The 56,460-nt window shown below is 71.2% G+C and carries 54 protein-coding genes (2 of these 54 cut by a window edge); 24 read left to right on the top strand and 30 right to left on the bottom strand.

All coding sequences use genetic code 11. The features are described from left to right. The 3 genes from H5965_RS35240 to H5965_RS35230 all read left to right on the top strand — a co-directional run. Positions 1-576: the 3' portion of a COX15/CtaA family protein gene (locus H5965_RS35240; protein WP_310975169.1), read on the top strand. 390 nt of this gene lie to the left of the window's left edge; the window shows 576 of its 966 coding nt (coding positions 391-966); its start codon lies beyond the left edge, outside the window; it ends in the stop codon at positions 574-576. A gap of 63 nt (positions 577-639) precedes the next feature. Then, a complete protein-coding gene (locus H5965_RS35235) occupies positions 640-1,557 on the top strand; it encodes an acyl-CoA desaturase (protein WP_310975167.1) in 918 nt (305 codons plus the stop codon). Positions 1,558-1,620: 63 nt separating this feature from the next. Beyond that, the gene (locus tag H5965_RS35230; protein WP_310975165.1) at positions 1,621-1,809 is read left to right on the top strand and encodes a hypothetical protein; all 189 of its coding nucleotides are present in this window, start codon (positions 1,621-1,623) and stop codon (positions 1,807-1,809) included. A gap of 58 nt (positions 1,810-1,867) precedes the next feature. Here the strand turns inward: H5965_RS35230 and H5965_RS35225 are convergent, their stop codons facing one another. Further along, a complete protein-coding gene (locus tag H5965_RS35225) occupies positions 1,868-3,070 on the bottom strand; it encodes a hypothetical protein (protein WP_310975163.1) in 1,203 nt (400 codons plus the stop codon). Positions 3,071-3,254: 184 nt separating this feature from the next. On the opposite strand from H5965_RS35225, the gene H5965_RS35220 reads away from it, so the two are divergent. Continuing rightward, positions 3,255-3,446 carry a hypothetical protein gene (locus H5965_RS35220; protein ID WP_310975162.1) on the top strand — a complete coding sequence of 64 codons (192 nt, stop codon included), beginning with the start codon at positions 3,255-3,257 and terminating at the stop codon, positions 3,444-3,446. Here H5965_RS35220 and H5965_RS35215 read toward each other — a convergent pair whose 3' ends face one another. Together H5965_RS35215 and H5965_RS35210 are read right to left on the bottom strand one after the other, a co-directional pair. Then, positions 3,447-4,307, bottom strand: coding sequence for a hypothetical protein (locus H5965_RS35215; protein ID WP_310975160.1), 861 nt, complete (start codon positions 4,305-4,307; stop codon positions 3,447-3,449). Then, entirely contained in the window at positions 4,304-4,612 is a 309-nt protein-coding gene (locus H5965_RS35210; protein WP_310975159.1) for a hypothetical protein, read from the bottom strand. Before H5965_RS35210 ends, H5965_RS35215 begins: the two co-directional genes overlap by 4 nt. Before the next feature lie 83 nt (positions 4,613-4,695). Between H5965_RS35210 and H5965_RS35205 the strand changes: the two genes are divergently transcribed. Next, complete coding sequence (locus H5965_RS35205; RefSeq protein WP_310975157.1) at positions 4,696-5,664, top strand: quinone oxidoreductase; 969 nt, start codon at positions 4,696-4,698, stop codon at positions 5,662-5,664. Here the strand turns inward: H5965_RS35205 and H5965_RS35200 are convergent. The 5 genes from H5965_RS35200 to H5965_RS35180 all read right to left on the bottom strand — a co-directional run bounded on the left by H5965_RS35200 (position 5,654) and on the right by H5965_RS35180 (position 10,338). Further along, positions 5,654-5,875 (bottom strand): cold shock domain-containing protein, encoded by a 222-nt coding sequence (locus tag H5965_RS35200; RefSeq protein WP_310975156.1) that lies wholly within the window; start codon positions 5,873-5,875, stop codon positions 5,654-5,656. The genes H5965_RS35205 and H5965_RS35200 overlap by 11 nt on opposite strands. A 7-nt stretch (positions 5,876-5,882) precedes the next feature. Then, positions 5,883-6,446 (bottom strand): FKBP-type peptidyl-prolyl cis-trans isomerase, encoded by a 564-nt coding sequence (locus H5965_RS35195; RefSeq protein ID WP_310975155.1) that lies wholly within the window; start codon positions 6,444-6,446, stop codon positions 5,883-5,885. 10 nt (positions 6,447-6,456) lie between these two features. Continuing rightward, the gene (locus tag H5965_RS35190; RefSeq protein ID WP_310975153.1) at positions 6,457-8,694 is read right to left on the bottom strand and encodes an ATP-binding domain-containing protein; all 2,238 of its coding nucleotides are present in this window, start codon (positions 8,692-8,694) and stop codon (positions 6,457-6,459) included. Positions 8,695-8,755: 61 nt separating this feature from the next. Beyond that, positions 8,756-9,157 carry a hypothetical protein gene (locus H5965_RS35185; RefSeq protein WP_310975151.1) on the bottom strand — a complete coding sequence of 134 codons (402 nt, stop codon included), beginning with the start codon at positions 9,155-9,157 and terminating at the stop codon, positions 8,756-8,758. A gap of 200 nt (positions 9,158-9,357) precedes the next feature. After that, complete coding sequence (locus H5965_RS35180) at positions 9,358-10,338, bottom strand: heme o synthase (RefSeq protein WP_310975150.1); 981 nt, start codon at positions 10,336-10,338, stop codon at positions 9,358-9,360. Positions 10,339-10,618: 280 nt separating this feature from the next. Between H5965_RS35180 and tkt the strand changes: the two genes are divergently transcribed. Genes tkt through pgl form a run of 6 tightly spaced genes read left to right on the top strand, consistent with a single transcriptional unit; the run spans position 10,619 to position 18,779 of the window. After that, positions 10,619-12,721: a transketolase gene (tkt, locus tag H5965_RS35175; RefSeq protein WP_310975148.1), complete on the top strand. Its 2,103-nt coding sequence runs from the start codon at positions 10,619-10,621 to the stop codon at positions 12,719-12,721. 14 nt (positions 12,722-12,735) lie between these two features. Further along, a complete protein-coding gene (gene tal / locus H5965_RS35170; protein ID WP_310975146.1) occupies positions 12,736-13,848 on the top strand; it encodes a transaldolase in 1,113 nt (370 codons plus the stop codon). Positions 13,849-13,856: 8 nt separating this feature from the next. After that, the gene (locus H5965_RS35165; protein ID WP_310975144.1) at positions 13,857-15,479 is read left to right on the top strand and encodes a glucose-6-phosphate isomerase; all 1,623 of its coding nucleotides are present in this window, start codon (positions 13,857-13,859) and stop codon (positions 15,477-15,479) included. Beyond that, positions 15,476-16,999 carry a glucose-6-phosphate dehydrogenase gene (zwf, locus tag H5965_RS35160; protein WP_310975142.1) on the top strand — a complete coding sequence of 508 codons (1,524 nt, stop codon included), beginning with the start codon at positions 15,476-15,478 and terminating at the stop codon, positions 16,997-16,999. Before H5965_RS35165 ends, zwf begins: the two co-directional genes overlap by 4 nt. Then, entirely contained in the window at positions 16,996-18,003 is a 1,008-nt protein-coding gene (gene opcA, locus H5965_RS35155) for a glucose-6-phosphate dehydrogenase assembly protein OpcA (RefSeq protein ID WP_310975140.1), read from the top strand. The genes zwf and opcA overlap by 4 nt, the downstream gene beginning before the upstream one ends. Continuing rightward, the gene (pgl, locus tag H5965_RS35150) at positions 18,000-18,779 is read left to right on the top strand and encodes a 6-phosphogluconolactonase (RefSeq protein ID WP_310975138.1); all 780 of its coding nucleotides are present in this window, start codon (positions 18,000-18,002) and stop codon (positions 18,777-18,779) included. Before opcA ends, pgl begins: the two co-directional genes overlap by 4 nt. An 83-nt stretch (positions 18,780-18,862) precedes the next feature. On the opposite strand, the gene H5965_RS35145 is transcribed toward pgl, so the two are convergent. Next, a complete protein-coding gene (locus H5965_RS35145) occupies positions 18,863-19,423 on the bottom strand; it encodes a TetR family transcriptional regulator (RefSeq protein ID WP_310975136.1) in 561 nt (186 codons plus the stop codon). Between the two features lie 70 nt (positions 19,424-19,493). Between H5965_RS35145 and H5965_RS35140 the strand changes: the two genes are divergently transcribed. Together H5965_RS35140 and H5965_RS35135 are read left to right on the top strand one after the other, a co-directional pair. Beyond that, the gene (locus H5965_RS35140) at positions 19,494-20,585 is read left to right on the top strand and encodes an NAD(P)/FAD-dependent oxidoreductase (protein ID WP_310975134.1); all 1,092 of its coding nucleotides are present in this window, start codon (positions 19,494-19,496) and stop codon (positions 20,583-20,585) included. Positions 20,586-20,878: 293 nt separating this feature from the next. Further along, entirely contained in the window at positions 20,879-22,078 is a 1,200-nt protein-coding gene (locus tag H5965_RS35135) for a histidine kinase (protein WP_310975132.1), read from the top strand. A 274-nt stretch (positions 22,079-22,352) separates the two neighbouring features. Here the strand turns inward: H5965_RS35135 and H5965_RS35130 are convergent, their stop codons facing one another. The 6 genes from H5965_RS35130 to H5965_RS35105 form a co-directional block, all read right to left on the bottom strand. Continuing rightward, on the bottom strand, positions 22,353-22,697 hold the full coding sequence (locus tag H5965_RS35130; protein ID WP_043788280.1) for an RNA polymerase-binding protein RbpA: 345 nt from the start codon (positions 22,695-22,697) through the stop codon (positions 22,353-22,355). Positions 22,698-22,804: 107 nt separating this feature from the next. Next, a complete protein-coding gene (gene secG / locus H5965_RS35125) occupies positions 22,805-23,035 on the bottom strand; it encodes a preprotein translocase subunit SecG (protein ID WP_003071471.1) in 231 nt (76 codons plus the stop codon). A gap of 127 nt (positions 23,036-23,162) precedes the next feature. Then, positions 23,163-23,948 carry a triose-phosphate isomerase gene (gene tpiA / locus H5965_RS35120; protein WP_310975128.1) on the bottom strand — a complete coding sequence of 262 codons (786 nt, stop codon included), beginning with the start codon at positions 23,946-23,948 and terminating at the stop codon, positions 23,163-23,165. Next, entirely contained in the window at positions 23,948-25,162 is a 1,215-nt protein-coding gene (locus H5965_RS35115) for a phosphoglycerate kinase (RefSeq protein ID WP_310975127.1), read from the bottom strand. Before H5965_RS35115 ends, tpiA begins: the two co-directional genes overlap by 1 nt. A gap of 5 nt (positions 25,163-25,167) precedes the next feature. After that, positions 25,168-26,172: a type I glyceraldehyde-3-phosphate dehydrogenase gene (gene gap / locus H5965_RS35110; protein WP_091308527.1), complete on the bottom strand. Its 1,005-nt coding sequence runs from the start codon at positions 26,170-26,172 to the stop codon at positions 25,168-25,170. Between the two features lie 432 nt (positions 26,173-26,604). After that, entirely contained in the window at positions 26,605-27,786 is a 1,182-nt protein-coding gene (locus tag H5965_RS35105; protein WP_310975125.1) for a winged helix DNA-binding domain-containing protein, read from the bottom strand. 71 nt (positions 27,787-27,857) lie between these two features. Here H5965_RS35105 and H5965_RS35100 point away from each other — a divergent pair, with 71 nt between their 5' ends. Beyond that, positions 27,858-28,502, top strand: a complete 645-nt coding sequence (locus H5965_RS35100) for a LysE family translocator (RefSeq protein WP_310975124.1) — start codon at positions 27,858-27,860, stop codon at positions 28,500-28,502. On the opposite strand, the gene H5965_RS35095 is transcribed toward H5965_RS35100, so the two are convergent. From H5965_RS35095 to H5965_RS35075, 5 genes are read right to left on the bottom strand one after another with little or no spacing between them, the layout of a single operon-like run. After that, positions 28,483-28,806 carry a helix-turn-helix domain-containing protein gene (locus H5965_RS35095; RefSeq protein ID WP_310975122.1) on the bottom strand — a complete coding sequence of 108 codons (324 nt, stop codon included), beginning with the start codon at positions 28,804-28,806 and terminating at the stop codon, positions 28,483-28,485. The genes H5965_RS35100 and H5965_RS35095 overlap by 20 nt on opposite strands. Then, on the bottom strand, positions 28,803-29,588 hold the full coding sequence (locus H5965_RS35090) for a TIGR03620 family F420-dependent LLM class oxidoreductase (RefSeq protein ID WP_310975120.1): 786 nt from the start codon (positions 29,586-29,588) through the stop codon (positions 28,803-28,805). The genes H5965_RS35095 and H5965_RS35090 overlap by 4 nt, the downstream gene beginning before the upstream one ends. A 37-nt stretch (positions 29,589-29,625) precedes the next feature. Further along, positions 29,626-34,083: a hypothetical protein gene (locus H5965_RS35085; RefSeq protein ID WP_310975119.1), complete on the bottom strand. Its 4,458-nt coding sequence runs from the start codon at positions 34,081-34,083 to the stop codon at positions 29,626-29,628. A gap of 10 nt (positions 34,084-34,093) precedes the next feature. Continuing rightward, positions 34,094-34,894, bottom strand: a complete 801-nt coding sequence (locus H5965_RS35080) for a hypothetical protein (RefSeq protein ID WP_310975116.1) — start codon at positions 34,892-34,894, stop codon at positions 34,094-34,096. Then, positions 34,894-36,348: a hypothetical protein gene (locus tag H5965_RS35075; RefSeq protein ID WP_310975239.1), complete on the bottom strand. Its 1,455-nt coding sequence runs from the start codon at positions 36,346-36,348 to the stop codon at positions 34,894-34,896. The genes H5965_RS35080 and H5965_RS35075 overlap by 1 nt, the downstream gene beginning before the upstream one ends. 83 nt (positions 36,349-36,431) lie before the next feature. Here H5965_RS35075 and H5965_RS35070 point away from each other — a divergent pair, with 83 nt between their 5' ends. The 3 genes from H5965_RS35070 to H5965_RS35060 all read left to right on the top strand — a co-directional run bounded on the left by H5965_RS35070 (position 36,432) and on the right by H5965_RS35060 (position 40,798). Then, on the top strand, positions 36,432-36,869 hold the full coding sequence (locus tag H5965_RS35070; RefSeq protein WP_310975115.1) for a PPOX class F420-dependent oxidoreductase: 438 nt from the start codon (positions 36,432-36,434) through the stop codon (positions 36,867-36,869). Between the two features lie 38 nt (positions 36,870-36,907). Next, a complete protein-coding gene (locus H5965_RS35065; RefSeq protein ID WP_310975113.1) occupies positions 36,908-37,729 on the top strand; it encodes a coproporphyrinogen III oxidase in 822 nt (273 codons plus the stop codon). A 504-nt stretch (positions 37,730-38,233) separates the two neighbouring features. Then, positions 38,234-40,798: a PQQ-dependent sugar dehydrogenase gene (locus H5965_RS35060; RefSeq protein ID WP_310975112.1), complete on the top strand. Its 2,565-nt coding sequence runs from the start codon at positions 38,234-38,236 to the stop codon at positions 40,796-40,798. Between the two features lie 49 nt (positions 40,799-40,847). Here the strand turns inward: H5965_RS35060 and H5965_RS35055 are convergent, their stop codons facing one another. Next, positions 40,848-41,216, bottom strand: a complete 369-nt coding sequence (locus H5965_RS35055; protein ID WP_310975110.1) for a hypothetical protein — start codon at positions 41,214-41,216, stop codon at positions 40,848-40,850. A gap of 225 nt (positions 41,217-41,441) precedes the next feature. Between H5965_RS35055 and H5965_RS35050 the strand changes: the two genes are divergently transcribed. Continuing rightward, positions 41,442-42,569 carry a hypothetical protein gene (locus H5965_RS35050; RefSeq protein ID WP_310975109.1) on the top strand — a complete coding sequence of 376 codons (1,128 nt, stop codon included), beginning with the start codon at positions 41,442-41,444 and terminating at the stop codon, positions 42,567-42,569. On the opposite strand, the gene H5965_RS35045 is transcribed toward H5965_RS35050, so the two are convergent. Continuing rightward, positions 42,544-43,152, bottom strand: coding sequence for a TetR/AcrR family transcriptional regulator (locus tag H5965_RS35045; RefSeq protein ID WP_310975108.1), 609 nt, complete (start codon positions 43,150-43,152; stop codon positions 42,544-42,546). The genes H5965_RS35050 and H5965_RS35045 overlap by 26 nt on opposite strands. Before the next feature lie 70 nt (positions 43,153-43,222). On the opposite strand from H5965_RS35045, the gene H5965_RS35040 reads away from it, so the two are divergent. Continuing rightward, positions 43,223-44,113 carry a sterol desaturase family protein gene (locus H5965_RS35040; protein WP_310975106.1) on the top strand — a complete coding sequence of 297 codons (891 nt, stop codon included), beginning with the start codon at positions 43,223-43,225 and terminating at the stop codon, positions 44,111-44,113. On the opposite strand, the gene H5965_RS35035 is transcribed toward H5965_RS35040, so the two are convergent. Further along, the gene (locus H5965_RS35035; RefSeq protein ID WP_310975104.1) at positions 44,063-45,022 is read right to left on the bottom strand and encodes a glucosyl-3-phosphoglycerate synthase; all 960 of its coding nucleotides are present in this window, start codon (positions 45,020-45,022) and stop codon (positions 44,063-44,065) included. The two genes, H5965_RS35040 and H5965_RS35035, sit on opposite strands and share 51 nt — an antisense overlap. A gap of 158 nt (positions 45,023-45,180) precedes the next feature. On the opposite strand from H5965_RS35035, the gene H5965_RS35030 reads away from it, so the two are divergent. Together H5965_RS35030 and H5965_RS35025 are read left to right on the top strand one after the other, a co-directional pair. Continuing rightward, the gene (locus H5965_RS35030; RefSeq protein ID WP_310975102.1) at positions 45,181-46,035 is read left to right on the top strand and encodes a hypothetical protein; all 855 of its coding nucleotides are present in this window, start codon (positions 45,181-45,183) and stop codon (positions 46,033-46,035) included. Continuing rightward, positions 46,032-46,553: a hypothetical protein gene (locus tag H5965_RS35025; protein ID WP_310975101.1), complete on the top strand. Its 522-nt coding sequence runs from the start codon at positions 46,032-46,034 to the stop codon at positions 46,551-46,553. The genes H5965_RS35030 and H5965_RS35025 overlap by 4 nt, the downstream gene beginning before the upstream one ends. 111 nt (positions 46,554-46,664) lie before the next feature. On the opposite strand, the gene whiA is transcribed toward H5965_RS35025, so the two are convergent. Genes whiA through uvrC form a run of 4 tightly spaced genes read right to left on the bottom strand, consistent with a single transcriptional unit; the run spans position 46,665 to position 51,500 of the window. Then, positions 46,665-47,657 (bottom strand): DNA-binding protein WhiA, encoded by a 993-nt coding sequence (gene whiA / locus H5965_RS35020; RefSeq protein ID WP_043788299.1) that lies wholly within the window; start codon positions 47,655-47,657, stop codon positions 46,665-46,667. After that, positions 47,657-48,643 (bottom strand): uridine diphosphate-N-acetylglucosamine-binding protein YvcK, encoded by a 987-nt coding sequence (gene yvcK, locus H5965_RS35015; protein WP_310975238.1) that lies wholly within the window; start codon positions 48,641-48,643, stop codon positions 47,657-47,659. The genes whiA and yvcK overlap by 1 nt, the downstream gene beginning before the upstream one ends. 1 nt (position 48,644) lies before the next feature. Continuing rightward, positions 48,645-49,502: an RNase adapter RapZ gene (gene rapZ / locus H5965_RS35010; RefSeq protein ID WP_003101350.1), complete on the bottom strand. Its 858-nt coding sequence runs from the start codon at positions 49,500-49,502 to the stop codon at positions 48,645-48,647. 42 nt (positions 49,503-49,544) lie between these two features. After that, positions 49,545-51,500, bottom strand: a complete 1,956-nt coding sequence (uvrC, locus tag H5965_RS35005; RefSeq protein WP_310975097.1) for an excinuclease ABC subunit UvrC — start codon at positions 51,498-51,500, stop codon at positions 49,545-49,547. Positions 51,501-51,666: 166 nt separating this feature from the next. Between uvrC and H5965_RS35000 the strand changes: the two genes are divergently transcribed. From H5965_RS35000 to H5965_RS34990, 3 genes are all read left to right on the top strand, one after another. After that, complete coding sequence (locus H5965_RS35000; RefSeq protein ID WP_310975095.1) at positions 51,667-52,389, top strand: trypsin-like serine protease; 723 nt, start codon at positions 51,667-51,669, stop codon at positions 52,387-52,389. Positions 52,390-52,452: 63 nt separating this feature from the next. Then, positions 52,453-53,229 (top strand): exodeoxyribonuclease III, encoded by a 777-nt coding sequence (locus tag H5965_RS34995; protein ID WP_310975094.1) that lies wholly within the window; start codon positions 52,453-52,455, stop codon positions 53,227-53,229. Between the two features lie 70 nt (positions 53,230-53,299). Further along, positions 53,300-55,078, top strand: coding sequence for a hypothetical protein (locus tag H5965_RS34990; protein ID WP_310975092.1), 1,779 nt, complete (start codon positions 53,300-53,302; stop codon positions 55,076-55,078). A gap of 8 nt (positions 55,079-55,086) precedes the next feature. Here H5965_RS34990 and H5965_RS34985 read toward each other — a convergent pair whose 3' ends face one another. The 3 genes in view from H5965_RS34985 to H5965_RS34975 are tightly spaced (each overlapping or abutting the next) and all read right to left on the bottom strand, a layout consistent with a single transcriptional unit that may run on beyond the window. Then, positions 55,087-55,530 (bottom strand): PH domain-containing protein, encoded by a 444-nt coding sequence (locus tag H5965_RS34985; RefSeq protein ID WP_310975090.1) that lies wholly within the window; start codon positions 55,528-55,530, stop codon positions 55,087-55,089. Beyond that, positions 55,527-56,033, bottom strand: a complete 507-nt coding sequence (gene ribH / locus H5965_RS34980; protein WP_310975089.1) for a 6,7-dimethyl-8-ribityllumazine synthase — start codon at positions 56,031-56,033, stop codon at positions 55,527-55,529. The genes H5965_RS34985 and ribH overlap by 4 nt, the downstream gene beginning before the upstream one ends. Then, positions 56,030-56,460: the 3' end of a bifunctional 3,4-dihydroxy-2-butanone-4-phosphate synthase/GTP cyclohydrolase II gene (locus tag H5965_RS34975; RefSeq protein WP_310975088.1), read on the bottom strand. The gene runs 892 nt beyond the window's last position; 431 of the gene's 1,323 nt are visible here — the last part of the coding sequence; the start codon falls outside the window, past its right edge; the stop codon is at positions 56,030-56,032. Before H5965_RS34975 ends, ribH begins: the two co-directional genes overlap by 4 nt.

The raw sequence follows: 56,460 nt of genomic DNA, 5'->3' as shown, positions 1-56,460 counted from the left end.
GTGCTCGCGAAGCTGGAGTGGTGGACGGTCGCGATCCACTTCCTCGCGACGACCCCGCTCGTCTGGCTGGCCGTCCTCCTGCTGCGCGCGTTCCGCGAAGGCGACGAGACCCCGCGGCTGCTGGTCCCGCCGGCCGGCCGCACGATCCTGGTCCTGCTCGCCGCCGTGATGTGGCTCGTGCTCGCGGCGGGCACCACGGTGACCGGCGCCGGCCCGCACAGCGGCGACATCAACACCCACCGCCTGGACGCCCCGGTCGAGGCCCTCGCCCAGGTCCACGGCGGCCTGCTGGTGCTCTACCTGCTGCTGCTCGCGGTGTTCGGCCTCCAGTTGCTGCGCGTCGGCGCCCCCAAGAGCCTCTGGCAGCGCTACACGGTGGTCTGGGTGGTCGCCGTCGCGCAGGGCGGCCTCGGTTCGCTGCAGTACGCGCTGGGCGTGCCGGAGGCGATGGTGTCGTTCCACGTCCTGGGCGCGATGGCGGTCATCATCGCGACGGCCTCGCTGTGGGTGGGCAGCCGCGACCGCGGCCCGGTGACCTCGCTGACGGCGGCGCCGAAGGAGCTCACGGCCGCCTGACGGCAACGCGGCCTTAACTCCGCGTCGGCGTGGGTGTCCGGCTCGTGGGTTACTGTTCGCGCCATGACGTCGCGCACCGCGCCCAAGCCGCTGACCTCCCACCGCCGCGGCACCGGCGAGATGATCGTGCTCAAGACCTTCCTGCTGGTGCCGTTCGCGGCGCTCCTGATCGCGGTCCCCCTGGTGTGGGGCTGGGGCATGAGCTGGATCGACCTGATCCTCGCGGCGGCGTTCTACACGTTCGCCACGCTCGGCGTGACGGTCGGCTTCCACCGCTACTTCACCCACGGCGCGTTCAAGGCCTCGCGGCCCCTGCGGGTGGTGCTGGCGATCGCGGGCAGCATGGCGGTCCAGGGTTCGGTGATCTTCTGGGTGGCGAGCCACCGCCGCCACCACGCGTTCGCCGACCGCGAGGGCGACCCGCACTCCCCGTGGCTGTTCGGCACCTCCCCGTCGGCGCTGCTGCGTGGCTTCTGGCACGCCCACATGGGCTGGATGTTCGGCCGCGAGGTGACCAACGCGGACCGCTTCGCCCCGGACCTGGTGGCGGACTCGGACGTGCGCTGGGTCAACCGGTACTTCTGGCTGTGGATCACGGTGAGCCTGGCCCTGCCGGCCGTGCTGGGCGGGCTGTTGTCGTGGTCCTGGTGGGGCGTGGTGACGGCGTTCTTCTGGGCGGGACTGGTCCGGATCGCGTTCCTGCACCACGTGACGTGGTCGGTGAACTCGGTGTGCCACCTGATCGGGGAGAGGCCTTTTGCCAGCCGCGACAAGGCGGCGAACTTCTGGCCGCTGGCGTTGCTGTCGATGGGCGAGTCGTGGCACAACTCGCACCACGCGGATCCGACTTGTGCGCGGCACGGGGTGCTGCGGGGTCAGGTGGATGTTTCGGCTCGGGTGATCTGGGCGTTCGAGCGCTTCGGATGGGCCACGAACGTGCGATGGCCACGGGCTGACCGGCTGGCCGCGAAGCGGGTTTGATCACATGGCGTGATTGCAGCGCTGCTCTACCGTGTCCGACCACGCCCGGTAGCTTTCCGTTGCGTGGAACGAACCATTAAACGCTACCTACCCGTGCCCGTGATCATGCCGATCGTCGCGGTGATCGCGGCCATCGGGATGGTGTCCGGGCCGATTTCCCCGACTACGACCGCACCGCAACCGGCGAAGACGATCGCCGAGGAGTACGGCGGCGGCGGAAACACCGGCAATGACGTAGGCCCGTTCATCTGACCGGTTCGTAGCCGAAGCAACGGGGAAGTCCTCGTCACCGGACGTCACTTCGCTCCGGTCACGGGGATTTCCACCGGAAAGCTATCCCGTAGTTCTCCCGCGGATGGCACCCTTCGACGAAGGTGTGCCGGACGAACCCGTCGTCGACGGGGAGAAGGTGCGCGTCACCGTCCGGTGGCCGGCATCTCCGCTCGTATTCGGTCTGCTCCGCGTACCACCAGCAAGTCTCCGGCAGGCATTTCTCGTCGAACGTGATCTGGACGGTCAAGCCGGCGACCGGCTCGCCGTCCGCAGCACACACGCCGGGATCGATGCCGTGGTGGTCGACGTCGACGTTGACCCAGCAGCGTTCCTCGTCGAGCTCCCCGTCGAGCGCTTCGGACTTGAAGGAGTACCGCTCGTCCCGGCGGAGCGTCCGGCGGAAGCGCAGGCGAGTCCGCACCGGGTCGCCCGGGTGCGCGCCGGGTGAAGTGACCAGCCGGCACGCCCACAGCGCCGTCACCGGGATCTCTTCCGGCTCGTGCGTCCAGCCGGTCAGCGCGTGGACGTCGTAGCCGTCGACGCCGTCCTCGCAGGCGACGATGTCGCGTTCGGTGATCCGGCGCCGCACCGTCTTCCGGTGCATCACCGCCGTGACGATCATGCGCTTCATGAACACGGGCTGCGCGCCCTTCGACGCCGCTCGAGCCCGCCAGCCCGCGCACCGCCGGCCCGCGACCTCCACCACCGCACGCCCGACGTCGATGTAGAACCGCCAGCCCGGCTCGTCCAGCGAAACCAGTTTCCCCGCGATGACGCCGGCCAATTCCCCGATCGCCCGCCGCCAAGCCTTGTGCATCGGAGCCGTCGTACTGGGCGGTGGGTCACCGAAGACGCCCGGCAATCGCTTCAGTTGCTTGAACCGGTCCTCGAGGGTCGCTTTCCAAGTGGTTTCCCCGGGCACCGGAGGAATCCGGAACGCCGCCATCAACGTGTTGCGCCGGCGAGAATCCCCCGCCGAGCCGAGCTTGCCGATCTCGTCGGCAATCAGCCCCAGTACCGCGAACGCCCGCAATTCGGGCGTATCGGCGAACAAGATCTCGGTCGGCGCCACCAGCGAGCGCAATACCGCGGCCGACTTGCTCGCCGGCTCTTCGATCGCGTAGCGGAGGAACCTGATCGGTCCGCCGTTCGAGCGGGTCGCCAGCCAGCGCAGCGCGTCTTCGACGACCTCGGGTGAAGCTACTTCGCCGACGCGCTCTCGGTTCGCCTGGATGGTCACGGCATCCTCCACCGGCAATGATCGACAATCCCCCGACAAGCCCGGGTAACGGCGAGAAGTTCGTCGGCAGCCGTTCGGCAACGAGAAACCCGCTCCGGAAAACAAAAGATCATTTCCGGTCCCGCCGACCACCGGTCACCATTGCCCATAGGCGTACTAGTACACCATCAAGAGGGGTAGAACAATGGCCAAGGAAGTCGCCGGCAGATCGGATACGCCGTCGCCCCGGCGGGACGACGGCCGCGCATTGCGCGAATTGATCAAAGCCGGCCTGGCCGGGATCGGCGGGCTCTACGTGGTCACCGGTTCCCTGGCGGTGACCACGATCGGCGCCGTCGTCACGCTCGTCTTGGTGGCCGCGCAGGCGGCCCGGTGACTACGCCAGCTGCTGCCGCACCGCCGACGCGAACCGCAGCACTGCCGCCGGGTCCGTCTGGCGGAAGCCCAGTGACGGCTCCGTCAGCTCCAGCTCCAGCAGCAACGGCTTCCCATCGACCCCCCGCACCAGGTCCACCCGTGCGTACAACAGCTCGGCCCGCAGAATCCCCAGCAGGCCCGAAGCCGCGTCCAGGACGTCCTCCGCCAGCGCCACGGCGTCCGCGGGGGGCGTGGCCGGGGCCAGCGATTCCGTCAGGTACAGCCCCGAGGAATCCATTGTGGACCCCAGCATCGCGCCCTTCGAGAACGCGTGCGAATAGATCCCGCCCAGATACACCAGAGCCAGCTCGCCGGAATCGTCCACACTGGACTGGTACGGCTGGATCAGCGCCGTGTGGCCCTCGGCGTGCAACCCGGCCACGTGCGCGGATGCGTCGGAGCCGGAAGCGAACCGGGCCGCGCCCCGGGAACCCGCTCCCACCGAAGGCTTCACGACGAAATCGCCGGCGGGGAAGGACGGAGCGGAGTCCGGTGGGACCAGCGAAGTCGGCACCACCGCCACCCCCGCGTCCAGCAGCTCCACCAGGTACGACTTGTCCGTGTTCCAGCGCACGACCTCAGCCGGGTTGAACAGGGACGGCACCGACTCGCACCACGCGAGGAACTCCGGACGCCGGTCGGCGTAATCCCAGGTCGCGCGCAGGATTACCGCGTCCGCCGCGGCGAAGTCGTACGAGGAATCCCACGGCGCCCACGAGACCGAAAAACCCAGCGCCGACAAAGCGGGCACGACCGCGTCGTCGTCGCCGTCGCCCGACGGGAGTTCCGCGCAGCTGACCAGGACCGCGGTGGGGCTCACTTGCCCGCCATCTTGCGGCGGTGCTCCGGGCCGATCTTCGTGGCCTGCACCGTCTCCGCGTCCCACGTGGCCGGCGTGAGGTCCTCGACCGCCTCGATCAGCGCCTCGCCCGTCGCCACCGACGGCACCACCACGTCACCGAGGGCTCCGTCGGCTCCGACCAGGACCACGCGGGCGCCCGCGCGGCCGATGTTCTCCACCACCGCCCGGGACGGCTTGCCGTGCGCCTTCACGAACTTGCGGGCCGCGCCCAGCTGTGCGCTGGTCGGCGAAACGGTCTCTTCCGAAGTCACGCTCCGAACCATAACCAAGAACCGGCCGGAACGCGGAACAGCGTGGCCTCGGCCATAGTTGCACCGGAAGAACCCCGACCCGGAGGAGGAGCCCCATGCCCACCGCAGTGCAGGTGACGAAGACCGGCGGCCCGGAAGTGCTCGAACCGGCCGAAGTGGACGTCCGCGCCCCGGAGGCCGGGGAGCTCCTGGTCGACGTCGCCGCGGCCGGGGTCAACTACATCGACACCTACCAGCGGCAGGGCATCTACCCGGTGGAGCTGCCGTTCGTGCTCGGCCTCGAGGGCGCCGGCACGGTCGTGGAGGCCGGCGACGGCACCGGCTTCGCGCCCGGCGACCGCGTCGCCTGGCAGGGGTCGATCGGCAGCTACGCGGCCCGGAAGCTCCTCCCGGCGTCGGTCGCCGTGAAGGTCCCCGAAGGCGTCTCCCTGGAGACCGCCGCCGCAACCATGCTGCAGGGCATCACCGCGCACTACCTGGTCGCCTCGACCTTCGAGGTCGAGCCGGGCCACGACGTGCTCGTCCACGCGGCCGCGGGCGGCGTCGGGCTGCTCCTGGTGCAGCTGGCGAAGGCGCGCGGCGCCCGGGTCATCGGCACGGTGTCGACCGAAGAGAAGGAGAAGCTGGCCCGCGAAGCCGGCGCCGACGAGGTCATCCGCTACGACCGCGAAGACTTCGCCAAGCGCACCCGCGAGCTGACGAACGGCGAGGGCGTCGACGTCGTCTACGACGGCGTCGGCAAGGACACCGTCGACGGCAGCCTGGCCAGCCTCAAGGTCCGCGGCCTGCTCGCGCTGTTCGGCGCCTCCAGCGGCCCGGTGCCACCCCTGGACCCGCAGCGCCTCAACGCCGGCGGCTCGCTGTACCTGACCCGCCCGACGTCGGTGCACTACACGCGCACGCGTGAGGAGATCGACTGGCGCTCGAAGGAGCTGTTCGACGCCATCCTCGCCGGCGAGCTGACCGTCCGCATCGGCGGCAAGTACCCCCTGGCCGACGCCCGCAAGGCCCACGAGGACCTGCAGGGCCGGCGCACCACCGGCAAGCTGCTGCTCATCCCCTGACCCACACCGCGCGCCAGTGGTAGCCGTCCTGCTCGGCGCGCTCGGCGGTGAACTCGACCTCGGCTCCCGCGCTCAGCTCCCGGAAGGCCCCCGCCGGGGCCTCGAGCGCCGAAAAGTGCACCCAGACGGGGTCGTCGAAGCTCGGCGCTTCGACGACCCCCCAGCCCTCTTCGCCGTGCCATTCGCGGACGCGGCCGCGGCGGACCTCCACCGGGGTCCTAGGCGGCGCCGACCGCGACGGCGTCGGTCACGAAGACCAGCGTCTCGTTCGGCTTCATGCCGTTGCCGCCCTCGCCGTAGGCGAGGTCCGGCGGGATGATCAGCAGGCGGCGGCCGCCCTGCTTGATGCCGGTCAGGCCCTGGTCCCAGCCCGGGATGACCTCGCCCGCGCCCAGGTTGAGGTCGAACGTCTGGCCGCGGTCGAAGGAGCTGTCCAGCTTCTTCTTGTCCGACCAGGTCACCAGCAGGTAGTTCATCTTGAGCTTCTGGCCGGCCTTGGCGGGGTCGCCGGTGCCCTCGGACAGGTCCTTCGTCACCAGCTTCTTCGGCGGGTCGCAGTCGTCCGGGATGGTGATCGCCGGCACCTCGCCGAACTTGCCCGTCGTCTTGATGTCGTCCGCGGTGCACTCGCGGCCCTTGCTCTGGGCGGGCGCCGGTGCGGCGCTGGACGACGGGACGGGCGGTCCCGCCGGAGCGGCCGTCTCGGTCTTGGGCTGCTGGCCGCACGCGGCCAGCGACAGCGCCGCCGCGGCGACCACCACGATCTTCCCGATCTTCTGCATGCGAGGCACCCTAGCCAAGCACGGAGAGTGCCGGAACTTCGTCACCGATGGCGACCACGCCGAGCCGCCGGGTCGCGCGCGTCAGGGCCACGTACAGGTCGTTGAGGCCCCGCGGCGAACCCGCGACGACCTCGTCCGGCGCGACCAGCACCACCGAGTCGAACTCCAGGCCCTTCGACCGCTCGACCGTCAGCACGCTCAGCCGTTCGTCGAACGACCCGAGCAGCGCCGAAACGGCGTCCAACCGGCCCGCGGGCACCAGCACCGCGACCGTGCCGCCGTCCACTTCGGACAGCTCGCGCGTCACCAGCCCGGGCAGCTCCGCTTCCAGGGAAGCCGGCCGCACCGACCACGGCGGCACCCCGGTCTCCCGCACCGAAGAGGGCGCCGAGAGCGAAGGCGAAACCTCCGCGAGCACCCGCGCCGCGACGGCCATGATCTCGGCCGGCGTGCGGTAGTTCACGGTCAGCTGCTCCAGCCGCCACCGGTCCTCGACGTACGGCGCGAGAACCTCGCCCCACGACCGCGCCCCGCCCGCCGCACCGGTCTGGGCGACGTCCCCGACCAGCGTCATCGACCGGTTCGGCGTGCGCCGCATGAGCAGCCGCCAGTCCATCGCCGACAGCTCCTGCGCTTCGTCGACGATCACGTGCCCGAACGTCCAGGTCCGGTCCTGCGCGGCCCGCTGGGCGGCGGTCAGCTCGCTGCGCGCCTGCTGGCGCTCGGCGAACAGCTCGGCGTCGAGGACGTCGGAGACGCGCAGCAGTTCCTCGTCGATGATCTCTTCGTCCTGCTCGAGGATGTCGAGCACGCCCTCGGCGTACGCGCGGTCCTCGCGCTCACGGCGTTTGCGCTCGACGCGCGCCTCGGTGTCGTCGACGCCGATCAGCTCGGCGAGCTCGTCGAGCAGCGGCACGTCGGCGGGTGTCCAGCGGGCATCCCGGCCGCTCTCCAGCAAGGCGCGGTCCTCGCGTGACAGCAGCTTCCCGGCGGCGGCGTCGAGGCGTTCGCGGTCGGCGAACAGGTCGTCGAGCACGCCCTCCGGGGTCAGCACGGGCCACAGCGAGTCGAGCGCGGCGGCCACGTTTTCGTCGGCGGCCAGCTCGGCGCGGATGTCCTGCAGGTCCTGCCCGTCGAGGAGGTCCTCCCCCAGCTTGCGGGCGGCCTGGCGGGTCAGCGCGTCGAGGACGTCGGAGACGAACAGGCGCCGCGCCGGGTTGTGCGGCCGCCGCGAACGGCGGGCACGGGTCCGGGCGTCGGTGCAGGTCTTGCGGTCCAGCCGCAGCACGTCGTGCTCGTACTCGATCTCGAGGACCGGCTCGGGCACGCGCTGGCGGTCGCGGACGGCGTTGGCCAGCACCTCGGCCAGCACCAGCCGCCCCTTGACCTCGGTCGTCTCGCGCGGCTCCACGCCGTCGGCGGTCAGGCCGGGGTAGAGCTGGCCGATGGTGGCGAGCAGCACGCCGGTCTCGCCGAGCGAGGGCAGCACCTGGCCGATGTAGCGCAGGAAGGTGCTGTTCGGGCCGACGACGAGCACGCCGCGGGTGGTGAGCTGCTGGCGGTGCGTGTAGAGCAGGTAGGCGGCGCGGTGCAGCGCGACGGCGGTCTTCCCGGTGCCGGGGCCGCCCTGCACGACCATGACGCCGCCGAGCGGGGCGCGGATGATCCGGTCCTGCTCGGCCTGGATGGTCGCGACGATGTCGCTCATCTCGCCGGTGCGCCGCTGTTCCAGCGCGGCCAGCAGCGCGGCCTCGCCGGCCAGGCCGAGGTCCTGGCCCTGGTCGGCGGCGGTGAGGTCGAGGACCTCGTCGTCGAAGCCGGTGACCTTGCGGCTCAGCGACCGCAGGTGCCGCCGCCGGAGCACCCCTTCGGGTGACGCGGCGGTGGCGAGGTAGAACGGCCGCGCGACCGGCGCCCGCCAGTCGACCAGCAGCGGCTTGTAGTCGTCGTCCTCGTCGAACAGCCCGAGCCGGCCGATGTAGGTGGTTTCCTCGGCGCTCTCGGGGACGAAGTCGAGGCGTCCGAAGGCGAGGCCCTGCTCGACCGAGCCGAGCTGGGCGAGCCGGTCGGTGTAGAGGGTGGTGGCGACGTCCCGCTCGGTGCGGGCTTGCGGGGTGCCGCCGGTCTGCCGCAACGTCTCGTCGAGGCGGCGCTGGGCTTCGAGGCGCTCGGCGTCGAGCTTCGCGTAGAGGGTGGTGACGTACGCCTGCTCGCGGGCGAGCTCGGCGGAAAAACCGTCCGAAGACAAGGATCCTGCTTTCGCCTCGGGGAAAAAGAGCCAACGAAGTCTAACGGCGCCCGCGGCGCGATCATTCCGTCCGCAGGTCGCAGTGGGGGAAGACCTCGCTGCCCGGTGGGACGGCGGCCGGCCGCACCTGCTCCCCCGGCGCGCACCCCACGCTCGCCGCGGGCAGCTGTTCGCCACCGGTGATTCGCCCGTCCGGAGCGCGGAACAGCACCGCGGCGCCCCGGCTGGTCAGGGCCCGGCAGTTCTCGCTGCGGTACCGGACGCCATCGGGGACAAGAGTGGCGGTCACGGGCGTGAAGCCGCCGAGGGCCTCCGGCGCGATCCAGATGACCGGCCCGACGGCGGGGCGGTCGAGCGCGACCCCGCTCCGCCCGCCGGGCAGGAGGATCGGCACCTCGACGGTCCGGGCGCCGGACGTCACCGGGATCCGGTAGGCGGCGAGGGTGCTGGTGTTCTCCAGCACCGCCGCGCCCGGGCCCTGCTCGGCGATCCGGATGCCGCCTCCGTCGGGGGCGGGGCCGGGGCGTGCGGTGATCTTGGCCGGGATGGCACAGCCGGTGCCGAGCAGCCGGTCCTGGTCGAGGTCGAACCGGCCGCGGCCGAGCAGGGCCAGCAGGCCGAAGGCGACGACCGCGGTGACCCCGATCCCGATCCGCCGGAGGATCAGAACGGCAGGCCGAGGGTCGGCAGCCCGATGGCCGAGTCCACCGCCAGTGCCACGAACACGATCATCAGGTACGTGTTCGACCGGTGGAACAGCGCCATCGGCTTGGTCTCCTCGCCCCGCCGCACGGCCGCCTGCAGGCTGTGCGCGTAGAAGAGGAACCAGCCGCCCGCCAGGATCGCGAACGTGCCGTACAACCACGACGTCACCGGGAGCAGCAGCAGCGTCCACGCCACCATCACCCACGAGTAGATGACGATCTGCCGGGCGACGTGCTGGGCGGTGGCGACCACCGGCAGCATCGGAACACCCGCGCGCTCGTAGTCGTCGCGGTACTTCATGCCCAGCGCCCACGTGTGCGGGGGCGTCCAGAAGAAGATCACGCCGAACATCACGAACGCCGGCCACTGGACCGTGCCGGTCACGGCCGCCCAGCCGATGACCACCGGCATGCAGCCCGCCGCTCCGCCCCAGACCACGTTCTGCGACGTGCGCCGCTTCAGGCCGAGCGTGTACACGAAGATGTAGAAGAGGATCGTCGCGATGGCCAGGATCGCCGAGAGCAGGTTCACCGTGAGGTACAGCACGGCGGCCGAGGCGACGCCCATCACCAGGCCGAAGATCAGCGCGCCGCGACGGGGCACCGAGTCCTTCACGAGCGGGCGGCGCTTCGTGCGGTTCATCACCTTGTCGATGTCCGCGTCGATCACGCAGTTGAGCGCGTTCGCGCTGCCCGCGGCCATCGTCCCGCCGACCAGCGTGGCCAGGACCAGCCACGGCGAGGGGATCTGACGGCCGGCGAGGAACATCGCCGGGATGGTGGTCACCAGGAGGAGCTCGATCACCCGGGGCTTGGCCAGCGCGGCGTAGGCGCCGACGACCCGGCGGAGGCTTCGCCGCTCACCGTGCGGTCGCTCACCGGTCGGGTGCACGGCGCTGGTGTCGTCACTGCGTCCGTGCGCAGCGTTCACCAACGACATTTCACTCCCTGCGTCAGGTTCGGGCGGGACAGCGCGGGTAGCCGAAGAACCAGCCACTGAACCCTCGAACGATGTTAGACGTGGTGAATCCCGTGGGTGATCGCGGGTCCTCGACCGGCCCAAGCACTAGGCTGGCCGCGACGGGCCGCGATTGCCCCTGCGCATGGCCGCGAGCAGGAATATCGTCCCTTCGGGATCGATTGAGATAAGTAGCCGCGCGTACGGGTAACCGGAACGAGGAAGACCAGCCGCAACCATCATGACCGGGAGTTGGAGTTCAGTGTCCGAAACCGCCACTACCAGCGAGAACAACCCACTCCTCCGGCGTAACGTCCCCGCCGACTGGACCGACACCGACACCCGCGCCGTGGACACCGTCCGGGTGCTGGCCGCCGACGCCGTGGAGAACTGTGGCAGCGGCCACCCCGGCACCGCGATGAGCCTGGCGCCGCTCGCCTACACGCTGTTCCAGCGGGCCATGCGGCACGACCCGAACGACCAGCACTGGCCGGGCCGCGACCGGTTCGTCCTGTCGGCCGGTCACTCGAGCCTCACCCTCTACATCCAGCTCTTCCTCGCCGGCTACGACCTCGAGCTCGAGGACCTCAAGCAGCTGCGCAAGTGGGGCTCCAAGACCCCGGGTCACCCCGAGTACCGGCACACCGACGGCGTCGAGACGACCACCGGCCCGCTGGGCCAGGGCCTGGCCAACGCCGTGGGCATGGCGATGGCGGCCCGCCGCGAGCGCGGCCTGCTGGACCCGGACGCGGCGCCCGGCGAGAGCATCTTCGACCACCACATCTACGTGATCGCCTCCGACGGCGACATCGAAGAGGGCGTCACCTCCGAGGCCTCGTCCATCGCGGGCCGCCAGGAGCTGGGCAACCTGATCGTCTTCTACGACGACAACAAGATCTCGATCGAGGACGACACCAACATCGCGCTGTCCGAGGACACCGTGAAGCGGTACGAGGCCTACGGCTGGCACACCCAGGTCGTCGAGGGCGGCGAGGACGTCGTCGCGATCGAGGAGGCCATCAAGGCCGCCAAGGCCGAGACGCAGCGGCCGTCGTTCATCGCGCTGCGGACGATCATCGGCTACCCGGCGCCGAAGAAGATGGGCACCGGCAAGGCGCACGGCGCCGCGCTGGGCGGCGAAGAGGTCGCCGCGGTCAAGAAGATCCTCGGCTTCGACCCGGACCAGTCCTTCCAGGTCGAGGACGACGTGCTCAAGCACACCCGCCAGGCGGCCGAGCGCGGCCGGGCCGCGCACGCCGAATGGCAGGAGAAGTACGAGGCCTGGGCCGAGGCCAACCCGGAGCGCAAGAAGCTCGGCGACCGGATGGCCACCCGCACGCTGCCCGAGGGCTTCGCCGACAACCTGCCGAAGTGGGAGCCGGACGCCAAGGGCATCGCGACCCGCAAGGCCTCCGGTGAGGTGCTCAACGCCCTCGCCGAACCGCTGCCGGAACTGTGGGGTGGCTCGGCCGACCTGGCCGAGAGCAACAACACGACGATGAAGGGCGCCGACTCGTTCGGTCCCGAGAAGGCCGCCACCGACATGTGGCAGGCCAACCCGTACGGCCGGACGCTGCACTTCGGCGTCCGCGAGCACGCCATGGGCTCGATCCTCAACGGGATCGCGCTGCACGGCGGCACCCGCCCGTACGGTGCGACGTTCCTCATCTTCTCCGACTACATGCGCCCGCCGGTCCGGCTGGCCGCGCTGATGAAGGCGCCGGTCACCTACGTGTGGACGCACGACTCGATCGGTCTCGGCGAGGACGGCCCGACGCACCAGCCGATCGAGCAGCTCTCCGCGCTGCGCGCGATCCCGGGCCTCAACGTCGTCCGCCCGGCGGACGCCAACGAGACCGCGTACGCCTGGAAGGCCGTGCTGGAGGACACCGACCACCCGTCCGGCCTGGCGCTGACCCGCCAGAACGTGCCGGTGCTCGAGGGCACCAGCGCCGAAGGCGTCGCCAAGGGCGGGTACGTCCTGGCCGACTCCGACGGCACCCCGGACGTGGTCCTCATCGCCACCGGTTCCGAGGTCCAGCTGGCCGTCGAGGCGAAGAAGACCCTGGACGCCGACGGCGTCAAGGCGCGTGTCGTGTCCATGCCGTGCGTCGAGTGGTTCGACGCGCAGGACGCGGCCTACCGCGAATCCGTCATCCCGGCCGGTGTGAAGGCCCGCGTGTCCGTCGAGGCGGGCATCGCCCAGTCGTGGCACCGCTTCACCGGTGACGCCGGGGTGAACGTTTCGATCGAGCACTTCGGCGCCTCCGCCGATGCCGCCACACTGTTCCGTGAGTTCGGTTTCACCGCGGAAGCAGTCGTCGAGGCCGCCCGCCGCTCGATCCAGAACACCAAGAATTCCTGAAGGGGATGACAGTAATGAGCAACGACAAGCTCGCGGCACTGTCCGAGGCCGGTGTATCGATCTGGCTCGACGACCTCTCCCGTGAACGCCTGAACACCGGCAACCTGGCCGACCTGATCCGCGACAAGCACGTCGTCGGCGTGACGACGAACCCGACGATCTTCGCCAACGCGATGTCGAAGGGCGACGCCTACGACGAACGCACGCGCGAGCTCGCCGCCCAGGGCGCCGACGTCGAGGCCACCATCCGCGACCTGACCACGACCGACGTGCGCAACGCCGCGGACCTGTTCCGCGACGTCTACACCGCCACGAACGGCGTCGACGGCCGCGTGTCGATCGAGGTCGACCCGCGCCTGGCCAAGGACTCCGACAAGACGGTCGTCGAGGCGCAGGACCTGTGGAAGACCGTCGACCGGCCGAACGTGCTGATCAAGATCCCGGCCACCGAAGAGGGCCTGCCCGCCATCACCAAGACCCTGGCCGAGGGCATCAGCGTCAACGTCACGCTGATCTTCTCCGTCGAGCGCTACCAGAAGGTCATCGAGGCCTTCTTCGCCGGGCTGGAGCAGGCGAAGGCCAACGGCCACGACCTGAAGGGCATCCACTCGGTGGCGTCGTTCTTCGTGTCCCGCGTGGACACCGAGATCGACAAGCGGCTGGAAGCCATCGGCACCGACGAGGCGCTGGCCCTGCGCGGCAAGGCCGCCGTCGCCAACGCCCGGCTCGCCTACGCGGCGTTCCAGGAGCTGTTCTCGACCGACCGCTGGAAGGCCCTCGCGGCCGACGGCGCGAACGCGCAGCGCCCGCTGTGGGCGTCGACCGGCGTGAAGAACCCGGACTACTCCCCCACGCTCTACGTCGACGACCTGGTCGTGAAGGACACGGTCAACACGATGCCGGAGAAGACCCTCGACGCGGTCGCCGAGAGCTCCGAGCTCAAGGGTGACCAGGTCACCGGCCGCAGCGAAGAAGCGCAGGCGGTCTTCGACAAGCTCACGGCCGTGGGCATCGACATCACCGACGTGTTCCTGGTCCTGGAGAACGAGGGCGTCGAGAAGTTCGAGAAGTCGTGGACCGAGCTTCTGGAGACCGTGAACGGGCAGCTCGAGAAGGCGAAGGGCTGACGCACGACATGACGACAGGTGAGAAGACCGGCGTCGAGATCGTGGACGCCGCACTGGCGGAGCGGGCCGCGCCGCTGGCCGAGCGGCTGGTCGCCGACCAGGCCGCCTCGAAGCTGGCGGCGCAGGACGCGACGCTCTGGGGGCCGGACGCCGAACCCGAGGCGTCGATCCGGCTGTCGTGGACGACGCTGCACAAGTCGTCGCGGCCGCTGATCGGCGAGATCGAGGCGCTGCGGACCGAGTTGCGCTCCGAGGGCGTCGACCGCGTCGTGCTGGCCGGCATGGGCGGCTCGTCGCTGGCGCCGGAGGTGATCACCGCGACCGACGGCGTCGCGCTGACCGTCCTCGACACCACCGACCCGGGCCAGGTCGCCGACGCGCTCGCCGGTGACCTCGAGCGCACGGTGATCGTGGTGTCGTCGAAGTCGGGCGGCACCGTCGAGACCGACAGCCACCGGCGGATCTTCGCGAAAGCGTTCGCCGACGCCGGCATCGACGCGGCACGGCGGATCGTGGTCGTCACCGACCCGGGCTCGCCGTTCCAGGAACTGTCCGAAAAGGAGGGTTACCGCAAGACCTTCCTGGCCGACCCGCACGTCGGCGGCCGCTACTCGGCGCTGACCGCGTTCGGGCTCGTCCCGGCCGGCCTGGCCGGCGCGGACGTCGCCCGGCTGCTCGACCAGGCCGCTTCGGTGGCCGAGCAGCTGGCCGCGGACTCGGCGGACAACCCGGCGGTCGAGCTGGCCGCCGCGTGGGCCGCCGCGCACGAGGCCGGCGCCGAGAAGGTCGTCCTCGCGGACACCGGTTCGGGCATCAAGGGCTTCCCCGACTGGGCGGAGCAGCTGATCGCCGAGTCCACCGGCAAGCAGGGCACCGGCCTGCTGCCGGTCGCGGTCGAGGGCCCGGAGGCGCCCGGCTTCGCCGACGCCGGGTCCGACGCCACGCCCACCGCGGTCGGCGGCCCGCAGGGATCGGCCAAGATCGCCGTCACCGGCTCGCTGGGCGCGCAGTTCCTGCTCTGGGAGTTCGCCACGGCGCTGGCCGGCCGGCTGCTCGGGATCAACCCGTTCGACCAGCCGGACGTCGAAGCCGCGAAGAAGGCGGCACGGGCGCTGCTGGACGACCCGGAGAAGCTGAAGGGCGGCGAAGAGCCGTCCAACGTGGACGGTCCGGTCGAGATCTTCGGCAGCGAGGGGGTGTCCACCGAGGGCAGCCTCACCGACGTGCTGCGCGCGTTCTTCGCTTCGGCGCCGGACGGGGGCTACATCGCGGTGCAGGCCTACCTCGACCGGCTCGACGACGCCTCCACAGCGGTGCTGCGCGGCGAGATCGCCAAGCGCACCGGGAAGCAGACGACGTTCGGCTGGGGACCGCGGTTCCTGCACTCGACCGGCCAGTACCACAAGGGCGGGCACCAGAACGGCGTCTTCCTGCAGCTCACCGGCGCCGTCGAGCAGGACCTCGACGTGCCGGACCGGCCGTACACGCTGGGGCAGCTGCAGCACGCCCAGGCCCTCGGCGACGGGCAGGTGCTCGCCGAGCACGGCCGCCCGGTGCTGCGCCTGCACCTGACCGACCGGGCCGCGGGCCTCGCGGCCGTCGTCCGCGCGGTACAGGAGGTCACCGCATGACCTGGACCAACCCCCTTCGCGATCCGCGGGACAAGCGGCTCCCGCGCATCGCCGGGCCGTCCAGCCTGGTGATCTTCGGCGTCACCGGCGACCTGGCCCGCAAGAAGCTGATGCCCGCCATCTACGACCTGGCCAACCGCGGGCTGCTGCCCGCCGGCTTCTCGCTCGTCGGGTTCGCCCGTCGCGACTGGGAGCACCAGGACTTCGGCGAGCTCGTGCACGACTCGGTCAAGGAGCACGCGCGGACGCCGTTCAAGGAGTCGGTGTGGAACCGGCTCGCCGAAGGCATCCGGTTCGTGCAGGGCACCTTCGACGACGACGAGGCGTTCGACCGGCTCGCGAAGACGGTCCGCGACCTCGACGAGGAACGCGGCACCGGCGGCAACACCGCGTTCTACCTGTCGATCCCGCCCGGCGCGTTCCCAGTGGTGACCAAGCAGCTGGCCCGCTCGGGGCTGGCGAACGCCGACGAGAAGACCTGGCGGCGCGTGGTCATCGAGAAGCCGTTCGGGCACGACCTGAAGAGCGCCGAAGAGCTGAACGCGATCGTCAACGACGTCTTCCCCGAGGAGTCGGTGTTCCGCATCGACCACTACCTCGGCAAGGAGACGGTCCAGAACATCCTGGCGCTGCGCTTCGCCAACCAGCTGTTCGAGCCGATCTGGAACGCCAACTACGTCGACCACGTGCAGATCACCATGGCCGAGGACATCGGCCTCGGCGGCCGCGCGGGCTACTACGACGGCATCGGCGCCGCCCGGGACGTCATCCAGAACCACCTGCTGCAGCTGCTGGCCTTCACCGCGATGGAGGAGCCGCTGTCGTTCGAGCCGCGGGCCCTGCGCGCGGAGAAGATCAAGGTGCTCTCGGGCACCAAGCCGCTCGGGCCGCTGGACAAGACCACCGCGCGCGGCCAGTACGCGGGCGGCTGGCAGGGCGGCATGAAGGTGCCGGGCCTGCTGCAGGAAGAGGGCTTCGCGAAGGACTCGAAGACCGAGACCTACGCCGCGGTGACCCTCGAGGTGCAGAGCCGCCGCTGGGCCGGGGTGCCGTTCTACCTGCGCACCGGCAAGCGGCTCGGCCGCCGCGTCACCGAGATCGCCGTCGTGTTCAAGCGGGCGCCGCACCTGCCGTTCGACTCGACGTCGACCGAGGAGCTGGGGCAGAACGCCCTGGTCATCCGGGTCCAGCCGGACGAGGGCATCACGCTGCGGTTCGGCTCGAAGGTGCCGGGGACCACGATGGAGGTCCGCGACGTCACGATGGACTTCGGTTACGGGCACGCGTTCACCGAGTCCTCCCCCGAGGCCTACGAGCGCCTGATCCTGGACGTCCTGCTCGGCGAGCCGTCGCTGTTCCCGGTGAACGAAGAGGTCGAGCTCTCCTGGAAGATCCTCGACCCGATCCTGGAGCACTGGGCGAAGGAAGGCGCGCCGGAGCAGTACGCGCCCGGCACGTGGGGGCCGGCGTCCGCCGACGAAATGCTGGAGCGCACCGGCCGGAAATGGAGGCGCCCGTGATCATCGACCTGCCGTCCACCACGACTTCGGCACTCAACAAGAAGCTGGTGGAGATCCGCGAACAGGGCGGGCAGGTCGCGCTCGGGCGCGTCCTGACGCTGGTGATCGTGGCCGACGACGACGCCAAGCTCGAAGAGGCCATCGAGGCGGCCAACGGTGCGAGCCGCGAACACCCGTCGCGGGTGATCGTGGTGGCCAAGGGCGCCCGCACGGCGGCCCCGCGCATCGACGGCCAGATCCGGGTCGGCGGCGACGCCGGCGCGAGCGAGGTCATCGTGCTGCGGCTCTACGGCCCGCTGGCGTCGCAGGGGCAGAGCGCGGTGGTGCCGCTGCTGCTGCCGGACGCGCCGATCGTGTGCTGGTGGCCCGGGGCCGGCCCGAAGGACCCGGACAAGGACCCGCTCGGCGAGCTGGCCCAGCGCCGGATCACCGACTCGGCCGCGGAGAAGAACCCGGTCAAGGCGCTGACGACGCGGGCGAAGGCGTACACCGAAGGCGACACCGACCTGGCCTGGACGCGCCTGACGCACTGGCGCGCCCAGCTCGTGTCGGCGCTGGACCTGCCGCCGTACGAGAAGATCACCGGCGCGACGGTGACCGGCGAGGCCGACTCGCCGTCGACCGAGCTGCTGGCGGCCTGGCTGGCCGAGTACCTGAAGGTGCCGGTCAAGCGGGTCAAGAGCTCGGGCGCGGCCGGCATCATCTCGGTGACGCTCGACCGCAAGTCGGGCCCGGTGGAGCTGCACCGCCCGGACGGCCGCGTCGGCACGCTGACCCAGCCGGGCCAGCCGACCCGCCGCATCGCCCTGCAGCGGCGCAGCACGCAGGACTGCCTGATCGAGGAGCTCCGCCGGCTCGACCCGGACGAGGTCTACGAGGCGGCCCTGCACGGCCTGGGCAAGATCACCTCGGGCACGAACGGCAAGACGGGCGCCCCGGCCAAGGCGGACGTGACGTCCCCGGCCGCGGCGGCGGGTTCGGCCGCTTCGGGTGCCACGAAATGAGCAAGACGGAAGTCGTCGTCTACGCGAACCAGGACATCCTGGCCGCCGCGGCGGCCGCCCGGCTGGTGACGCGGCTGGTGGACGTCCAGGCGGCCAAGGGGTCGGCGTCCCTGGTGCTGACCGGCGGCGGCACGGGGATCGCGGTGCTGTCGGAGCTGCAGGCCTCGTCCGCACGGGACGCGATCGACTGGTCCCGGCTGGACATCTACTGGGGCGACGAGCGGTTCGTCCCGGCGGATTCGGACGAGCGGAACGAGAAGCAGGCGCGCGAAGCGTTGCTGGACCACGTCCCGCTGGACCCGAAACGGGTGCACGCGATGGCTCCGTCGGACGGCGAGTTCGGCGACGACGTCGACGCGACGGCCGCGGCTTACGCCGACGTGCTGGCTTCCCAGGCGGGCCCGGAGGACCACGGCGACGTGCCGTCGTTCGACATCATGCTGCTGGGCCTCGGCGGCGAGGGCCACACGGCATCGGTGTTCCCGGAGTCCCCGGCGGTGTACGAGACCGAGCGTTCGGTGGTGGCGGTGCGGAACTGCCCCAAGCCGCCGCCGACGCGGATCTCGTTGACGCTGCCGGCGATCCGGCGGGCGCGGGACGTGTGGCTGATGACGGCCGGATCGGCGAAGGCGGACGCGGTGGCGTTGGCGTTGGCCGGTGCGGGTGAGGTCCAGCTGCCGGTGGCCGGGGCGCGGGGGCACCGCCGGACGTTGTGGCTGCTGGACCGCGCTGCGGCGGGGAAGCTGACGAAGGTCTATCAGCCGCCCACGGCTTGAATGTTGTTCCGGGTGAGGGCCCTCTGCTTCGGCAGGGGGCCTTCACTCGTTCGCGGGTTCGGCTGATCCCCGGCGGCCGCGCTTTACTCCGTGCGCCAGCCGCGCTGCAGGCTGGCGAAGATCTGCTCCGCCGCCCAGCTGGGGTGCTCGTGCGCCTGGATCAGCTCGCGGGACGCCAGCGCGAACCGGGCCAGGGCCGCCCACGTGACGTCGTCCTCGGGCGCGCCCATCTCCTGCGCGATCGCGCGGGCCAGCGCCGTCTCGTGGCGCATCCACATCCGCCGGGCGTAGTCGCGCAGGGCCGGCTCGCTTTCGATCAACCGCAGGAACTCCCCGCTCGGGGCGCTTTCGGCCAGGCGCAGGATGTGCTTGCGCAGCGCGTCCACGATCGAGTGACCCGGCGGCCGTCCGTGGACCGCCAGGACCAGCGCCGCCTCGATGTCCTCGTCCTGGTCGAACACCAGGGCTTCCTTGCTGGGAAAGTACTTGAACAACGTCGTCACCGAGACGTCCGCGGCGTCCGCGACTTCCTTCACCCCGACCTTCTCGTACCCGTGCTCGAGGAACAGCGCGAGCGCGGCGTCGGCGAGGGCCTTGCGGGTCTGGGCCTTCTTGCGCTCGCGGCGTCCGATCACTTCGGTCATGCGGCAAAGTCTAACTCACTTCAAAAGTTTAGTCATTGCACTTTTTGAGTGACTCTGCTTTCGTAGTGACATGACCTTTCCTCGTATCGCGATCGCCGGCGCCGGCCTGGGCGGGCTCGCCTGCGCCCGTGTCCTGCAGCTCCACGGCCTCGACGTCACCGTCTTCGAACAGGAACCCGCCGCCGGCGCGCGGCCGCAGGGCGGGACGCTCGACATGCACGCCGACACCGGCCAAGTCGCGCTCCGCACCGCACAGCTGGACGAACCGTTTCGTACATTGGCCCGGCCCGAGGGCCAGCAGATGCGCGGCGTCGACCCGCACACCGGCGAGGTCGTCATGGACGAGACCCCCGACGGCGACACCCGGCCCGAAATCGACCGCGGCCAGCTCCGCGGCATCCTGCTGGACTCCCTCTCCCCCGGCACCGTCCGCTGGGGACGACCGGTCGCCGACGTCACCGAGGCCGCCCGGCTGACCTTCGCCGACGGCACGTCCGAGGAGTTCGACCTGGTCGTCGGCGCGGACGGCGCCTGGTCCCGCGTCCGGCGTGCCCTCACCGGCGTCCGGCCGCAGTACAGCGGCGTCACGTTCGTCGAGTTCGGCTTCGACGACGCCGACCGCCGCCACCCGGCCCTGGCCGCGCGGACCGGCCAGGGAACGATGATGACGAAGGCCGGCGGCAAGGCGCTCGTCGCGCAACGCAACAGCAACGGCCACATCCGCTGCTACGCCGTCTTCTACGCACCCGAGGACTGGGCCACTGGCCTCGACTTCGCCGCCACGGACGCGGTGCGCGGCCACCTGCTCGAGCGGTACGCCGGCTGGCACCCGGACCTGCTCGCCTACCTGCGGGACCACGACGGCGGGTTCACGCACCGGCCGCTGCACGTCCTGCCGGTTCCCCACGCCTGGACGACCACGCCCGGCCTCACCCTGCTCGGCGACGCCGCGCACCTGATGCCGCCGCTCGGCGTCGGCGCGAACCTCGCCCTGCTGGACGGCACCGAGCTGGCGACCGCGCTGGCGACGTCGCCGAGCATCGGGGACGCCGTCCGCGCGTACGAGGCCGGCATGCTGCCGCGGTCGATCGAGACGGCGAAGGCCTGTGCGTCCGGCCTGCACGACCTGCTCAGCGACGACCTGAGGTCCATGGCCGCCTGAGATCTGGGTGCCAAAAGCGACCACACGTGGGTAACATGTTTCCCACGATGTGGTCGTCTTGGCACACGCTGGGAGACAGCACTCCCACACTGGGTAGCACCCACCGCCCGCCATCCCCCGGACGGCCCAGCGGATTACGGAATCCGGACGCCGGAACGCCGACCGCGGGTGAAACTAACCGTCTCCGTACGCGACCTCGTTAGCATCCGCACATTTGTCTGCCGCTGCGCGTCCCGATCGGGCCCTGCGCGCCTCTCACCAACAAGTCCACAAGACGAATGGGGTCGCCAGCGATGAGTACAGAGGGACTCTCGATTCCAGGCATCTCGATCGCCGGCTCGGGGCCATCGGCCGCCGAGCGGGTGCGCAAGCGCGGGCTGAGCCTGTTCGGCTCGGTGCCCCGCCCCGCTGTGGTCACGTTCGCCATCGAGGCGGCGGCCGTCATCCTGGCCGTGCTCGACGTCTGGCTGGTGATCCCCGAGAAGGCTCAGCCCTATTCGATCTGGCTCTCCGGCGCCGCGTGCCTCGCGGTGGTGTTCCGCCGGAAGTTCCCGTTTCTCGCCGTGCTCGTCGCGGTCCCCGGCTTCCTGGCCGGCTGGGCGCAGCTGGCGTCGATGATCACGCTCGGCATGCTCGCCACCCGCCGTCAGCTGCACTGGCAGGTCTGGGTCGGCGCGGCGCTGGTGTGGACGTGCCGGTTCGTGCAGTGGCCGCTGGAAGACTTCGCCGAGCTGAGCTGGCGCGAGCACATCCTCGACGGCATCTACGGTGTCCTGGTCGCCGGCATGCCGATCGCCATCGGCCTGCTGATCGGCGCGCGCACCGAGGTCTCGAACAAGCTCGCCGAGCTGGCCACGAGCCGCGACCGCGAGCGCCGCTTCCACGCCGACGCCGTCCGCGCCGAGGAGCGCGCCCGGCTGGCCCGCGAGATGCACGACGTCGTCTCCCACCAGATCACGCTGATCGCCATGCAGGCCGGCGCGCTCCAGGCCCAGACCACCGACGACCGCGCGCAGGAGACGGCGCAGGTCATCCGCACGCTGTCCAAGCGGACGCTGGAGGAGCTGCGGTCGCTGCTGAGCGTGTTGCGCGCGGGCCCGGACGACGACGGCCCGCGCCCCGGCATCAACGACCTCGACCGGCTGATCCGCACGTCGGAGGTGCCGGTGCACCTGTCGGTGGAGCACCTGCCGGAGGCGCTGCCCAACCAGGTGTCGGCGGCGGCGTACCGGACGGTGCAGGAATGCTTGACGAACGTCCACAAGCACGCCCCGGGCGCCACGGCGACGATCCGCATCCAGGGTGAGCACGGTGCGCTCAAGATCGAGGTCCGCAACGAGCGGGCCAGCCGCCCGGCGGAGGGCCTCCCCTCGGGCGGCCACGGCCTGACGGGCCTGGCCGAGCGGGCCCGCTTGCTCGGCGGAAGCTTCGAGACGTCCGGAACCGAAGACGGCGGCTTCCGCGTGCGAGCCCGGTATCCCCTGGACCGCTGACCTCCGGCCCCCGGTATCCAGCTTACCGGCGAGCACCGACACTTCCGGCCCACGCTCGCCCCGTGCTTGAAGGGTCGACACGCGTGATTGAGGAGTCAGCACGCGTGATTGAAGGGTCGACACGGGATCAGCGTCGTGTCGACCCTCTGATCACGCGTGTCGACCTCCTGATCACGCGTGTCGGCTGTTCCATCACGCCGCGAGCCGTGGTGAGCGCGCGAAAAGCCACCTCGAGGGGGTCCGCTTCCCTCGGGGTGGCTTCCAGCAAGAATCGCTAGAGGATTTCCCGGCGCTTGCGCAGGCGGTCGAGCGCCTCCGCCAGGATGGCCTCGCCGTCGGCGTCGCTGCGCCGCTCCTTCACGTACGCGAGGTGGGTCTTGTACGGCTCGGTCCGCGGCGCGGCCGGCGGGTTCTTCTCGTCCTGCCCACCGGGGAGCCCGCAGCGGGGGCAGTCCCACTCGTCCGGGATTTCCGCGTCGAGCGCGAACGACGGCCGAGCCTCGTGCCCGTTGGCACACCAGTAGGAGATGCGGCGGCGCGGCGCCGACTCTCCCCGTTCCGATTCGCCCGTAGGACCGGCACCCACCCGGGTGCCCCGAATCGCGTTACCGCCAACCATGAATCCTCACACCTAGGAATCGGCGGCGCGCCCCCCAATAGGCACGCCGAATCGCTGCGCCCCGCCGCCTCGACCCGGTCGCGGCCGACGACGGAACGCCGGACGCCTCACACCTTGAGCAGCAGACCCAGGCCCACGATGCTGATCAGCCAGACCGCGCCCAGCAGCAGGGTGATCCGGTCGAGGTTCTTCTCGGCCACGCTCGACCCGGCCAGGCTCGACTGCATCCCACCGCCGAACAGCGACGACAGGCCACCGCCCCGGCCACGGTGCAGCAGCACGGCGACCACCAGCAGGACGCTGGAGACGATCAACAGGATTTGCAGGAACAGCTTCATGTCATCCTCTGGGCTCTAGGAGAATGCAGGGGTACGGCATGGTCGTTTCCGACCACCACCGTACCCCTGGACTCGTCCACTGCTGTGTGACGGACCGGATACACAGGCTACCCGGTCGTGGCCTCGATCAGGGCAGCGGCCCGCCCGCGGCGAGTGCGCAGAGTTTCGTGAACTCCTCGCCGTCGAGACTCGCTCCGCCGACCAGGGCACCGTCGATGTTCTCGCAGGCCACCAGTTCGCCGATATTGCCCGATTTGACCGATCCCCCGTAGAGCACCCGGACGGACGAAGCGACCTCGTCGCCGTACTTCTCCTGGAGGGTCGCCCGGATCGCCTTGCAGACCTCTTCGGCGTCCGACGACGACGCGACCTTGCCGGTGCCGATCGCCCAGACCGGCTCGTACGCGATCACCACGTCTTTGACCTGCTCGGCCTTGAGGCCCTTCAGGCCCTCGATCAGCTGCGTCGTGGTGTGGTGGATGTGCTCGCCGGCCTCGCGGACCTCGAGCTTCTCCCCGATGCAGAGGATCGGCGTGATGCCGTGCTTGAGCGCGGCCTTGACCTTCTTGTTGACCAGCTCGTCGGACTCGGCGTGGTATTCGCGCCGCTCCGAGTGCCCGACCGTGACGAACTTGCAGCCCAGCTTGGCCAGCATCGGACCCGAGATGTCGCCGGTGTAGGCGCCCGAATCCTGCGGCGCGACGTCCTGCGCGCCGTAGGTCAGCGACAGCTTGTCGCCGTCGACCAGGGTCTGCACGCTGCGGATGTCGGTGAACGGCGGCAGCACCGCCACGTCGACCTTCGCGTAGTACTTCTCCGGCAGCGCGAAGGCGATCTTCTGCACCAGCGCGATCGCTTCGAGGTGGTTCAGGTTCATCTTCCAGTTGCCGGCGATGAACGGCTTGCGTGCCACTAGTTCGATCCCTCCAGTGCCACGACGCCCGGCAGTTCCTTGCCCTCGAGGTACTCCAGCGAGGCGCCGCCGCCGGTGGAGATGTGCGAGAAGCCGTCCTCGGGCAGGCCCAACTGCCGCACCGCGGCCGCCGAGTCGCCGCCGCCGACCACGGTGAACGCGTCGCTCTTCACCAGCGCCTCGGCCACCGCACGGGTGCCGCCCGAGAACGCCTCGAACTCGAACACGCCCATCGGGCCGTTCCAGAAGACCGTCTGCGCGTCGGCCAGCTTGCTCGCGAACAGCTCGCGGCTGCGCGGGCCGATGTCCAGACCCTGGCGGTCGGCCGGGATCGCGGTGGCGTCGACGGCTTCGTTTTCGGCGTCGGCCGAGAACTCCGTCGCGGCCAGCACGTCCACCGGCAGGACCAGTTCGACACCGCGCTTCTCGGCCTCGGCGAGGAAGCCCTTCACCTGGTCGAGCTGGTCGGCCTGCAGCAGCGACTGGCCGACCTCGTGGCCCTGGGCCTTAAGGAAGGTGTACGCCATGCCGCCGCCGACGATCAGCCTGTCGACCTTCGTCAGCAGGTTCGCGATGACGCCGAGCTTGTCGGACACCTTCGCGCCGCCGAGCACGACCACGTACGGCCGCTGGACGTCGTCGGTGAGCTTCTTCAGCACGTCCAGCTCGGCCAGCACCAGGCCACCCGCGTACGCCGGCAGTACCGACGCGACCTCGTAGACCGAGGCCTGCTTGCGGTGGACGACGCCGAAGCCGTCGGAGACGAACGCGCCGCCCGGGACGAGCGCGCCCAGTTCGGCGGCCAGCTCGGAGCGGTCCACGGCGTCCTTGCTGGTCTCGCGCGCGTCGAAGCGCACGTTCTCCAGCAGCACGACACCGCCGTCGGCCAGGCCGCCGGTCAGCGCCTTCGCGGACTCGCCGACCAGGTCACCGGCCAGCGCGACCTCGGCGCCGAGCAGCTCCGACAGCCGCTTCGCGACGGGCGCGAGCGTGTACTTCGGGTCCGGCTCGCCCTTCGGACGGCCGAGGTGCGCGGTGACGACGACCTTCGCGCCCGCGTCGGCGAGCTTCTTGATCGTCGGCAACGCGGCGCGGACCCGGCCGTCGTCGGTGATGCGGTCCCCGTCGAGCGGGACGTTCAGGTCGGACCGCACGAGCACGTACCGGCCCTGAACGCCCTCGCCCAGCAGGTCGTCGAGGTTCTTGACGCTCATCTGCTTCAGGACAGCTTCGAACCGACGAGCTTGACCAGGTCGGCGAGGCGGTTGGAGTAGCCCCACTCGTTGTCGTACCAGCCGACGACCTTGACCTGGTTGCCGATGACCTTGGTCAGCGGCGCGTCGTAGATGCAGGACGCCGGGTCGGTGACGATGTCGGCCGAGACGATCGGGTCGTCCGAGTAGCGCAGGATGCCGGCGAGGGGGCCCTCGGCGGCGGCCTTGTAGGCGGCGTTGATCTCCTCGACGGTGGCGGCCTTGGACAGCGTCACGGTGAGGTCGGTGGCCGAGCCGGTCGGGACCGGGACGCGCAGCGCGTAGCCGTCCAGCTTGCCCTGCAGCTCCGGCAGGACGAGGCCGATGGCCTTCGCGGCACCGGTCGAGGTCGGGACGACGCTCAGGGCGGCGGCGCGGGCGCGGCGCAGGTCCTTGTGCGGGGCGTCCTGCAGGTTCTGGTCCTGGGTGTAGGCGTGGACCGTGGTCATCAGGCCCTGCTCGATGCCGAAGGCGTCGTTGAGGACCTTGGCCAGCGGGCCGAGGCAGTTGGTGGTGCAGGACGCGTTCGAGATGATGACCTGCGAGCCGTCGTACTTGTCGTCGTTGACGCCGAGCACGATGGTGAGGTCCTCGCCCTTGGCGGGCGCGGAGATGATGACCTTCTTGGCCCCACCCGCGATGTGCGCCTTGGCGGCGTCGGCGTTGGTGAAGAAGCCGGTCGACTCGAGGACGACGTCGACGTTCAGCTCGCCCCAGGGCAGGTTGGCCGGGTCGCGCTCGGCGAGGGCCTTGATGGTCTTGCCGTCGACGACGATGCCCTCGTCGCTGACGCTGACCTCACCCGGGAACCGGCCCAGGATGGAGTCGTACTTCAGCAGGTGGGCCATGGTGGCGACGTCGCCGAGGTCGTTGAAGGCGACGACCTCGATGTCCTGGCCGCTGGCCTGCACGGCGCGGAAGAAGTTGCGGCCGATGCGGCCGAAGCCGTTGACACCTACGCGAACGGTCACTGCTGCCACTCCTCTGAGGATCGGCCGGCACTCCGGCCGTGACTTGCGGGCTCGCGGCCACCCTAGCGTGCGGGCATGCGCGTCCCTGACTGCCCTGACGAGACTTCCACCACTTGGCGAACGGGTCAAGAATCGATTAAGAAGCGAAGCCGCCATGCCCGGTGTTCCGGGGGCGGACCACGGCGGACCAGTGGGCTCCCATGGCCTGCGCTCCGGGACCGGTTCCGGCTGATCATGCCGGGTGCGGGGTGACCGGCGAGCGGGTTCGCCGTGGGCCGGGATCCGACACTTGAACGATCCAGCCGCCAGGAGCACTCCGGCGGGTGTGGCAGCGGCTCGCGGGACGGCACGTGAGGTCGATGACTCGACCGATCCAGGGACCGCCCGCGGCCGGAGCCGCCCCGTCGGGTGACCACCCCGCCGACGCGCCCCTCATGCCGTCAGCTCCCGCTCCAGCGGCGTGCGGAACCGCGGCACCGCGCGCACCTCGCCGAACCACTTCGCGCACTTCTCCGCCTCCGCCTCGACCGTCACCCGGGTTTCCTCGCCCACGTCCTCCAGCAGCCGGAACACCACCTCCCCCGAGGCGCGCTGGGCCCAACCGCCGACCACCTTCCCGGAAGCCCACACCGTCGGGCCGATGTTGCCGCTGCGGTCGAACAGGGCCGCGCGGTGCGGGCCGAGGAACCAGTCGCGGTCCTGCCAGCCCATCGGGGTCGGGTCCAGCGCCGGCAGGAACGCCACCCACGGCGGTGGCGGCGGCACCGGCTCGAGGTCGTCCGCCAGCGCCACCCCCGGCACGCCGTCGAGGTCGACTTCCGCCGGGGACACCGCCGCCAGCGCCTTCTTCGTCTGGCCCGCCGTCCAGCCCGTCCACCACCTCAGGTCGGACACCGGGGCCGGGCCGTACGCGCGCAGCCAGCGCCGGGCCAGCTCGGCCCGGGCTTCGTCCGGCTCCCGCAGCGACAAGCCTCCCGGCACCCATTCGTCCAGCGGGTGCCAGACGTACTGGCTGCTCAGCCAGCTGCCGCGGGGACGCCCACGCGCGATCCGGCCGCCCGCCGCCAGCAGGAACAGCACCCGGCTCGTCACGTTGCCGATCGCTTCGTACGGCTTGCCCGCTGCCATCAGCAGCTGCTGGCGCAGCCTCGGCTCGTCCTCGCTCAGCTGCTGCGCCGTCGCCGAGCCGCGGGCCCGCAGCGCCGCCTCGACCGAGGCCTCGACGTCCTTCAGCCACGCGCCCGGCTCCGGCACGTTCTCCGGGTGCCCCTGCTGCCCGAGGTGCTGTTCGAGCAGCTTCCGCTGCTTCACGACGATGTCCGCCGAGCAGGCCGCCTGCACCAGCGCCGCCGTGTCCAGGTCCGTGACGAACACCGTGCGGCGCATGCCGAGCAGCCGCAGCAGCGAACGCTCTTCGTAGAGCGCCTGTTCCACCGCCGAGACCGCCGGCGCGGCGAGCCGGGCGGACGCGGACAGGTGGACGGTCGCCGGGTCGGTGGCGTGCAGTGCCACGACCCCGGCGACGGCTTCGGTCACCGTGGCCGCGGGCGCGGCCAGGTGGTGCCGGACGGCGAGGCGGGCCCGGCGCTGCGAGGTGATGATCTTCGGAGGCACCCGCTGTTCCTACCACCCGGCACCGACAAAACCGCCTGGTCGTGCCGGTGACCAGCCGATAGCCTCGGGAAATGGTCTCCGGTACGCACTTCGCGGCCTTCGCCGCGCTGACGTTCCTCATGGTCGTGGTCCCCGGCCCGAGCGTGCTGTTCACGATCAGCCGCGCGCTCACCGTCGGGCGGCGCGACGCGCTCCTCACCGTCGCCGGCAACTCCGTGGGCGTCTACACGCAGGTCGTCGCGGTCGCGTTCGGCCTCGGCGCCTTGGTGACGACGTCCGCGGCGGTGTTCACCGCGATCAAGATCGTCGGCGCGATCTACCTGGTGTACCTGGGGATCCAGGCCGTGCGCCACCGCCGGAAGCTGACCGACGCGATGGCCGCGAAGGTGCGCGCCACCCCGGGCCGCGTGCTGACCGTGCTGCGCGACGGCTTCGTCGTCGGCTTCGCCAACCCGAAGTCGATCGTGTTCCTGGCGGCGCTGCTGCCGCAGTTCGTCGACCCCGCCGCCGGTTCGGTGCCGGCCCAGATGCTCGTCCTCGGCCTGTGCCTGCCCGCGATCGCGCTGGCCACCGACAGCGCGTGGGCGCTGGTCGCCGGCACCGCCCGCGCGTGGTTCGCCCGCTCGCCGAAGCGCCTGGAAATGGTCGGCGGCACCGGCGGCCTCGTCATGATCGGCCTGGGCACCACGCTGGCCTTCACCGGCCGGGGTGACTGAGCACCAGGTCGAGCAGTCCTGGGAAGGCGGCGTCGAATTCGGGGCGCCGCAAGCGGTTCAGCCGGCGCGGGCCTTCGTCGCGCTGTTCGATCAGGCCCGCCGCGCGCAGCACCCCGAAGTGGTGGCTGAGCGTCGCCTTCGCGACCGGCAGGTCGAAGGTGCCGCACGCCTTCGTCCACTCGGGCACGGCCGCGAGCTCGCGCACGATGCTGCGGCGCACCGGATCGGCGACGGCGGCGAGCGCGTCGTGCAGCGAGACCTCCGCCGGGAGCACGTGCGTGAGCCCGCGGGCCCGTGCGGTCACCGGACCGCCTCCACCAGTCCCGGCCACCACTCCCGCGGCAGACCGTCGAGCGGGACGACCACCTGGTCGGCGCCCGCGGCCCGGTACTCCCGCAGCCGCGCGGCCACCGCGTCGAAGCCGCCCCACACGGTGAGGCCGTCGACCAGCCGGTCCGACAGGTCCGCGATGTCCGCGTCGGTGAAGCCCATCCGCCGGAAGTTGGCCGCGTAGCCCGGCATCCCGGCCAGGAACCCCAGTGAACCGCCGCGCACGATCTCGCGCACCCGGGCCGCGTCGGTCTCCGCCACCACGTTCAGCAGCACCGCCAGCTGCCGGTCCGCGCCCAGAATTTCCCGCGCCGAAGCGACGTAGTCCGTCGTCACCAGGTACGGGTACGCGCCCGAAGCGCGGTCGCGCGCCAGCTCCAGCATCCGCGGCCCGAGCGCCGACAGAATCCGCGCGGACGGCGGCACGACGTCCTCGATCTCGTCGAGGTAGTCGCCGAGCGTGGCCAGCGGACGCGCGCCGTGCGCCCCGCCCAGGCCGACCACGAACCGGCCGGCGGGCAGGTCCGCGTACGCGGCGCTCACTTCGCTTGAAGGCACCCGATCCACCGACAGGATCCCGCTCGCCACCTTGATCCGCGACGTCCCGCGGACCACCTCGGCGATCCGCGGGAGGTTGTTGCCCTGCCCGCCGGCCAGCCAGAGCGTGTCGAAGCCCAGCTCTTCGAGCTCGACGGCGACGGCGGTGTCGGTGTCGAGTGCGGTGTGGGTGGCCCCCAGCGGCCCCAGTGTCGTCATGCGCCCGGCAACCACGGGACCCGGGAAGTTGTTCCCGTCAGGCCGGCTGTTCGTCCTCAGCGGAATCGGGGTCCCGCGTGAACATCCGGGTCGCCGACAGCCGCGCGACACCGTCGGGCTCGCCCAGGTCCTCCAGGGAGTTGCGGATCGTCGAGTCCACCGACAGGTACTTCCGGCCCGCGCGCAGGTCGGCGTCGTTGCGCAGCCGCACGATCAGCGGGAACTCCGACAGCGCGCCCGCGTCGAACAGGCCCGTCGTGTAGATCAGCTGCACGCCGAGCGCCTCGGCCACCGCCCGCTGCAGTTCCAGGAGGTACCCGGCCGACGCGCGGCCGATCGGGTTGTCCAGGAACAGCACGCCCGAGTGCCGGTTGCGGACCTTGCCGCGGTTGTTCGCCCGCAGCGCCGCCAGGGTGCAGTACAGGATGATCGCCGCGGTCAGCTGCTGGCCGCCGGAGAACACGTCGCGGATCTCCGAGACGCGCTGGCGTTCGGTCCGCAGCACCGAGTCCGGCTTGAGCATGTCGACGCGGAACCCCTTGGGTGCCGCCGCCCGGACTCCGCGCAGTACCAGGGAAAGCCCGTCGCGCTTGACGTCCCGGCCGTCCGCCGTCTTGCCGACGGCGGCCTCGTCGACGACCTCGCCGAGCTTCTCGGTGAGCGCATTGTCCTCCAGCTCGGTGAAGCGGATGCGGAGGAACTCCTGCCCGGACCAGTCGCCGAGGCCGTCCGGCAGCCGGGAGACGCGCTGGGCCGAACGCAACGTCCGGAGCGCGCCGTCGACCATGCCCTGCAGGCGGGTGATGATGCCGCCGCGGTGCCGGTCGATCTGCGCGAGGTCGTCGGTAAGCGACCGCAGCCGCGGCCGCAGCGCTTCGGCCCACTCGGCGGCGTGCGCCGGCAGCTGGTCGCGCTTGACCGAGATGACCTGCTGCCGCACCGGGGTGCTCAGCTTCTCGAAGCGCTTCTCCGTCGCGTATTGCGCGAGCTGGTCCGCGGCCGCGCGCACCCGCCGGTCACCGGCGTCGGCGGCTTCCTGGGCCTGGTTGAAGGTCGCGTTCAGCCGCGCGTGCTGGGCGCGCGCGGTGTCGACGTCGCCGTCGTAGGCGGCCGCTGTGTCCTTCTCGGTGTCGGTCACCAGGTGCGCCATCGACTCGGCGAGCAGCGAGAAGCCGGACGCCGAGTTCTTCGCGGACTCCAGCGTGGCTTCGGCCGCCGCCCGGCGGTCCTGCAGCTCTTCCCACTTCCGCGCGGCCGCCGACGCCTCCAGCCCGGCCGCGTCGATCAGTTCCAGGCCGTGCTCGATGTCCCGCGGCTTCTCGCCGTTGACGCCGTTCTGCAGCGGCAGCGCGTCCAGTTCGGCGCGCCGCGTCGAGACGAGCCCGATCGCTTCCGTGCGCTCGTCTTCGAGGCCGTCGACGACCCGGCGGGCGCGGGCCAGCGCGGCCGCCCGGGCCGATGCGTCGGAGCCGTCCGGGGTCTCCAGGAGCTCGCCCGCACGCACGCGAACGGCCTCGTCCATGGCCTCCACGGCCGAGCCTGCCGCGGCTTCGGCGGACTCGGCCTGCTCCAGTTCGCTCCGCAGGTCGCTGCCGACCTCGACCTTCGCGTACGCCTCCGACGCCGAAGCGAACGCCCGCCGCAGCGCGTCCACCGGTTCGGACGGCGCCGGGCCGTCCGCCGCGTCGGCCGCCCCGGGCACTTCGGCCAGCTCGGCGCGCGCGGTGGTCGCGGTCCGGCGGTGGCCGTCCGCGGTGCGCTGCTCCTCCCCCGCCTGCTCGCGCAGCCGGGCCGCCTTGCCCGCCGCGTCGGACGCCTGGAGGTCGGCGCGCTCGGCGATCTCCGTCGCCCGCTCGGCTTCTTCGGTCCACTCGGCGATCCGGGCGCTGCGGACACCCAGCTCGCCGAGCCGCCGGGCCTTCTCCTCGGCCTCGGCGGCGGCCGCCCGCAGCTCGGGGACGCGCTCACGCAGCGACGCGGCTTTTTCGCTCAACCGCGCGAATTCCGCGTCGGCCTGCTCCAGCGCGGTGCGGGCGGTCTCCCGCGCGGTCCGGGCCGCCTGAGCCTGCTCGGCCAGGGTGGCGACGGCGCCGGGCGGGTAGTCCTCGCGCCAGGTCGTGAGCTTCCACGTCAGGGCGCCGTCCGCGGACAGCTTGGCGGACAACGCTTCGAGCCGCCGCTGCCGCTCGGTGTGCCGCCGCGCGACGGCTTCCCGTTCGGCGTCGGCGGCTTCTTCGTCGTACATCGCCGGGTTCGGCGGCACGAGGAACTCGACACCGGGCGCGGACGGCACCTCGGCCTGCAGCGCCTCGGTCGTGCCGACGGCGATGATCGCGCTCGGCAGCAGCCGCCGCTTCGTCAGCACCTCGCGGGCGCGATCGGCGTGCGCGGCGTCGTTCAGCAGGACGCCGGACACCAGCTGCGGCAGGCTTTCCAGCACTTCGGCGCGCCGGGACGCGTCCAGTTTGGACAGATAGCGCCAGCCGGACCACGCGGTGATCCCGGCCTCTTCCAGGGCGTCCAGCGCGGCCTGGACGTCCTCCGGCGGCGGCAGCAGCCCGCCGGACCCCAGCGCGGCCAGGGCCCGCTCGTCGGCGGACTCCTCCATCCGCAGCGCCGTCTGCTCCTTCTCGACGGCCGCGCTCGCCTCGCGCAGCCGTTCCAGCAGCACCGGGAGGTCGCTCTCCAGGTTGACGTCGTCGGCGCCGAGCAGCTCGACCAGGCGGCTTTCGGCGGCGAGGGCGTCGGTCCGGCGGTGCGCGCGGTCGAGGTCCTCGGTGGCGCGTTCGAGGCGGTCCTGGGTGGTGCCGGCGAGCTGGTGGGCCTCGTTCACGGCCCGTTGCGCCGCCTGGAGGTCCGCGCCGGCGCGGTCGAGTTCCTGTTCGCGCCGGGCCAGCTCGGCCGAAGCGGATTCGGCCGCGGCACGGGCAGCGCGCGAAGCTTCGGCGACGTCGGCCCCCGAGGGCAGCAACCCGGCACGAACCGCCGCTTGGACCTCTTCGCGCAGTTCGGTGATCCGCGTGGTCAGCCCGCGCGCCTCGGCCCGGCGGGCGGCCGCGAGGTTCGCGGCTTCGTCGCGCTCGGTCTGCGCCTTCTCGGCTTCGGCACGCAACGCGCCCGCGTGCGCTTCGGCCTTGTCGGCCTGCCGCTGGGCGTCCTGCGCCAGCGCGTGCAACCCGCGTGCCAGCGCCGAAGCGGCGTCGTTGCGCGCCTTCAGGGCCGGACGCGCCTTCTCCTCCCGGCTGCCGACGAGTTCGCGCAGGTCCTTCGCCTTGCGTCCCGCGTTCAGCGAGTTGAGCACGGTCGCCGTCTCGCGCCAGGCCTCCGCCTCGGTCTTCGCCGCGGCGAGCTCGGCGTCGACGCGCTTGCGGGCCTCCTGGGCCTCGTCCAGCCGCAGCACCGCGACGAGCCGGCGCAGCTCGGTGACGGCCGCGGCGAGCCGCCGGTGGTCGCCCTCGGCGAGCTTCTCCGCGGACTTGACCTCGGTGACGTGGTCCTCGAGGCCGGACAGCCGTGCGTTCTCCAGCTCGTTGCGGGCGACGACCCGCCCGGCCAGCGAAGCCATGTCGGCCTTCGCGGATTCGGCGATCTTCCGCGACTCCGCGGCGACACTTTCTTCGGCGGCCAGCGGGCCCAGGAGGTCGAGCGCGCCCGCGACGAAGTCGCGCTCGGACAGCAGATCCCCGCGCTGGGCCAAGTTGTGGGCGTAGGTCGCGACGACCTCGGCGAGGTCCTTCGGCTCTTCTTCGGAGATGACCGCGCGCAGCAGGAACTCGACGAAGGCGTCGTCGGTGCCGAACGCGAACGCGTCCGCCGCTTCACCTTCGCCCGCGTTCATCGCGCGCTGGTAGCGGAACAGCTCGGTGTCGAGGCCCAGGCCGTCCAGGCGGCCGGTCCACTCGTGGTGGCGGCGGGTCCAGGACAGCTCCAGCTCGGGTTCGGCCAGCTGGGCCGCGGTGAGCTTGTCGTGGAAGCCGGACATGGTGAGCAGCCGGCCGTCCTGGGTCATCGGCAGCGATTCCAAGCCCAGCGCGGCGGTCGGGCGGAAGCAGTACCAGGAGTCGACGAGGTTCTCGGAGTCGGCGGACACGACGTGCCCGCGCCACTCCGACACCTTCCCGGTGATGATCCGGTGGCCGCTCTCGACGTGCAGCCACTCCAGGACGACGTGCGAGACGTCCTTGGCGGCGACGAACTTCTCCAGGACCTTGGTGCTGGTGGTGCCCACGACCTGGCGGCGGCCGGGCAGCATCACCGAGAAGATCAGCTTGATGAGCACGGACTTGCCGCCGCCGTTCTCGAGGAACAGCACGCTCGCCGGTGACGGGCGGCGCAGCTCGGCCGGGCCGGTCGCGTGGATGCCCGCGCTGAACAGCGCGTCCTGCTTCGGCGCGGTGATCTTGGCGCCGACGCCGCTGAAGTCGAGCACGACGTCCTGGTAGCGGGCACCCGCCGGGCCCACCGAGTGCAGGCGGACCCGCGAAAGCTCGTACATCGATTCCCCTCTACAGCGTGTCGGACGCCGCTGCGCGCAGCGTGCCCCCGGCGGTCGCGACGGCCACGACGTCGAGCGCGAGCAAGTCGTCGAAGGCGGCGTCGGCGGCGAGTTCCCGGACCTGGATCTGGTAGCGCGGGGTGGTCCGGTAGGTGCCGCCCTGCTCGTCGCTCACCGGGACCAGGAAGCCCTGGTCGGCGAGGAACCGCAGGGCGCGGGAGACCATGCCGCGGGTGGTGTCGGCGGCGAGCCGGCCGTCCTTGGTGGCCGCGGCCGCGGGACGGCGGGTGTAGGCGCGCCAGGCCTGTTCCAGCTCGGGCGCGTCGGCCAGGGGGTCGTTGTTGGCCTCGGCCTGCGCGGCGCGTTCGTCGAGCATCCGGGCGGCTTCGCGGACCATCGCGTCGACCTGCTCGACGCTGACGCGGCCGATGTAGGTGTCGTTGGCGAGGTCGTCGGGCCGCGGGTAGCCGAGCGCGGCGGTGGCGAGGTGGATCAGGCCGTGCAGCACCTTCTCCGTGTCGCGGCGCTCGCGGATCTTGGCCTGGCGGGCGTAGGAGTCCATCTTGATCTCGAAGACGGACTCGTCGGTGGCCGCCAGCACCGCGCCGGCCTGCTGGTTGACCTCGAGGACCATCAGGCCGAGCCCGGCGGCGACGGCGTGGGTGAGGGCCTTGAACGCGTTGTCCTCGCCGTAGCGGCGCACGAGGTCGCCGTAGACGACGTCACGCGCGGGCAGCTGCTTCGGCCGCATGCCGAAGGCGACCAGCCGGGCCGCGGCCTCGGCGTCCACGCTGCTGTGGGACAGCGCCATTACGCGACCTCCTCTTCTTCATCGGCGCGCTCGACGGCGGCGGTGGACAGGAGCAGGTCGGCGCCGCCGAACTCCGGGTCGTCCAGGAGCGTGCCGTCGTCGACGGCGAGCAGGACCGAGCGGTCGCCCTGGCGGCGGGCCGCGCCGATCCCGGGACTGTAGGCGTGGACCGCGCGCAGCGCGACCAGGGCGGCGAGCCCGGGCTGACGGCTGCGGCGGGCTTCTTCGAGCAGCCCCGACAGCCGCCGTGGCACTTCGGGCAGGTCGAGCAGTTCGTCGGCGCGCCGCCAGACCTCGTCGCCGAACTTGTCGCTGACCTCGGCGGGCATGAGTTCCGGTTCCGGGATCTCGCCGACCAGCTGATCGCGTTCCGGCGCGGGCCGCAGGAGCAGCGAGACGAGGGAGGACAGCGACGGCACGACCGGTGCGGTGATCCCGGCGGCGGCGTGGAAGAAGTGCTCGACGGGCGCGACCGCGTCGGCCAGCGGCAGGCCCAAGGTGGGCACGAGGAGCTGGCCGAAGAGGTCCAGGGTCGCGCGCTGGGGCGGGCCGGAGAACTGCTGGCGGTCCTGCTCGGCGCGGAACACCGCGCCCGCGTCGGCCAGCCGGGACTGCAGGCGCGTGTGGCGGCGGATGCAGTCGCCGACGATGTCGACGAGCTCGGCGGCGCGGCGCTTCTTGTCGAGGTCCTCGGTCTCGTCGCGGGCGGTGGTGATGTTCTTGAGGATGGCGTTCTCGGCGCGGAACCGGGCCTCGATGTGGCTCAGCGCGCTGTCCAGGAGCTCCGGGACCTCGCGTTCCCAGTCGACCGACCGGACGTCGCGGCGGGTCGCGTCGAGCTTCGCGCGCAGCGTCTCGCCGTACTGGACGGTCCGGTAGCGGGCCTGCTCGGCGGCGAGCTTGGCGTCGGCGAGCCGGCCGCGGTTGATCAGGTTCTCGAGCTTGACCTCGGCGGCGATCTGCGCGGACTCGACGTCGGTGTCGAGCGCGCCGACCAGCACGTTGATCGCCTCGTCGGTGGCGCGCAGGTAGACCTCGCCGTCGCGGGCGGCCAGCTCGACGAGCAGCTTGAAGTCGAACTGGCGGCGCTGGTAGCCGCCCGGCCCGATCGAGCCGTAGACGCGCCGGAAGCCGCGATCGGTGGTGCCGACGTTGATGAGGTTGTCCAGGACCCACTTGGCCACCCGGACGTGCTCTTCGGGCATCCGCGACGGCGCCTGCTGGGCGATGAAGGGCAGCAGCCGGTCGATCACCTCGTCGTGGCCGGCGCCGGTGTCGAAGTCCATCGCGATGGTGACCTGGTCGATCGTGTGCAGCGCGATCTCGGCCATCTGGTAGATCGTGGCGTCGGCCCAGTCGAGCTTCGCTTTCCGCGCGTCGAGGTCGTGCAGCGGCGCGGTGCAGGCCAGCGCCTTGAGGCGGCGCGTCAGCCCCTCGTCGGCCAGGCCCGTCATACCGGTGTCGTCGTCTCGCACAGCAGGCCAGGCTAGTCGGCCACCCTCTGCGCACGCGCGGGTGACGGGCTAACGTCGCTCACATGCGTGAGATGAGCCGTGACGAGTGGTGGAAGTTCGCCTCCGAGGGGACCCGGACCGGCATGCTCGGCCTGGTCAGGGCCAACGGCGCCCCGATCGTGACGCCGGTGTGGTTCCTGCTGAACGAAGGCCCGGACGGTGACGAGCTGATCTTCACCACCGGCACCGAGACGCTCAAGGGCAAGGCCATCGCCCGCGACGGCCGGATTTCGCTGGCCGTCGACGACCAGAAGCCGCCGTTCTCCTACGTCCAGTTCACCGCCGAGGCGCGGCTGACCCACGACCTGGACGACATGCTGGCGTGGGCGACCAAGCTGGGTGCGCGGTACATGGGTGCCGAGCGCGGCGAGGAGTACGGCAAGCGCAACGCCGTCCCCGAGGAATCCCTCGTCCGGGCGAAGATCACCAAGGTGATCGCGCGCGCCGACATCGCCGGCTGAGGGTGTTTCGCTGGTAATCTGCCTCCGGGGGTGGGGGTATGCCTTCAGGGGACAGACGCGACGCCGTCAAGGCGATCTTCAGCGCGGGCCAGCGAGAGCTGGTCGCCGAGCTGGAACGCCTCGACGGCGGGCGCTTCGGCCGGTCCGGGCGCACGAGACTGCTCGAAAACGGGGACGTCTTCGAACGCGCCGTCGTCAGCGCGGCCTTCTCGGACGAGTACTTCGCGGCCGGGCTGTCGGTCGTGCTGCACCCGCGTAACCCGTACGTGCCGGCGTTCCAGGCGCACTTCCGCTACCGCGAAGCCGCGGAAGCGTGGTGGTTCGGCGGCAGCGTCGACCTCCTCCCCTGCTACGGCTTCGCCGCGGACGCAACCCACTTCCACCGCGTCCTGAAGAGCCACTGCGACACGCTCGACCCGGCGTTCCACGCCCAGGCGAAACGCGCGTGCGACGACCGTTTCCGGCTCCCCCACCGCAACGAGGCCCGCGGCATCGGCGGCATCCTCTTCGACCACCTGAGCTTGCCGGGTCCGGACGGCTGGCGACGCTCGGCGGCCTTCACGGCGGCGGGCATCGCCGCGGTGAACCCGGCGTACTTCCCGATCGTCCACCGCCGCAAGGACGTGCCGTACGGCGAACGCGAGCGGCAGTGGCAGCTCCACCGCCGCGGCCGGTACGTCGAGTTCACCCTGGTCAACGACGCGGCCCAGGCCGACGCCGACGCGCTCCTGACGGCCCTGCCGCCGTCGGCGCGCTGGGAGTCGGAGTTCGCGCCGGAGCCGGGGAGCGCGGAGGCGGAGCTGGCGTCGTTCCTCGTGCCGCGCGACTGGGCGGCCGAAACTGTCGGTGCCCGCCGGTAGAGTCGGAAACGGGGGGCGCCCCGGCGGCCGCGGCGGCGTCGGGCGAGGCGGCTGAGGGCGGCGTTGTGTTTGCCCTTGGCGCCGATGCCGGGCGCCCGATCGTGGCGGGCTGGGTCGACCACCACCAGCAACGACCCTGCGCGGCGCGCTTGTTGAACAGGGCTCTCAGCTTGGGTTCGGTGTTGGGCAGCGCCCCGTCGTGCAGCCGGTTGGCCGTCGGGGTCGAGGCCGCCCGCGGCCCCAGAGCGCCCCGGCGCCTCGGACCGATCCGCCGCACCGAACCACCTCCCCTGCCACGCTGGGCCGTCCGGGCGCAGCCGCCCCGCTGAGCGGGAAACCCTTGGCACGCCGGGTGAGCAGCTGCGTGGACTATTGACAGGGCCCGCTCCCAGGGTGTGTGATCTGTCCCATAGATAGGAAACTTTCCTAACTATTGCCGCCGGTGGTCCGCCGACCATTCCGCCCCGGTCACCCCCTGTCCCCCGACAACGCAGGAGGCTCCCAGTGGCACCCCGTCCACCGTGGCGCGTGGTACTGGCCGGTACCGCCGTCGCGGCGCTCGGCCTCACCGCGGTCAGCCCGGTAAACGCTTTCGCGGCCGATACCGACTACGAGTCCGAGAACGCCACCATCTCCCAGGGCGCGGTCGAGTCGAACCACGCCGGCTACTCCGGCACCGGCTTCGTCAACTTCGACAACGTCGTCGGCAGCTACGTCGAATACTCCGTGAACGCCGCCCAGGCGGGCACGCACACCCTGACCTTCCGCTACGCCAACGGAACCGCCGACAACCGGCCGGTGAAGCTCACCGTCGACGGCGGCGACAAGGGCACCGTCGACTTCCCCGCGACCGGCGCGTGGACGACCTGGAAGACCGTCACCGCGACCGTCCAGCTCACCGCCGGCGTCAACAAGGTCCGCACCACCGCGACCACCGCCAACGGCGGCCCGAACGCCGACAAGCTCACCGACACCTTCACCGCGCCGGTCGACGGCGAACCACCGTCGCCGCCGTCGAACCTCAAGGCGAGCAACATCCTGCCCACCGCGGCCACCTTCAGCTGGACCGCCGCGACCGACAACGTCGGCGTCGTCCGCTACGAGATCAACCGCGGCGGCAACATCCTCAAGACCGTCGACGGGAACACCACGAGCGCGACCGTCGACAACCTGACGCCGAACACCGCCTACGACATCTCCGTCGGCGCGTACGACGCCGCGGGCAACCCGTCGCAGCAGAGCAACGTAGTCACCTTCACCACGCCGCCGAGCAACGACACGACCCCGCCCAGCGTGCCGGGCAACCTGCGCTCCACGAGTGTCACCGCGAACAGCGTCTCCCTGGCGTGGAACGCTTCCACGGACAACGGCGGCACCATCGCCGGGTACGACGTCTACCAGGGCGCCACGAAGGTCGCGACCACGACTTCCCTGAGCACGACGGTCACCGACCTCACCCCGAACACCTCCTACACCTTCACCGTCAAGGCCCGTGACCCCGACGGCAACACCTCGGCCGCCAGCAACGCCGTCACGGCGAAGACCAGCGCTCCGGGCGGCGCCGGGGGCATCCCCGAATACGACAAGGACATCGCGAAGGTCGACCTCGGCTGGTCGGTGGACTTCCTCCCGAACGGCAACGCGCTGGTGACCGAGCGGGACCGGTTCGAGGTCCTGCTGGTGACGCCGTCCGGCCAGAAGACCACCCTGGGCAAGGTGCCGGGGGCGGTCGGCACGAACGGCGAAGGCGGCCTCCTCGGCCTGGCGATCTCGCCGAACTGGTCGAGCGATCACGCGATCTACCTCTACCACACGGCTTCCGGGGACAACCGGATCGTGAAGATGACCTACGACGGCACCACGCTGTCGTCGACGTCGACGCCGGTGCTGACCGGGATCGCGAAGAACCGCTACCACAACGGCGGCCGGATCAAGTTCGGCCCGGACGGGAAGCTGTACGCCACCGTCGGCGACGCCAAGAACAGCGACAACGCGCAGAACAAGAGCTCGCTCAACGGCAAGATCCTGCGGCTCAACCCGGACGGCTCGGCGCCTTCCGACAACCCGTTCTACGCCACCGGCGGCAACGCGCGGTACGTCTGGAGCTACGGCCACCGCAACCCGCAGGGCCTGGCCTGGGACTCCCGCGGCCAGCTGTGGGCGGCGGAGTTCGGCGAGAGCAGCCAGGACGAGCTCAACCTGATCCAGAAGGGCGGCAACTTCGGCTGGCCCAGCTGCGAAGGCACGCAGGGCAGCTGCAGCGGCTTCATCGCCCCGAAGAAGACCTGGTCGACGTCGCAGGCCGGGCCGAGCGGGCTGGAGATCGTCAACGACTGGATCTACATCGCCGGCGTCACCGGGCAGCAGCTGTTCGCCACGCAGATCAACGCCGCCGGCACCGGCGTCGGCACGGTGTCGACGCTCTTCTCCGGCCGCTGGGGCCGGCTGCGTTCGGTCACCAAGACCCCGGACGGCGGGCTCTGGCTGACCTCGACGAACAACGACAAGAACGGCGGCACGCCGTCGGTGCTGGACAACGTGATCGTGCGGCTGAAGTTCCCGGGCGGCGGCACGCCCGGCGGCTTCAAGCTGACCAGCTCCGCCTTCGCCGACAACGCGACCATCCCGGACAAGTACACCTGCGCCGGGGACGGCACGGCGGGCCAGGACCCGTCGCCGCCGCTGGCGTGGGGTGCCTCCGACGGCGCGAAGGGCTACGCCGTCGTGTTCGCCGACGTCGCCAACGGCGGCAACAAGCTGCACTGGGCTATCTGGGACGTCCCGGCGGCCACCCGCTCCCTCCCGGAGGGGCTCGGGGCGGGGTACACCGTGCCGAACCAGGGTGGCGCGAAACAGAAGGCCATGGGCAGTGGGGCGAACAGCCAGAAGTTCTTCGGCCCCTGCCCGGGCGGCTCGAGCCACCCGTACACGTTCACCCTCTACGCCCTGAACACCGCCACGGTCCCCGGCCTGACGTCGTCCTCGACGATGGCCCAGGTCGAAACGGCGATCAAGGGCGCGTCGACGGCGAACGTCGTGCTGCGCGGCAAGTCCAGCGCGGCCGCCTGAAAGCCGCGGCAGGGGTGACCGGAGCGGCGCCGGTCACCCCTGCCGCCCTTCACTGCGTCCCCGACAGCCGGCGCAGGTGCGCGTCGACGTCGAAGCCGTGTTCCTCCAGCCGGCGGCGGGCCAGCAGCAGTTCGTCGGGGGTGAACAGCTCGGCGTACTCCTCGCGCAGCATGACCGCCTCGGAGCTGCGGCCGAGCTGGTTCTTCTCCCAGAGCACGGTGAACCCGCCCGCGGTGCCGGCGCCCCGCAGCAGCAGCCGGGCCGCTTCGACGCCGCCGTGCTCGCGCACCATGCGTTCGAACTGGGCGGGCCGGTAGCCGTAATCCTTGGCGAGAACCCGGCATCCGTCGAGCAGATCCTCGGTGAATCGCGCAGCGAGCCGAGGATCGGCCGGGACGGATGCGGCTGGTTCGGGCATGGGGCAACCTCTCGACGCGACGGCTTCCCAGATTAATCGCGAACCGGCCCGGTTTCGCTACGCCATTCGAGCAACGAATTCGCGAAGAGCACTCTCCGTGTCGACCAAGCGGACAAATAGGGCAAAGCCGAAACTGGCAGCGACATCTGGGGCTTCGCCCCGGGTCGGGGGCTTCGCCACCCGAACCCCCGAAAACTGTCGGTGGTCTCTGCCATCCTGACCGCCATGCGCACCGTGGTCCACGGCGAGGTTCACGTCCACTATGGACAGATCTACGTCCACGACGAGGAAGGAGAGCCGTTCGAGGGTGACCTGCACGCGTGTTTCGCCGGGCAGCGCAACGGGCTGTGCGGCGCCGCGGTGCCCGGCACCCTCTTCCTGATCACCGGGCTGCACACCGGCGAGGTCGGCTTCACCGCCGAAGTGCACTCGTCCGCGCCGCCGGACAGCGGCGCGGAGGACGTCGTCGAGGCCTCCTTCCGCGCCGAAGGCCGCACGGCGCTGGTCACCTGGGGTGGCGGCGACGCGTGGGACCTCGAGCTGACGCCGGGCGACTACCGCGTCCGCTACAGCGGCACGGCGATGGACGCGGGCCGCGAGCGCGACACCCGGCTCGGCGGCGAGCCCCTGCAGGACAGCTACCTGCTGCAGTTCTGGCCCGCGCCGCCGGCTCCGGACGTCGTCGTCCGCGAAACGAGCGCGATCGCGGCCTACTGGCACGGTTTCGCGCGGGAGCTGCCCCCGCCGCCGACGGACGAGGAGCTCGCGCAGCGGCGGGAAGCCCGCCAACGGGCCGAGGAGGAGGCGCGGGCGAAGGCGGAGCGGGAACGGTTGCTGCGGGAATGGGGTGGCGTGCTGCCGCCCTCGCCGGTGCGCGAGCTGCCGCCGGGTTCGCTGCGGGAGTTCGCCAAGCGCGATCGGGCCCTGGTGGGAGCGGCGGTCACCGCGGGGCCGGAGGTCTGCCGCGCGCTCGCCCGCCGGGTGGCGCACCTGGCGTTCGAGCGGGCCGGGCTGGACGGCGTCGGCTGGATCGCCGATGGCTTGCGCGCGCTGGACGAAGGGAGCCCGCTGCCGCCGCCGTTCGGCGACTGGACCGCGGCGCGGGACCGGCTGCTGTCGGATCCGGCGGTGCCGCAGACGCTGGTGCGCACCCCGGACGGGCGGCACGACAACGCGTTGCAGCAGGCCATGGCGTTCCCGGCGATCTTCGCCGCGGCGGGCGAGGACGCCTGGGAGGCGTTGGGGGCGGCCTTGTCCGCGGCCGAGCACACCTACGGCGACGATCGGGCCCGGCTCCGGGAGGAGGTGCGTGCGGCACTGGCGGAAGTCACCAGCCGAACAGGCCACCCATGATCCGCGCGCAGCGGGCCGTCATCGCGTCGGCGTCTTCGTCGGGGCGGTCGATCCACCAGCTGATCAGCGAGTCGACCACGCCGGTCCACACCTGCGCCACCGCCTCGATGTCCGCCGGGTCGGCCAGGCCGCGCGAGGTCAGCAGCTGCGTGGCGCCCAGCACCGCGAACGCGTCGAGCCGGCGGCGGTAGTCCGCGGCGGCCGCGGCGATGTCGCCCGTGGAGGGCACCGTGGCGTCGCGCAGGAGGCGCCAGGCGTACCGGTCGTGGTCGAACGTCGTGAAGATCGCCGAGAGCACCTTGAGCGGCATCTGGTCGGGCTCGCCGCCGGCGGCCATGGTCGCCGCCACGCCGTCGGTGAGACGGCCGCCGGCGCGGTGGAGACAGGCCAGGTAGAGCCCGTCCTTCGAGCCGAAGTACTGGTACAGCAACGGCTTCGTGACCCCGACCCGGCGCGCGATCTCGACCATCGACGCGCCCGCGTACCCCGCCCGGCCGAACTCCTCGGTGCCGGCCACGACGAGCTGGGCCTCGCGCTCTTCGCGGGGCATCCCCTTGGTCCCGACCGCCCTTGACTCCGTCACACGGAAGAGCCTACCGTGCGTAAAGTGACCCAAGGGTAAGTTACCGTATGGTCAGATCCGAGGAGGCGACGTGGCCGACTTCCTGGCGCACCTGCGCGACCCCGTGCTGTTCGCGGTTCCGGTGTTCCTGCTGTTCGTGACGATCGAAATCGTCGCCGTGCACGTGCTCGGCCACGACGACAACGTCGTCGGCTACAGCGTCGCCGACACGCGGACGAGCATGCTGATGGGCACGGTCGCCGTCGGCGTCAACGCGCTGTTCCGGCTCGTGATGCTGGTCGTGTTCGCGGCACTGTTCGAGCTGGCGCCGGTCAAGTTCGACCCGCGCGACTGGTGGACGTGGGTGCTCATGCTGCTCGGCCAGGAACTCGTGTTCTACGCCTACCACCGGGCCAGCCACCGCGTGCGGCTGCTCTGGGCCGGGCACCAGGTGCACCACTCCAGCGAGCACTACAACTTCTCGACGGCGCTGCGCCAGAAGTGGACCCCGTACTTCCAGCTGCCGTTCTGGTCCGTGCTGGCGCTGTGCGGTATCCCGCCGTGGATGATCCTGACCGGGCTGTCGATCGACCTCGTCTACCAGTTCTTCGTGCACACCGAGAAGGTCGGCAAGCTGCCGCGCTGGTTCGAGTACGTCTTCAACACCCCGTCCCACCACCGCGTCCACCACGGCAGCGACGAGGAGTACCTCGACGCCAACTACGGCGGGATCCTGATCATCTGGGACCGCATGTTCGGCAGCTTCGTCCCCGAAGGCAAGCGGCCGACGTACGGGCTGACGACGAACATCGGAACGTACAACCTGCTACGCGTGGGTTTCCACGAGTACGGCTCGATCCTGCGCGACCTCCGCGCGGCCCGGACGTGGCGCGAGCGCGCCGGGTACGTGTTCGGGCCGCCCGGCTGGCAGCTACGCGATGTCCCGCAGGGCGAGGCTGTTGAGGGGCGGGCGCTGCGGTGAGGTGAGGTCGGTCAGCACGATCTCCCGCTCGACGCCGGGTGACGTCCCGCGCCGGAACTGGGCGAGCAGCGTCGCCGGCGGGGCCGCGGTGACCAGCCGGCCGTGGCGTTCCAGCCGGTCGAAGAGCGTCTGCATGATCTGCCCGGACATCCGGCCCAGCGCCTGGGTGCTCTGGTGGCGGTGCGCGCGGTGGCCGAGGTCGACCTGCGCGAGCGCGTCGAGACCGCGCAGTTCGAGCAGGTCGATCAGGTGCCCGACCTCGACGCCGTAGTTCGCGACGAACGGGATGCTCTCCAGCACTTCCCGGCGGCCCGCGTACTCCCCGGCGAGGGGCTGGACGAACCCGGCGAGCTCGGGCCAGAACATGTTGAGCAGCGGGCGGGCGACGAGTTCGGTGACCCGGCCGCCGCCGTCGGCCTCGGTACCGAGCGGGCGGTGGTAGAAGCCCTTGACGTAGGCGACCGAGGGGTCGGTGAGCAGCGGGCCGAGCAGCCCGGTGACGTAGTCGGTGGTGAAGTCGAACAGGTCGCCGTCGACGAAGACGACGAGGTCGCCGCTCGTCGCCGCGACGCCCTTCCACAGCGCTTCGCCCTTCCCGGCCAGGCCTTCGAGGCCGGGGAAGACGGCGTCCTGCGCGACGACGTCGGCCCCCGCGGCGGCGGCGACCTCGGCGGTGGCGTCGGTGGAGTGGCTGTCGACGACGAGGATCTCGTCGACGAGGCTGCCGTGCAGCTCGTCGCGGATGGCGCCGACGATCGCGCCGACGGTGGCTTCCTCGTTCCGGGCCGGGATGACGACGGAGACGGTGGTGCCGCGTTTGGCCGCGACGAGCTCCTGGGTGGTCCAATCCCCGGCCTTGCTGCTGCGCCGGGAGAGCCAGGTGCCGATTTCCGGCGAAACCTGCAGCATGCGCTTCCCCTTCCCTCGTTCGCTTCCGAGGTTCGGGGGCCCGCGTTTCCGGCACGGCTCCCGGGCGCTACCGCGGTGTTACGAGATGGCGCGCCGTGTTAATCAGGCTGACGGCCGCAGGCAACGCGCCTAGGCTCACGGCGAACCGAGGGGGAAGAGTGCGCGAAGCGATCCGGCCGTTCCGCTGGGACCTCGTGCGCCCCGACCACCTCGGCACTTTGCTCGACGGCCTTCCCGAGCCGGACCTGTGGTTCCTCGACGACCTGATCGACTGCGCCGCGAAGGTGCTCGCCCGGTCCGGGGACGGCGAGCTCCACTTCGTCGGCCGGTCCGCCGACTCCGTCTTCGACCTGCTCGGCGGTGCCCTGCCCGACCCGGGGCGGCTGCACTTGCTGCCGTTGTCCACCACCTGGCTGAGCGGCTGGCCCGCCACCCGGCTGCACCCGGCCGAAGTGGCGCAACTGCGCGCCAACCTGGCCGCGCACGGCCTGCACCCGGCCCGGCTCGCCCGCGGTTCGCGGCCGATCGCCTTCGCGGACGTCGTGTCCACCGGCCGGACACTCGAGCAGCTGCTCGGCATCCTGCGGGACTGGGCCGCCGACGAACGGGCCGACTGGCCGGCGATCCGGCGCCGGGTCCGGATCGTCGGCCTCACCCGGCGCACGCACACCAGCCCGAACACCCGCCGGTGGCAGCAGCACGCGGACTGGGCTCGCGACGTGCCGATCCGGAACGTCTCCGTCGAGTCCGCGCTGTTCAGCTACCTCGCCGACCACCAGCACAAGCTGACGCCGTCGTTCGGCCGTTACCTGTGGGCCGACGAGCGGGTCCGCCGGGCCGGCCACGACCACCGGACCCGCCGGGCGCTGGCCGAAGCGGCCGCGATCGTCGAGGCCGGGCGTACCCCGGCCGTCCGCGAAAAGCTGGTCCGGGTCCTCCAGCGCGAACCCGCGATCGCCGAGCCGTGGCTGCGGGAGCTCGTCGGGCATCTCACCCCCAAGGGGAGCACATGACCGCAGCGCACGACGACCAGGACCGGCGGTTCCGCCTGGACGTCCTGGCCACCACCGTCCAGGCGGAGCTGATGGCGGCCGGGTTGCCGGTGCTGTCCGGCAACGATCCGATCGGCTCGGTCGGCGCCGTCGTGCACGCCGATGTGCCGGAACTTCGCGGCGTGACGGTCGACTGGCAGGCCCACAGTCTCTTCTGGGACGCCAGCCAGGAGGCCTGGGCCGAGGATCCGCACCAGGAAGGCGCCGAATGCGCGGCGTTCGGCAGGCTGGCGGTCGCGGTCGGCGAGGCGATGGCCGAGGCGATGCGGAAGATCCTCACCGCGGCCGGCCTCGAAGTCACCGACAGCGGCGACGACTACTCGCCGGACCAGCTGCTGGTGACCCGCTGCCTGGCCCGCTCGCCCTGGCAAGTGCGCCGCGACGCCAAGTTCGAGCGGCAGCAGGAGTCGATGCGGGCGGCCTGGAACGCGCGGCACGCGGCCGAATGCCCGAACCACGGACCGGACAGCGACCGCTGAGAGCCTGTTCAGCCGGCTCGACCTGCCGATCAGCAGAAGCGCTGCCGGCCCACCCCGGCCCACCCGGCCGCCTGACCGACCTCCGACACCAAGCGACTTGGCACCGGGCTCTCAGGCGTCTTCCTCTTCCAGCATCTCCGGGGTGACCGCCGACTCGGTGTCCGGGATGTTCAGGTCCTTGGCCCGCTTGTCCGCCATCGCCAGCAGGCGGCGGATCCGGCCCGCCACCGCGTCCTTCGTCATCTGCGGGTCCGACAGCTGCCCCAGCTCCTCCAGGGACGCCTGGCGGTTGGACAGCCGGAGCCGGCCGGCGGCCAGGAGGTGGTCGGGGGCCGTGTCGCCGAGGATCTCCAGGGCGCGCTCCACCCGGGCCGCCGCCGCGACCGCCGCGCGGGCCGAGCGCCGGAGGTTCGCGTCGTCGAAGTTGGCCAGGCGGTTCGCCGTCGCGCGGACTTCGCGGCGCATCCGGCGCTCTTCCCACTGCAGGACGCTCGCGTGCGCGCCCAGCCGCGTCAGCAGCGCGCCGATCGCGTCGCCGTCGCGGACCACCACGCGGTCCGCTCCCCGGACTTCGCGGGACTTCGCCTGGATGCCCATCCGGCGCGCCGCGCCGACCAGGGCCAGCGCCGCTTCCGGGCCGGGGCAGGTCACCTCGAGCGAGGACGAGCGGCCCGGTTCGGTCAGGGAGCCGTGCGCGAGGAACGCGCCCCGCCACGCCGCTTCGGCGTCCGCCACGCCCCCGGACACCACCGCCGCCGGCAGGCCGCGCACCGGGCGGCCGCGCTGGTCGATCAGCCCCGTCTGGCGGGCCAGGCCCTCGCCGTCCTTCACCACGCGCACGACGTACCGGGTGCCCTTGCGCAGGCCGCCGCTGGCGGTGATGACGTGGACGTCCGAATGGTGGCCGTACAGCTCGTGGATCTCCTTGCGCAGCCGTCGCGCGACCGAGCCCGTGTCCAGCTCCGCCTCCACGACCACCCGGCCGGCCACGATGTGCAGCCCGCCGGCGAAGCGAAGCAGCGACGCGACCTCCGCCCGGCGCGGCCCGATCTTCGTGATCTCCAGCCGGCTCAGCTCGTCCTTCACCGCGGCGGTCATCGCCATTACTGCCCCTCCCTGCCTTTCGCTCCTCCCCCGTGCTCCCCGCCGAGACCGAGAGCCTCCCGCATGCACAACGCGAGCGCATCAGGATCATGCCGTCCCAGCACTTCGGGGTCGCCCACCGCCCCCAGGTGCGCCCGGCCGCCCAGCCGTTCCGCCGCGCGCCGGAGATTCGCCGGGTCGGGCACGGAATCGCGGTCCGCGATCACCGCGTCGACCCGCAGATCGGGCGCGTGCTCGAAGAGGACGTCGAGGTGCCGCTCCGGTGAGAATCCCGCGGTTTCCCCCGGCTGGGGGACAAGGTTGAGCACGAGCACCTTCGTCGCGGCCGTCCGCACGAGCGCGTCGCGCAGCCCCGGCACGAGCAGGTGCGGCAGCACGCTGGTGAACCACGAGCCGGGCCCGAGGAACACGACGTCGGCGTTCAGCACCGCCTGCACCGCTTCCTCGCACGCCAGCGGCGGGCGCCCGGCCCGGCCCGGCGAGCGCAGGCTGACCCGCCGCACCTGACCCGGGGTGGTGGCCACCGCGACCTGGCCGCGGATCGTCCGCAGAGCCGCCGGGTCCTCGCTGTCGAGGCCGCTGACCTGCCCCTCGATTTCGAGGGGCTCCGGCGACATCGGCAGCACCCGGCCCGAGACGCCCATCAGCCGGCAGGCCTCGTCGAGCGCGGCGACCGGGTCGCCGAGCACCTCGAACAGCCCGGCCAGCAACAGGTTCCCCACCGCGTGCCCGGCCAGCGCGCCGTCGCCGCCGAAGCGGTGCTGGAAGACCTCGGCCCACAGCGTGCCGCCGTCCTCCGCGGCGAAGGCGGCGAACGCCTGCCGCAGGTCGCCCGGCGGCAGCAGCCCGAGTTCGCGCCGCAGCCGGCCGGACGATCCGCCGTCGTCGGCCACGGTCACGACCGCGGTGACGTCGGGGGTCACCCGCCGCACCGCGGACAGTGTGGCGTGCAGTCCGTGGCCGCCCCCGAGGGCGACCGCGCGCACGTTATTCACGACCAAGGTCGCGGTGCACCACCTTCACGGCCATACCGTCCTCTTTGGACAGGCGCTGGGCGAGCTCGACCGACAGCGCCACGCTGCGGTGCTTGCCGCCGGTGCAGCCGACGGCCAGCGTCAGGTACCGCTTGCCCTCGCGCTTGTAGCCGGCGCCGATCAGCCGCAGCAGCTGGTGGTAGCGGTCGAGGAACTCCTCGGCGCCCTCCTGCGAGAGGACGTAGTTGCGGACCTCGCCGTCGAGCCCGGTGTGCTCGCGCAGCTCCGGGATCCAGAACGGGTTGGGCAGGAACCGGACGTCCATCACCAGGTCGGCGTCCATCGGCAGGCCGTACTTGTAGCCGAAGGACAGCACGGTGACCCGGGTCTGGGTGCTCGCCTCGGACCCGAACGCGTCCTCGATCTTGGCCCGCAGGTCGTGCACCGACAGCGACGACGTGTCGAGCACCAGGTCGGCCTCTTCGCGCAGCGGCTCCAGCAGCGTCCGCTCCGCGGTGATGCCGTCGGCGAGCCGGCCGTCACCCTGCATCGGGTGGCCCCGGCGGACGGCCTCGAAGCGCCGCACCAGCACGGCGTCGGTCGCCTCCAGGAACAGCACCCGCGGCTTGTAGCCCCGGGCGTCGAGGTCCTTGATCACCGAGGCCAGGTCGTCGGTGAACGCGCGCGAGCGCACGTCCATCACGACCGCCACCTTCGTGATCGCGCCGCGCGCCTGCGCACCCAGCTCGACCATGGTGGCGATCAGCTCCGGGGGCAGGTTGTCGACGACGAACCAGCCCAGGTCCTCCAGGCACTTGGCCGCCGTGCTGCGACCCGCCCCGGACAACCCGGACACGACCGCGACCTCCATGCCGGAGCCGCGGATCTCCTCTTGCGCACTCACTGTGTTTCCCTACTCCCCTGCTCCTGTGCCGTTGCTCGCGCCGGACTCCCCGGCCAGCGCGGCGACCACGGCCTCCGCGGTGCGCCTGCCGAAGCCGGGCACCGCCTCGATCTCTTCGACCCTGGCCTGCTTGAGCTTCTTCACCGAGCCGAAGTGCTTGATCAGCGCGGTGCGGCGAGCCTGCCCCAGCCCGGGCACACTGTCCAATTCGGACGTCTGCAGCCGCTTGGAGCGCTTCTCGCGGTGGTAGGCGATGGCGAACCGGTGGGCCTCGTCCCGGAGCCGCTGCAGCAGATACAGCCCCTCCGACGTCCGGGGCAGGATCACCGGATCGGGGTCGGCCGGCAGCCAGACCTCTTCCAGCCGCTTGGCCAGCCCGACCACGGAGATGTCGGTGATGCCGAGCTCGGCCAGCACGTCGGCGGCCGCGGTGGCCTGCGGGCCCGCACCGTCGACGACCAGCAGGTTCGGCGGGTAGGCGAACTTCTTCGGCCGCCCGGTCTCCGGGTCGAGGCCGGGCGTGCTCGACTCCTCGGCGGTTTCCTTCAGGTAGCGGTAGAACCGCCTCCGCACGACCTCGGCGATCGAAGCGACGTCACCCTCGGTCGCCGCCTCCCGCAGCGCGAAACGGCGGTACTCGGACTTGCGCGCGAGCCCGTCCTCGAAGACGACCAGCGACGCGACGACGTCGCTGCCCTGGATGTGGCTGATGTCGATGCACTCGATGCGCAGCGGCGCGGTGTCGAGGCCGAGGAACTCCTGCAGCTCGGTGAGCGCGGCCGAGCGGGCGGTGAGGTCGCCGGCGCGGCGCAGCTTGTGCTGGGTGAACGCCTCGCCCGCGTTGCGCTGCACGGTCTCGGCCAGGGCCTTCTTGTCGCCGCGCTGCGGCACCCGCAGCTGGACCCGCGAGCCGCGCAGCCCGGTGAGCCACTCCGCGACCGCCTCGGCGTCCGCGGGCAGCTCCGGCACCAGGACCTCGCGCGGGACGACCGGGCCCGAGTCGACGTCGTCGCGGGCGTCGAGCTCGGCTTCGTCGCCGTAGAACTGGGTGAGGAAGTGGTCGACCAGCGCCGGGACGTCCATCTCCTCGGCCTTATCGATGACCCAGCCGCGCTGGCCGCGGACCCGGCCGCCGCGCACGTGGAAGACCTGGACGGCGGCTTCGAGCTCGTCGTGGGCGAACGCGACGACGTCGGCGTCCGTGCCGTCGCCGAGCACGACGGCCTGCTTCTCCATGGCGCGGCGCAGAGCGCCGAGGTCGTCGCGCAACCGGGCCGCGCGCTCGAACTCCAGCTCCTCGGACGCGGCGGCCATCTCGGCTTCCAGGCGCTTGATCATGACGTCGGTCTTGCCGGCCAGGAAGTCGCAGAAGTCCTCGACGATGTCGCGGTGCTCGTCGGCGGAGACGCGGCCCACGCAGGGCGCCGAGCACTTGTCGATGTAGCCGAGCAGGCAGGGGCGGCCGATCTGGCCGTGGCGCCGGAACACCCCGGCCGAGCAGGTGCGCGCGGGGAAGACGCGCAGCAGCAGGTCGAGCGTCTCGCGGATGGCCCACGCGTGCGCGTACGGGCCGAAGTACCGGACGCCCTTCTTGCGCGCGCCGCGGTAGACGTGCAGGCGGGGGAACTCCTCGTTCAGCGTCACCGCGAGCACCGGGTAGCTCTTGTCGTCGCGGTAGCGGACGTTGAACCGCGGGTCGAACTCCTTGATCCAGTTGTACTCGAGCTGGAGGGCCTCGACCTCGGTGGTGACGACGGTCCATTCGACGCTCGCGGCCGTCGTGACCATCTGGCGCGTGCGCGGGTGCAGGCCGGAGAGGTCGGCGAAGTAGGAGTTCAGCCTGCTGCGGAGGCTTTTGGCCTTGCCGACGTAGATGACCCGCTTGGTCGCGTCACGGAACTTGTACACGCCAGGGGCATCCGGGATGCTCCCCGGCGAGGGACGGTAGGTGGTCGGGTCAGCCACTCCTCAAGACTATGGGGCGGCACCGACAGTTTCCGGTGGGCCCCCGGCTGCCCCATCGGAAGTAGGGTGTTCGTCCGTTTCCGACCTTCGTCGGTGTCCCGCTCGGTGACGTGGTGGTTACTTTCCGACCGGCCGATCCGGTCCCCCTGTCGAAAGGATCACCACCGTGAGCTCTCTCCGTCTGGCCGGCGCCGCCACCGCGGCCGCCGTCGCGCTCACCCTCGCCGGCGGCGCGGTCGCCTCCGCGGGCGTCCAGCCGAACATCGTCGGCGGCGGCACCGCCCCGGCGGTCTCCTGGGGCGCCCAGGTGTACGTGAACACGCCCGGCCGCGACTACCAGGGCTTCAACTGCTCCGGCACGGTCATCGCGTCGCGCTGGGTGCTGACCGCGGTGCACTGCCTGGACCAGGACAATTCGGGGATGTACGTCCGGGTCGGCAGCAACACGCTGCTCTCGGGCACGAAGATCGCCGTCGACGGCGAGTACGAGTCCCCGAACGGCGACATCGCGCTGCTGCACCTGGCCTCGACGACCAGCGCGTCGCCGATTTCGCTGGGCAGCTCCGACCCGGCGACCGGCAGCACCAACCAGATCTACGGCTGGGGCCGCACCACCCCGACCGGCCCGCCGGCGACGGCGCTGAAGACGGCGAACGTCCAGGTGACCGGCCGGTCCACGGACGCCTACGGCGGCCGCGCGATCCAGAGCGTCGGCGTCAACGGCTCGGCGTGGAAGGGCGACTCGGGCGGTCCCGAGGTCGCGAACGGGGTGCAGGTCGGCGTCGCGTCGACGGTGCAGAACCAGAGCGGCTCGAACACGCGCGGCACGAACAACTACGCGAGCGTGGCGGCGAGCCGGTCCTGGATCCGGACGACCGCGAGCGTGTGAGTTCCCGGGGCGGCGTTCCGGCGCCGCCCCGGTTTTGTCGGTGGGGTGTGCGATGCTCGCGGCATGCGGATCGCCACCTGGAACGTGAACTCCATCGTCCCCCGCCTGCCCCGCGTCCTGGGCTTCCTGGAGGAGACGGCGCCGGACGTGCTGTGCCTGCAGGAGCTGAAGAACACGACGGAGGCGTTCCCGGCGGCCGAGATCGAGGCGCTGGGGTACGAGGTCGCGGCGTACGGGCTCGGGCGCTGGAACGGCGTCGGCATCGTGTCGCGGGTGGGGCTGGCCGACGTCGTCCGCGGGCTGCCGGGCGAGCCTTCGTTCGAGGGGGCCGCGCAGGCGCGCGCGGTGGGCGCGACGTGCGGCGGTGTGCGGGTGTGGTCGGTGTACGTGCCCAACGGGCGCGAGCCGGACAGCCCGCATTACGCGTACAAGCTGGAGTGGCTTGCGTCGCTGCACTCGCTGGTCGCGGCGGAGATCGCGGCCGGGCCGTTCGCGGTGCTCGGGGACTTCAACGTGGCCCCGACGGACGCGGACGTCTGGGACATCACGCAGTTCGCGGAGTCGACCCACGTGACGAAGCCGGAGCGCGACGCCCTGGGCCGCCTGCGCGACCTGGGCCTGTCGGACGTCTTCCCGCGGCCGCTGAAGTACGACCACCCGTTCACGTACTGGGACTACCGGGCGGGGAACTTCCCGAACAACAAGGGCATGCGGATCGATTTGGTGTACGGGAACGAGGCGTTCACGTCCGCGGTCACGGATTCCTATGTGGACCGGAACATGCGGAAGGGCAAGGGGCCGTCGGACCACGCGCCGATCGTGGTCGACCTGGATCTCTGATCGTAACAACCATCACGCGCTCGCCGACTCAAGTCCTACGACCAGCCCGGTCCGCGTCGGTGGAGGCACGATGGAGTACGGACTCTCGCACATCCGCTCCTTGATCCTGACGAAGTGGAGTCCTGCCCAGGTTCTCGATGCCGGGAACAGCCAAGCCGCACTGAAGGACCTGTGGCAGGAGCTGATCCTGGTCGAGCACGTCGGCGCCTGGCGTTCGATGACCGCCCTCTGCGGACAGATACTGGAAGCCAACATCAGGGCGGCCCTCCTGCAGAGCCGGCCCGACCTGGCCGCCTTTTCCCGAAAGTCCACGTTCGAAAAAGTGATAGAAAAGTCCATCGATTCCGGACTGTTCGACGCTCCCGCCGTGTTCACCGTAGCCGGAGCACTCACCAATGCCCGGCAGATCAGAAACGTCGCGTCCCACTTCTCCCCGTTCGACAGACACGGGCCGAACGAAGCTCGCGCGACGCAGCTTTTGGCGACCCTCGTCACCTTCTCCGACTGGCTGGCCTACCCGGATGACCGCCAGCACCAGCACGATCCCCAGCCCCGCAGTTTGCAGGCAGTACGGCAGGCCGTGAGTCAGGCGATGAACGGGCGCCCACTCCCGGAGGAAACCACTTGGGCTGCCGCGCTGGGCGAGCTCTTCGGAACGATGAGCCCACGCAGTTGCACCAAGTTCCTCGGAACGGCGACAAAGTCGAGACACGTACCCAGGGAGGCACTGGCCGACGCGATTCACGAGAACTTTCACCAGCTGCTGCGCAGGCTCGGCCGAAGTCACGTGAAGGACGTTCTGGAGCTGATCGGCAGGCTCCGCATTCTCGACATGAAGCCACACATGCAAGTCATCGGCGCAATCTTGCCCGTGTCGGCGATCACCACGGAGCTGCTCAGACTGGACGAACAACAGCAATTCCGGATGAACTTCCATTCGGCCGCACGCCTGATGCGGGCCAGCCGGATCTCGGACCCCGAACTGCACCAGAAGGTCTTCAACAGCAACGATTCGAAAGAATCCCTCTTGTCGGCTCTGCACACCAGGATAACGAAGGATGAGTTCCAGAGCCAGAACCTGGCCGACTTCATCCGGCAATTACCAAGGTCGGCGTTCTTCCACCTCTGGACGAGCGACCGGTTCTTGGATGCGCTGACCCGAGCACTGGCCACGCGTTCCGCCAACGACTACTTCGCCTTCATAGCTCTTCTTCGCAGACCGGTCACATCAAGCAACACCAAGGCGGCCCGAGCCTATGTGCAATTGTGCGGCAAGCTGCTCGATCGGTGCCACGACGACGACCTGTACACCGTGGGAGTCGCCGTGTCCAAGGGCCTCGAAGTGGCAGCCGAGCACGAGTCGGTGCTGAGTCAGTCCGTGGATGTCCTCGTCTCCAGGATCCGCGGACTGCACCAACAGTCGCTCGATTCGGCTGTCGCACTGTGGACGATCGCCCGCTACCGGCACCAGGCATGCGCCCGGATTCCGCCGGTGATTCGCGAGATCGACCAAGCCTGCTTGATCCACCGCGACGCCAACGTCATCTTCTGGAGCACCCTGAGCCTCACCTCGGGCCAGGACCGATGGGTCCCGCCGAAGCCCCGCAAGCTCGACGTCGCACCGGTGCTCGATCGCATCGCCGACCCGGAGACGAGCCGGTGGACTCGCCTTCTCCTCGCCCACGGCCTGAGTCTTCAGCACCTTCTGCCGGCGGCGGTCCGCCGGGAGATGTACGACGTCGCGGCGTCTGTGACTCCGCAGGACGACGCCAGCCACAGACTCGTCGCGTTTTTCCTCGGAGCCGCGACAGTTGCCGACCCCACGGAACTCGTGCGCCGTTCCGTTTGACGCGAAGATCAGCCGCCGGTGGCGGCGCGGTGCAGCTTCCGCAGGGCCCGCACCGCCTCCACCGCCCGGTCGCGGTCCACGGCCTGCACCGCCATCACCGCGTGGTACTCGTCGTCCGGCAGCTCCAGGCGCGCCCACGAAGCCCCGTCGGGGAAGCTCACCGACAGCACCTCGCTCCACGCGAACCGGCGCGTGAGCAGCACGTTCCGCACCTCGATGCCCTCCGCGTCCGCCCGTACGCGCGCGATCGCGAACAGCATCACCCCGCACGCCAGCAGGATGCCGATGCCCACCATCGCCGCCTGGTCGGAGCGCTGGAAACGCACCCCGGTGTCGCCGTTGCGCAGCAGGATCGCCACCACGACGAACACCGCCAGCAGCGCCACCGCCAGCACGCTGCACATGATCATCGCCCGGCGGGGGCGGATCACCAGCGAAGTCGCGACGCTCACTGGAAACCCCGCTCGGTCCACGGCTGGCGCAGGCTCCGCAGCACGTGCGCGGAGTCCAGGGCCGCCACCGTCGCCTCGTAGCCCTTGTCCTCCTTCGAACCCGGGCGGCCCGACCGGTCGACCGCCTGCTCGTGCGTGTCGCACGTCAGGACGCCGTTGCCGACCGGGGTGCTCTCGTCGAGCGCGACCCGGGTGAGGCCCGCCGTCACCGCGTCGCACACGTACTCGAAGTGCGGGGTGCCGCCGCGGATGACCACGCCGAGGGCGACCACCGCGTCGTGGTTGCGGGCCAGGGCCTGCGCCACCACCGGGAGCTCGACCGCGCCCGCGACGTGCACGACCGTCGGCTCGTCTTCCAGCTCGGCCTCGCGCGCCGCGACCAGCGCCCGCTCCAGCAGGACGTCGGTGATGTCCGCGTTCCAGCGGGTGGCGACGATGCCGAGCTTCAGCGACTTGCAGTCGGAGAGGTCCAGCTTGACGTCCGGACGGCCTTCGCCGCTCACAGTGCTCCTCCGTCGGGGTGCTCGGTGCCCGCGCCGACCTGGTCGTAGTGCTCCAGCTGGGCCAGGTCGTGCCCCATCCGGTCGCGCTTGGTCCGCAGGTAGCGCAGGTTTTCCGGGTTCGGCGAGATCGGCAGCGGCACGCGGCCGGTGACGCGCAGGCCGTAGCCCTCCAGGCCGATCCGCTTGGCCGGGTTGTTCGACAGCAGCCGCATGGTGCGGACGCCGAGGTCGCAGAGGATCTGGGCACCCGTGCCGTAGTCGCGGGCGTCGGCCGGGACACCGAGCGCGAGGTTGGCGTCGACGGTGTCCGCGCCGTCGTCCTGCAGCTGGTAGGCCTGCAGCTTGTGCAGCAGGCCGATGCCGCGGCCTTCGTGGCCGCGGATGTAGAGCACGACGCCGCGGCCTTCGGCGGCCACCGCTTCCAGGG

The sequence above is a fragment of the Amycolatopsis sp. 505 genome (genome assembly GCF_031625235.1).
Lineage (GTDB): Bacteria > Actinomycetota > Actinomycetes > Mycobacteriales > Pseudonocardiaceae > Amycolatopsis.
The sequence above is the reverse complement of the archived record's forward strand: the minus strand, read 5'-3'. Positions and strand labels throughout refer to the sequence as shown.

Bases quoted from the DNA above. Each gene is read 5' to 3' on its own strand.
- H5965_RS35235 (WP_310975167.1), top strand. From the start codon at position 640: ATGACGTCGCGCACCGCGCCCAAGCCGCTGACCTCCCACCGCCGCGGC.
- H5965_RS35220 (WP_310975162.1), top strand. From the start codon at position 3,255: ATGGCCAAGGAAGTCGCCGGCAGATCGGATACGCCGTCGCCCCGGCGG.
- H5965_RS35210 (WP_310975159.1), bottom strand. From the start codon at position 4,612: ATGGTTCGGAGCGTGACTTCGGAAGAGACCGTTTCGCCGACCAGCGCA.
- H5965_RS35205 (WP_310975157.1), top strand. From the start codon at position 4,696: ATGCCCACCGCAGTGCAGGTGACGAAGACCGGCGGCCCGGAAGTGCTC.
- H5965_RS35195 (WP_310975155.1), bottom strand. From the start codon at position 6,446: ATGCAGAAGATCGGGAAGATCGTGGTGGTCGCCGCGGCGGCGCTGTCG.
- H5965_RS35180 (WP_310975150.1), bottom strand. From the start codon at position 10,338: ATGTCGTTGGTGAACGCTGCGCACGGACGCAGTGACGACACCAGCGCC.
- tal (WP_310975146.1), top strand. From the start codon at position 12,736: ATGAGCAACGACAAGCTCGCGGCACTGTCCGAGGCCGGTGTATCGATC.
- H5965_RS35165 (WP_310975144.1), top strand. From the start codon at position 13,857: ATGACGACAGGTGAGAAGACCGGCGTCGAGATCGTGGACGCCGCACTG.
- zwf (WP_310975142.1), top strand. From the start codon at position 15,476: ATGACCTGGACCAACCCCCTTCGCGATCCGCGGGACAAGCGGCTCCCG.
- pgl (WP_310975138.1), top strand. From the start codon at position 18,000: ATGAGCAAGACGGAAGTCGTCGTCTACGCGAACCAGGACATCCTGGCC.
- H5965_RS35145 (WP_310975136.1), bottom strand. From the start codon at position 19,423: ATGACCGAAGTGATCGGACGCCGCGAGCGCAAGAAGGCCCAGACCCGC.
- H5965_RS35140 (WP_310975134.1), top strand. From the start codon at position 19,494: ATGACCTTTCCTCGTATCGCGATCGCCGGCGCCGGCCTGGGCGGGCTC.
- H5965_RS35135 (WP_310975132.1), top strand. From the start codon at position 20,879: ATGAGTACAGAGGGACTCTCGATTCCAGGCATCTCGATCGCCGGCTCG.
- H5965_RS35130 (WP_043788280.1), bottom strand. From the start codon at position 22,697: ATGGTTGGCGGTAACGCGATTCGGGGCACCCGGGTGGGTGCCGGTCCT.
- secG (WP_003071471.1), bottom strand. From the start codon at position 23,035: ATGAAGCTGTTCCTGCAAATCCTGTTGATCGTCTCCAGCGTCCTGCTG.
- H5965_RS35115 (WP_310975127.1), bottom strand. From the start codon at position 25,162: ATGAGCGTCAAGAACCTCGACGACCTGCTGGGCGAGGGCGTTCAGGGC.
- H5965_RS35100 (WP_310975124.1), top strand. From the start codon at position 27,858: ATGGTCTCCGGTACGCACTTCGCGGCCTTCGCCGCGCTGACGTTCCTC.
- H5965_RS35090 (WP_310975120.1), bottom strand. From the start codon at position 29,588: ATGACGACACTGGGGCCGCTGGGGGCCACCCACACCGCACTCGACACC.
- H5965_RS35085 (WP_310975119.1), bottom strand. From the start codon at position 34,083: ATGTACGAGCTTTCGCGGGTCCGCCTGCACTCGGTGGGCCCGGCGGGT.
- H5965_RS35080 (WP_310975116.1), bottom strand. From the start codon at position 34,894: ATGGCGCTGTCCCACAGCAGCGTGGACGCCGAGGCCGCGGCCCGGCTG.
- H5965_RS35075 (WP_310975239.1), bottom strand. From the start codon at position 36,348: ATGACGGGCCTGGCCGACGAGGGGCTGACGCGCCGCCTCAAGGCGCTG.
- H5965_RS35070 (WP_310975115.1), top strand. From the start codon at position 36,432: ATGCGTGAGATGAGCCGTGACGAGTGGTGGAAGTTCGCCTCCGAGGGG.
- H5965_RS35065 (WP_310975113.1), top strand. From the start codon at position 36,908: ATGCCTTCAGGGGACAGACGCGACGCCGTCAAGGCGATCTTCAGCGCG.
- H5965_RS35055 (WP_310975110.1), bottom strand. From the start codon at position 41,216: ATGCCCGAACCAGCCGCATCCGTCCCGGCCGATCCTCGGCTCGCTGCG.
- H5965_RS35050 (WP_310975109.1), top strand. From the start codon at position 41,442: ATGCGCACCGTGGTCCACGGCGAGGTTCACGTCCACTATGGACAGATC.
- H5965_RS35035 (WP_310975104.1), bottom strand. From the start codon at position 45,022: ATGCTGCAGGTTTCGCCGGAAATCGGCACCTGGCTCTCCCGGCGCAGC.
- H5965_RS35025 (WP_310975101.1), top strand. From the start codon at position 46,032: ATGACCGCAGCGCACGACGACCAGGACCGGCGGTTCCGCCTGGACGTC.
- whiA (WP_043788299.1), bottom strand. From the start codon at position 47,657: ATGGCGATGACCGCCGCGGTGAAGGACGAGCTGAGCCGGCTGGAGATC.
- rapZ (WP_003101350.1), bottom strand. From the start codon at position 49,502: ATGGAGGTCGCGGTCGTGTCCGGGTTGTCCGGGGCGGGTCGCAGCACG.
- H5965_RS34995 (WP_310975094.1), top strand. From the start codon at position 52,453: ATGCGGATCGCCACCTGGAACGTGAACTCCATCGTCCCCCGCCTGCCC.
- H5965_RS34990 (WP_310975092.1), top strand. From the start codon at position 53,300: ATGGAGTACGGACTCTCGCACATCCGCTCCTTGATCCTGACGAAGTGG.